At 43.0% G+C, this 56,018-nt stretch carries 59 protein-coding genes and 3 tRNA genes (2 of these 62 running past the window's edge); 44 read left to right on the top strand and 18 right to left on the bottom strand.

Features of this window, described 5'->3' with window-relative positions:
* The 6 genes from ybgF to AC0VYG_RS12080 all read left to right on the top strand — a co-directional run.
* Positions 1-854, top strand: partial view of a tol-pal system protein YbgF gene (gene ybgF, locus AC0VYG_RS12105; RefSeq protein ID WP_475428257.1) — the 3' portion only. It extends 7 nt beyond the left edge of the window; 854 of the gene's 861 nt are visible here — the last part of the coding sequence; its start codon lies beyond the left edge, outside the window; its stop codon occupies positions 852-854.
* Between the two features lie 41 nt (positions 855-895).
* Positions 896-971, top strand: a tRNA-Lys gene (locus tag AC0VYG_RS12100).
* Positions 972-1,005: 34 nt separating this feature from the next.
* A tRNA-Lys gene (locus tag AC0VYG_RS12095) sits at positions 1,006-1,081 on the top strand.
* Positions 1,082-1,121: 40 nt separating this feature from the next.
* The gene (nadA, locus tag AC0VYG_RS12090) at positions 1,122-2,168 is read left to right on the top strand and encodes a quinolinate synthase NadA (protein ID WP_475428256.1); all 1,047 of its coding nucleotides are present in this window, start codon (positions 1,122-1,124) and stop codon (positions 2,166-2,168) included.
* A gap of 198 nt (positions 2,169-2,366) precedes the next feature.
* Complete coding sequence (locus AC0VYG_RS12085; protein ID WP_475428255.1) at positions 2,367-2,933, top strand: nitroreductase family protein; 567 nt, start codon at positions 2,367-2,369, stop codon at positions 2,931-2,933.
* A 103-nt stretch (positions 2,934-3,036) separates the two neighbouring features.
* Positions 3,037-3,124, top strand: a tRNA-Ser gene (locus tag AC0VYG_RS12080).
* Between the two features lie 29 nt (positions 3,125-3,153).
* Here AC0VYG_RS12080 and AC0VYG_RS12075 read toward each other — a convergent pair.
* Positions 3,154-3,396: a PAAR domain-containing protein gene (locus tag AC0VYG_RS12075; protein ID WP_475428254.1), complete on the bottom strand. Its 243-nt coding sequence runs from the start codon at positions 3,394-3,396 to the stop codon at positions 3,154-3,156.
* A 380-nt stretch (positions 3,397-3,776) separates the two neighbouring features.
* On the opposite strand from AC0VYG_RS12075, the gene AC0VYG_RS12070 reads away from it, so the two are divergent.
* From AC0VYG_RS12070 to AC0VYG_RS12040, 7 genes are read left to right on the top strand one after another with little or no spacing between them, the layout of a single operon-like run.
* A complete protein-coding gene (locus AC0VYG_RS12070; protein WP_475432537.1) occupies positions 3,777-4,259 on the top strand; it encodes a sigma 54-interacting transcriptional regulator in 483 nt (160 codons plus the stop codon).
* A 49-nt stretch (positions 4,260-4,308) separates the two neighbouring features.
* Complete coding sequence (locus tag AC0VYG_RS12065) at positions 4,309-7,692, top strand: DEAD/DEAH box helicase family protein (protein ID WP_475428253.1); 3,384 nt, start codon at positions 4,309-4,311, stop codon at positions 7,690-7,692.
* On the top strand, positions 7,676-7,807 hold the full coding sequence (locus AC0VYG_RS12060) for a hypothetical protein (RefSeq protein ID WP_475428252.1): 132 nt from the start codon (positions 7,676-7,678) through the stop codon (positions 7,805-7,807). Before AC0VYG_RS12065 ends, AC0VYG_RS12060 begins: the two co-directional genes overlap by 17 nt.
* A complete protein-coding gene (locus tag AC0VYG_RS12055; protein WP_475428251.1) occupies positions 7,804-8,727 on the top strand; it encodes a PDDEXK nuclease domain-containing protein in 924 nt (307 codons plus the stop codon). Before AC0VYG_RS12060 ends, AC0VYG_RS12055 begins: the two co-directional genes overlap by 4 nt.
* Before the next feature lie 24 nt (positions 8,728-8,751).
* The gene (locus AC0VYG_RS12050; protein WP_475428250.1) at positions 8,752-10,389 is read left to right on the top strand and encodes a type I restriction-modification system subunit M; all 1,638 of its coding nucleotides are present in this window, start codon (positions 8,752-8,754) and stop codon (positions 10,387-10,389) included.
* The gene (locus tag AC0VYG_RS12045; protein WP_475428249.1) at positions 10,386-11,567 is read left to right on the top strand and encodes a restriction endonuclease subunit S; all 1,182 of its coding nucleotides are present in this window, start codon (positions 10,386-10,388) and stop codon (positions 11,565-11,567) included. The genes AC0VYG_RS12050 and AC0VYG_RS12045 overlap by 4 nt, the downstream gene beginning before the upstream one ends.
* Before the next feature lie 2 nt (positions 11,568-11,569).
* Positions 11,570-11,983: a hypothetical protein gene (locus AC0VYG_RS12040; protein ID WP_475428248.1), complete on the top strand. Its 414-nt coding sequence runs from the start codon at positions 11,570-11,572 to the stop codon at positions 11,981-11,983.
* Positions 11,984-12,268: 285 nt separating this feature from the next.
* Here AC0VYG_RS12040 and AC0VYG_RS12035 read toward each other — a convergent pair whose 3' ends face one another.
* Positions 12,269-12,637, bottom strand: a complete 369-nt coding sequence (locus AC0VYG_RS12035; RefSeq protein WP_475428247.1) for a methionine-R-sulfoxide reductase — start codon at positions 12,635-12,637, stop codon at positions 12,269-12,271.
* Positions 12,638-13,195: 558 nt separating this feature from the next.
* On the opposite strand from AC0VYG_RS12035, the gene AC0VYG_RS12030 reads away from it, so the two are divergent.
* The 3 genes from AC0VYG_RS12030 to AC0VYG_RS12020 all read left to right on the top strand — a co-directional run bounded on the left by AC0VYG_RS12030 (position 13,196) and on the right by AC0VYG_RS12020 (position 15,325).
* Positions 13,196-13,927 (top strand): glycosyltransferase family 2 protein, encoded by a 732-nt coding sequence (locus AC0VYG_RS12030; RefSeq protein ID WP_475428246.1) that lies wholly within the window; start codon positions 13,196-13,198, stop codon positions 13,925-13,927.
* Positions 13,928-13,930: 3 nt separating this feature from the next.
* Positions 13,931-14,431, top strand: coding sequence for a DedA family protein (locus AC0VYG_RS12025; protein WP_475428245.1), 501 nt, complete (start codon positions 13,931-13,933; stop codon positions 14,429-14,431).
* Between the two features lie 153 nt (positions 14,432-14,584).
* Positions 14,585-15,325 (top strand): CLCA_X family protein, encoded by a 741-nt coding sequence (locus tag AC0VYG_RS12020; protein ID WP_475428244.1) that lies wholly within the window; start codon positions 14,585-14,587, stop codon positions 15,323-15,325.
* A 22-nt stretch (positions 15,326-15,347) separates the two neighbouring features.
* On the opposite strand, the gene AC0VYG_RS12015 is transcribed toward AC0VYG_RS12020, so the two are convergent.
* The 3 genes from AC0VYG_RS12015 to yciH all read right to left on the bottom strand — a co-directional run bounded on the left by AC0VYG_RS12015 (position 15,348) and on the right by yciH (position 17,427).
* Positions 15,348-15,749, bottom strand: coding sequence for an acyl-CoA thioesterase (locus AC0VYG_RS12015; protein WP_475428243.1), 402 nt, complete (start codon positions 15,747-15,749; stop codon positions 15,348-15,350).
* Positions 15,750-15,836: 87 nt separating this feature from the next.
* A complete protein-coding gene (locus AC0VYG_RS12010; RefSeq protein WP_475428242.1) occupies positions 15,837-16,844 on the bottom strand; it encodes a GGDEF domain-containing protein in 1,008 nt (335 codons plus the stop codon).
* Positions 16,845-17,079: 235 nt separating this feature from the next.
* Positions 17,080-17,427 carry a stress response translation initiation inhibitor YciH gene (yciH, locus tag AC0VYG_RS12005; RefSeq protein WP_475428241.1) on the bottom strand — a complete coding sequence of 116 codons (348 nt, stop codon included), beginning with the start codon at positions 17,425-17,427 and terminating at the stop codon, positions 17,080-17,082.
* A 140-nt stretch (positions 17,428-17,567) separates the two neighbouring features.
* Here yciH and AC0VYG_RS12000 point away from each other — a divergent pair, with 140 nt between their 5' ends.
* Complete coding sequence (locus AC0VYG_RS12000; protein WP_475428240.1) at positions 17,568-18,086, top strand: GNAT family N-acetyltransferase; 519 nt, start codon at positions 17,568-17,570, stop codon at positions 18,084-18,086.
* Between the two features lie 85 nt (positions 18,087-18,171).
* Here the strand turns inward: AC0VYG_RS12000 and AC0VYG_RS11995 are convergent, their stop codons facing one another.
* Genes AC0VYG_RS11995 through AC0VYG_RS11985 form a run of 3 tightly spaced genes read right to left on the bottom strand, consistent with a single transcriptional unit; the run spans position 18,172 to position 20,472 of the window.
* Entirely contained in the window at positions 18,172-18,900 is a 729-nt protein-coding gene (locus AC0VYG_RS11995) for a pseudouridine synthase (RefSeq protein ID WP_475428239.1), read from the bottom strand.
* Positions 18,897-19,835, bottom strand: a complete 939-nt coding sequence (locus AC0VYG_RS11990; RefSeq protein ID WP_475428238.1) for a D-2-hydroxyacid dehydrogenase — start codon at positions 19,833-19,835, stop codon at positions 18,897-18,899. The genes AC0VYG_RS11995 and AC0VYG_RS11990 overlap by 4 nt, the downstream gene beginning before the upstream one ends.
* A 7-nt stretch (positions 19,836-19,842) precedes the next feature.
* Entirely contained in the window at positions 19,843-20,472 is a 630-nt protein-coding gene (locus AC0VYG_RS11985) for an arylesterase (RefSeq protein ID WP_475428237.1), read from the bottom strand.
* A 31-nt stretch (positions 20,473-20,503) separates the two neighbouring features.
* Here AC0VYG_RS11985 and AC0VYG_RS11980 point away from each other — a divergent pair, with 31 nt between their 5' ends.
* From AC0VYG_RS11980 to AC0VYG_RS11965, 4 genes are all read left to right on the top strand, one after another.
* On the top strand, positions 20,504-21,223 hold the full coding sequence (locus tag AC0VYG_RS11980) for an ABC transporter ATP-binding protein (protein WP_475428236.1): 720 nt from the start codon (positions 20,504-20,506) through the stop codon (positions 21,221-21,223).
* Complete coding sequence (locus tag AC0VYG_RS11975) at positions 21,220-23,679, top strand: ABC transporter permease (protein ID WP_475432509.1); 2,460 nt, start codon at positions 21,220-21,222, stop codon at positions 23,677-23,679. The genes AC0VYG_RS11980 and AC0VYG_RS11975 overlap by 4 nt, the downstream gene beginning before the upstream one ends.
* A 20-nt stretch (positions 23,680-23,699) precedes the next feature.
* Positions 23,700-26,042: a DNA polymerase II gene (locus AC0VYG_RS11970; RefSeq protein WP_475432508.1), complete on the top strand. Its 2,343-nt coding sequence runs from the start codon at positions 23,700-23,702 to the stop codon at positions 26,040-26,042.
* Between the two features lie 159 nt (positions 26,043-26,201).
* Entirely contained in the window at positions 26,202-26,888 is a 687-nt protein-coding gene (locus AC0VYG_RS11965) for a TetR/AcrR family transcriptional regulator (protein WP_475432506.1), read from the top strand.
* Between the two features lie 37 nt (positions 26,889-26,925).
* On the opposite strand, the gene AC0VYG_RS11960 is transcribed toward AC0VYG_RS11965, so the two are convergent.
* Both AC0VYG_RS11960 and AC0VYG_RS11955 read right to left on the bottom strand, forming a co-directional pair.
* Positions 26,926-27,693, bottom strand: a complete 768-nt coding sequence (locus AC0VYG_RS11960; RefSeq protein ID WP_475432504.1) for a TatD family hydrolase — start codon at positions 27,691-27,693, stop codon at positions 26,926-26,928.
* 9 nt (positions 27,694-27,702) lie between these two features.
* Complete coding sequence (locus AC0VYG_RS11955; RefSeq protein ID WP_475432503.1) at positions 27,703-28,905, bottom strand: EAL and HDOD domain-containing protein; 1,203 nt, start codon at positions 28,903-28,905, stop codon at positions 27,703-27,705.
* Between the two features lie 115 nt (positions 28,906-29,020).
* Here AC0VYG_RS11955 and AC0VYG_RS11950 point away from each other — a divergent pair, with 115 nt between their 5' ends.
* The 6 genes from AC0VYG_RS11950 to AC0VYG_RS11925 all read left to right on the top strand — a co-directional run bounded on the left by AC0VYG_RS11950 (position 29,021) and on the right by AC0VYG_RS11925 (position 33,738).
* Positions 29,021-29,956 (top strand): chemotaxis protein CheV, encoded by a 936-nt coding sequence (locus AC0VYG_RS11950; RefSeq protein ID WP_475432502.1) that lies wholly within the window; start codon positions 29,021-29,023, stop codon positions 29,954-29,956.
* A gap of 83 nt (positions 29,957-30,039) precedes the next feature.
* Positions 30,040-30,858 (top strand): TSUP family transporter, encoded by an 819-nt coding sequence (locus AC0VYG_RS11945; RefSeq protein ID WP_475432500.1) that lies wholly within the window; start codon positions 30,040-30,042, stop codon positions 30,856-30,858.
* A gap of 217 nt (positions 30,859-31,075) precedes the next feature.
* The gene (gene hemH, locus AC0VYG_RS11940) at positions 31,076-32,071 is read left to right on the top strand and encodes a ferrochelatase (protein ID WP_475432499.1); all 996 of its coding nucleotides are present in this window, start codon (positions 31,076-31,078) and stop codon (positions 32,069-32,071) included.
* Positions 32,072-32,818: an HAD family hydrolase gene (locus AC0VYG_RS11935; protein ID WP_475432498.1), complete on the top strand. Its 747-nt coding sequence runs from the start codon at positions 32,072-32,074 to the stop codon at positions 32,816-32,818.
* Between the two features lie 8 nt (positions 32,819-32,826).
* A complete protein-coding gene (locus AC0VYG_RS11930; RefSeq protein ID WP_475432497.1) occupies positions 32,827-33,198 on the top strand; it encodes a hypothetical protein in 372 nt (123 codons plus the stop codon).
* A gap of 30 nt (positions 33,199-33,228) precedes the next feature.
* A complete protein-coding gene (locus AC0VYG_RS11925) occupies positions 33,229-33,738 on the top strand; it encodes a DNA topoisomerase family protein (protein ID WP_475432496.1) in 510 nt (169 codons plus the stop codon).
* Positions 33,739-33,748: 10 nt separating this feature from the next.
* Here the strand turns inward: AC0VYG_RS11925 and AC0VYG_RS11920 are convergent, their stop codons facing one another.
* Positions 33,749-34,636 carry a TIGR01777 family oxidoreductase gene (locus AC0VYG_RS11920; protein ID WP_475432494.1) on the bottom strand — a complete coding sequence of 296 codons (888 nt, stop codon included), beginning with the start codon at positions 34,634-34,636 and terminating at the stop codon, positions 33,749-33,751.
* Positions 34,637-34,836: 200 nt separating this feature from the next.
* Here AC0VYG_RS11920 and AC0VYG_RS11915 point away from each other — a divergent pair, with 200 nt between their 5' ends.
* The 7 genes from AC0VYG_RS11915 (at position 34,837) to AC0VYG_RS11885 (ending at position 42,721) form a co-directional block, all read left to right on the top strand.
* A complete protein-coding gene (locus AC0VYG_RS11915; RefSeq protein WP_475432493.1) occupies positions 34,837-35,217 on the top strand; it encodes a sirohydrochlorin chelatase in 381 nt (126 codons plus the stop codon).
* Positions 35,218-35,252: 35 nt separating this feature from the next.
* Positions 35,253-36,644, top strand: a complete 1,392-nt coding sequence (locus AC0VYG_RS11910; RefSeq protein WP_475432492.1) for a Wadjet anti-phage system protein JetA family protein — start codon at positions 35,253-35,255, stop codon at positions 36,642-36,644.
* Positions 36,644-37,375, top strand: a complete 732-nt coding sequence (locus AC0VYG_RS11905) for a DUF4194 domain-containing protein (protein WP_475432491.1) — start codon at positions 36,644-36,646, stop codon at positions 37,373-37,375. Before AC0VYG_RS11910 ends, AC0VYG_RS11905 begins: the two co-directional genes overlap by 1 nt.
* 15 nt (positions 37,376-37,390) lie before the next feature.
* A complete protein-coding gene (locus tag AC0VYG_RS11900; protein ID WP_475432490.1) occupies positions 37,391-40,807 on the top strand; it encodes an SbcC/MukB-like Walker B domain-containing protein in 3,417 nt (1,138 codons plus the stop codon).
* Positions 40,808-40,912: 105 nt separating this feature from the next.
* Positions 40,913-41,224, top strand: a complete 312-nt coding sequence (locus AC0VYG_RS11895; protein WP_475432489.1) for a BolA family protein — start codon at positions 40,913-40,915, stop codon at positions 41,222-41,224.
* 23 nt (positions 41,225-41,247) lie between these two features.
* Positions 41,248-41,550, top strand: a complete 303-nt coding sequence (locus tag AC0VYG_RS11890; RefSeq protein ID WP_475432488.1) for an STAS domain-containing protein — start codon at positions 41,248-41,250, stop codon at positions 41,548-41,550.
* Positions 41,551-41,560: 10 nt separating this feature from the next.
* Positions 41,561-42,721: a SpoIIE family protein phosphatase gene (locus AC0VYG_RS11885; protein WP_475432486.1), complete on the top strand. Its 1,161-nt coding sequence runs from the start codon at positions 41,561-41,563 to the stop codon at positions 42,719-42,721.
* 54 nt (positions 42,722-42,775) lie between these two features.
* On the opposite strand, the gene AC0VYG_RS11880 is transcribed toward AC0VYG_RS11885, so the two are convergent.
* Positions 42,776-43,444, bottom strand: coding sequence for a YecA/YgfB family protein (locus AC0VYG_RS11880; protein WP_475432485.1), 669 nt, complete (start codon positions 43,442-43,444; stop codon positions 42,776-42,778).
* A 112-nt stretch (positions 43,445-43,556) separates the two neighbouring features.
* Here AC0VYG_RS11880 and AC0VYG_RS11875 point away from each other — a divergent pair, with 112 nt between their 5' ends.
* The 4 genes from AC0VYG_RS11875 to AC0VYG_RS11860 all read left to right on the top strand — a co-directional run bounded on the left by AC0VYG_RS11875 (position 43,557) and on the right by AC0VYG_RS11860 (position 47,359).
* A complete protein-coding gene (locus AC0VYG_RS11875; RefSeq protein ID WP_475432483.1) occupies positions 43,557-45,290 on the top strand; it encodes a RecQ family ATP-dependent DNA helicase in 1,734 nt (577 codons plus the stop codon).
* Positions 45,291-45,295: 5 nt separating this feature from the next.
* Positions 45,296-45,850: a SprT family zinc-dependent metalloprotease gene (locus AC0VYG_RS11870; protein WP_475432482.1), complete on the top strand. Its 555-nt coding sequence runs from the start codon at positions 45,296-45,298 to the stop codon at positions 45,848-45,850.
* A 95-nt stretch (positions 45,851-45,945) separates the two neighbouring features.
* A complete protein-coding gene (gene ttcA, locus AC0VYG_RS11865) occupies positions 45,946-46,782 on the top strand; it encodes a tRNA 2-thiocytidine(32) synthetase TtcA (protein ID WP_475432480.1) in 837 nt (278 codons plus the stop codon).
* A gap of 10 nt (positions 46,783-46,792) precedes the next feature.
* Positions 46,793-47,359, top strand: a complete 567-nt coding sequence (locus AC0VYG_RS11860; protein ID WP_475432479.1) for a YfaZ family outer membrane protein — start codon at positions 46,793-46,795, stop codon at positions 47,357-47,359.
* 99 nt (positions 47,360-47,458) lie between these two features.
* On the opposite strand, the gene AC0VYG_RS11855 is transcribed toward AC0VYG_RS11860, so the two are convergent.
* The 3 genes from AC0VYG_RS11855 to hemN are packed head-to-tail and all read right to left on the bottom strand — an operon-like array spanning position 47,459 to position 50,177.
* Positions 47,459-48,001: an adenine phosphoribosyltransferase gene (locus AC0VYG_RS11855; protein ID WP_475432477.1), complete on the bottom strand. Its 543-nt coding sequence runs from the start codon at positions 47,999-48,001 to the stop codon at positions 47,459-47,461.
* Positions 48,002-48,026: 25 nt separating this feature from the next.
* Positions 48,027-48,791 carry a fumarate/nitrate reduction transcriptional regulator Fnr gene (gene fnr / locus AC0VYG_RS11850; RefSeq protein WP_475432476.1) on the bottom strand — a complete coding sequence of 255 codons (765 nt, stop codon included), beginning with the start codon at positions 48,789-48,791 and terminating at the stop codon, positions 48,027-48,029.
* A 15-nt stretch (positions 48,792-48,806) separates the two neighbouring features.
* Complete coding sequence (gene hemN / locus AC0VYG_RS11845) at positions 48,807-50,177, bottom strand: oxygen-independent coproporphyrinogen III oxidase (RefSeq protein WP_475432474.1); 1,371 nt, start codon at positions 50,175-50,177, stop codon at positions 48,807-48,809.
* Positions 50,178-50,339: 162 nt separating this feature from the next.
* On the opposite strand from hemN, the gene AC0VYG_RS11840 reads away from it, so the two are divergent.
* Positions 50,340-50,927, top strand: coding sequence for an alpha/beta family hydrolase (locus tag AC0VYG_RS11840; RefSeq protein ID WP_475432473.1), 588 nt, complete (start codon positions 50,340-50,342; stop codon positions 50,925-50,927).
* Positions 50,928-50,974: 47 nt separating this feature from the next.
* Complete coding sequence (gene tusA, locus AC0VYG_RS11835) at positions 50,975-51,208, top strand: sulfurtransferase TusA (protein ID WP_475432472.1); 234 nt, start codon at positions 50,975-50,977, stop codon at positions 51,206-51,208.
* 66 nt (positions 51,209-51,274) lie between these two features.
* Here the strand turns inward: tusA and AC0VYG_RS11830 are convergent, their stop codons facing one another.
* The 3 genes from AC0VYG_RS11830 to AC0VYG_RS11820 form a co-directional block, all read right to left on the bottom strand.
* A complete protein-coding gene (locus tag AC0VYG_RS11830) occupies positions 51,275-51,868 on the bottom strand; it encodes a CBS domain-containing protein (protein WP_475432471.1) in 594 nt (197 codons plus the stop codon).
* Positions 51,869-51,907: 39 nt separating this feature from the next.
* Positions 51,908-52,198 (bottom strand): hypothetical protein, encoded by a 291-nt coding sequence (locus AC0VYG_RS11825; protein WP_475432470.1) that lies wholly within the window; start codon positions 52,196-52,198, stop codon positions 51,908-51,910.
* Positions 52,199-52,605: 407 nt separating this feature from the next.
* Complete coding sequence (locus AC0VYG_RS11820; RefSeq protein WP_475432469.1) at positions 52,606-53,028, bottom strand: MaoC family dehydratase; 423 nt, start codon at positions 53,026-53,028, stop codon at positions 52,606-52,608.
* Between the two features lie 67 nt (positions 53,029-53,095).
* Between AC0VYG_RS11820 and AC0VYG_RS11815 the strand changes: the two genes are divergently transcribed.
* The 4 genes from AC0VYG_RS11815 to prmB form a co-directional block, all read left to right on the top strand.
* A complete protein-coding gene (locus tag AC0VYG_RS11815) occupies positions 53,096-53,740 on the top strand; it encodes an HAD-IA family hydrolase (RefSeq protein WP_475432468.1) in 645 nt (214 codons plus the stop codon).
* A gap of 3 nt (positions 53,741-53,743) precedes the next feature.
* Entirely contained in the window at positions 53,744-54,811 is a 1,068-nt protein-coding gene (sppA, locus tag AC0VYG_RS11810) for a signal peptide peptidase SppA (RefSeq protein WP_475432466.1), read from the top strand.
* A 195-nt stretch (positions 54,812-55,006) separates the two neighbouring features.
* Complete coding sequence (locus AC0VYG_RS11805; protein WP_475432465.1) at positions 55,007-55,768, top strand: hypothetical protein; 762 nt, start codon at positions 55,007-55,009, stop codon at positions 55,766-55,768.
* A gap of 69 nt (positions 55,769-55,837) precedes the next feature.
* Positions 55,838-56,018: the 5' end (the start) of a 50S ribosomal protein L3 N(5)-glutamine methyltransferase gene (gene prmB, locus AC0VYG_RS11800; protein WP_475432463.1), read on the top strand. Its footprint extends 734 nt past the window's final position; 181 of the gene's 915 nt are visible here — the first part of the coding sequence; it begins with the start codon at positions 55,838-55,840; the stop codon falls past the right edge of the window.

Genomic DNA, 56,018 nt, shown 5'->3' with positions numbered 1-56,018 from the left:
TGAATAGTTTAACTTTTCGCTCCTTTGCGGTGGTGCTGCTATTAGCAGCACCACTTGCAATGGCTGATGGCCAGAATCAAACGAATTTGTCGGTGAATGCTGCTACGCAGCTATTAACTCAGCTCGATCAACTTCAGAGTCAAGTAAGAGATCTGACTGGTCAACTGGAAGATCAACAGCATCAAATTGATCAAATGAAGTCTCAGCAGCGTGATCGCTATGTGGATCTTGATCAGCGTGTTTCTATGCTTATGGCAAAATTAGCACAGCAACAGACTGTGCCGGCTGCTACGGCTACAACTCCTGGCTCTGTGCCAGCAGCGACGCCTTCTGCAACGCCAGCAGCGACTCCTAGCAACGCACAATCAACGTCAGACACTGATAACGAACCGACAAATGTCAATGATATGAGTACGCAGACTAATGGTGCGTCCGCATCAGCTGTTAAGCTTGCTCCGATTGCCCTGAAGCCTGTTACACCTGAAGCTAAACAAGCCTATAACAATGCGTATCAACTGATTAGAGAACGGCAGTTTGAAACGGCAGAAGTGTCTTTCACTGAGTTTGTAAAAGACTTTCCTGATAACCGTCTCACAGGGAATGGATATTATTGGCTTGGTGAATTAAAACTTGTTTTGGGTAAACCAAAAGAAGCAATTGACCAATTCAATATCGTCATTAAAAAATTTCCTGGTCATAATAAAGTGCCAGACGCTCTCTATAAGTTAGGTATTGTTAATGATCAATTAGGAAATACCGACAAATCAAAATCCTATTTACAGGAAGTGATTCGACGTTTTCCTGATAGTAAAGCGGCAAAGCTAGCAACAAGCTATTTGACCAAACTAAAATAGCTTGCAATCCTCAACGGGCTCTGTATTATACGCAACCCGTTGGGTCGTTAGCTCAGTTGGTAGAGCAGTTGACTTTTAATCAATTGGTCACTGGTTCGAATCCAGTACGACCCACCAACTTTCTTTTTATAATATATCTTATGTGATTTATGGGTCGTTAGCTCAGTTGGTAGAGCAGTTGACTTTTAATCAATTGGTCACTGGTTCGAATCCAGTACGACCCACCAGAATCACACGCTCTTACGTACCTACCTGAAGAGGTGTTGTATGACTGAACTTCTTGATAAAGTTGCTTTGCGTGCCACCGTCCAACAGCACCTCTCTGCTGCTGAAAATACGCTTAAAATGTCATCTGTAGACAATGAGCAAATCCGCGCAGAAATCAAATCTTTGTTAAAAGCAAAAAATGCTGTCTTGGTTGCTCACTATTATACAGACGATGCGATACAGGAATTGGCAGAAGAAACGGGTGGTGTCATCGCCGATTCTCTTGAGATGGCGCGTTTTGGAGCAAATCACCCAGCGGACACCTTGGTGGTTGCGGGTGTCAAATTTATGGGCGAAACGTCAAAAATCCTCAGCCCAGAAAAAACCGTCTTAATGCCAACATTGGAAGCCACTTGTTCTTTGGATATTGGTTGTCCTATTGAAGAGTTTTCCGCTTTTTGTGATCAACACCCGGATCGTACCGTTGTGGTGTATGCCAACACATCAGCGGCGGTCAAAGCGCGTGCTGATTGGGTCGTAACATCAAGCATTGCATTAGATGTAGTTGAGCACCTAACAGAGCAGGGCGAAAAAATCATTTGGGCACCAGATCAGCATCTCGGTGGCTACATCCAGCGTGAAACCGGCGCCGACATGATCTTGTGGGATGGTGCTTGTATTGTCCATGAAGAATTTAAAGCCAAAGGTATTAGTGACCTTAAGGCGGTTTATCCTGATGCCGCTGTGCTTGTTCATCCGGAATCACCTGAACCCGTCGTTGAAATTGCCGATGTGGTTGGCTCGACGTCACAACTACTCAACGCTTCTAAATCCATGACCAATGACACCTTCATTGTGGCAACGGATCGTGGCATCTTTTATAAAATGAAACAGGCATCTCCCGAGAAACGTTTTGTTGAAGCGCCTACTGGCGGTTCTGGGGCGACTTGTCGCAGCTGCGCGCATTGCCCTTGGATGGCTTTAAACTCTCTTGAGATGTTGCGAAATGCCCTGAGAGACGGAACTGGGGAAATACATGTGGATGAAAAGACGCGAGTTAAGGCCTTGATTCCATTGCAAAGAATGCTCGATTTTCAAGTGAAATAGTAGCAACCGTTATTGAATGACTCTACTATCCAGAAAGCCAAGTCTTGTACTTGGCTTTTTCGTTTGTATGGCTTTTCATTGATGGTTTCTTTAAATAGCGCTAGACCTCAAAAGCACTTATATGATATTCATTATCATTAAGATATTTGTGATTAAGAACATTGATTGAACGTACTTTTGGTTGGAATACCACAGCTTATGACTAACAACATTATTACTTTTATGCGAAATCGTGTGTCTCAGCCTAGTTTGGAAGCACCAGCGCCAAGCAAAACCGAGTGGGAGACAATATTAGATGCTGCCTGTCGCGCTCCTGACCACGGCGCAATTAAACCATGGCGCTTTCGTATTTACGAAGGAGCAGGGCTGGACAAACTAGGGCAAGTCTACTGGCAACATGCCAAAAGTGAAGTGCATGATTTAACCGAAGACAAAGAAGCGGCTTTTGTAAAAAAAGCTCATCGTGCCCCCGCGATTCTGCTGGTTTATGCCCATATCGAACAGCATCCAAAAGTGCCAGCAATAGAGCAAATTATGGCGACGTCAGCGGCGGCTCAACAAGCCATACTTGGCCTAAATGCCTTAGGCTATGGCGCCATGTGGCGAAGCGGTCCTGCCTGCTTCACGCAAAAAACCAAAGACCTGCTCAACTTACAAGAGACTGATCAAATTGTGGGCCTAATCTACGTTGGAACACCCACTTCAACACCGAAGATTCCTGAAGAGACAGACTTTGCCTCACGTCTAGAATGGGTGACGGAATAAATTATCCTTGCAACGGGACTTTTTATAAAAAAGAGTTGCAATTCAATAACTTCACCATTAAGATACGCGCACAAATTACGCAGAGCGTGATTTAACAAGTTTTGGTGAGCTGTCCGAGTGGCCGAAGGAGCACGCCTGGAAAGCGTGTATGTCGAAAGGCATCAAGAGTTCGAATCTCTTGCTCACCGCCATTATAAAGAAACCCCGATTAGATTAGCGTCTAGTCGGGGTTTTTTATTATCAGCTTGCTGCTTAAAGCCAAAATAAGCAGATTAGTTTTCATCGCCTGCCTCATTGGCTTTTTCTTGATCAATAAGAAGAAGGGGATAGCTTTCTTTAGGGTCGTAATCATGCCAACTGCTGTAGCTGGCATACCGTCAATGAAAACATTTGGAGAACCTCCAGCAATGGGACCGCCTACGTGAGGCAAAGGGCCTGGTTCGACTTTAGGGCGTACGTGCATGTCCCTAACCGCGCAGCAGGCTTACCCATAAAACGTTCCTTGTCTACTAATATTAATCGAACGTACTATATACGATGTGTTGTGAATTTATGCATTTATAGACCAGTAATCTAGTGAAAATACACATACTATAAGGCTGTGGTACAAAACTTTGTACGTTTAGCTCGCTAACTTAAGTGAGAAATGATCGAAAAAGAAGGGCAAAACTGATGCTGCTAGATTTAAAGCTATGGATTGCCCAAATTAGCTATATCTATTAATGCGCTGCTAGAAAAGCTGTAGTAGTCTTTACAGTCAGTAACCAGTTGTTTTTATTAGGGATGTATTTGTGGCGAAAAAAATACTTTTTTCATGGATTGGCGAAACAGATTTAAGGTCTACTGCTTCAACTGTCACAAAAAGGCGCTTTTACGGGCGCATCAGCTGGTCGACAAGGGTATTTCCAACAAGCTAATGGCGGAATGCTTTTTTTAGATGGGTTTGGTGAGCAAGATGTCGTCCTAACAAATAAAAAATTTCTACAAACGCAAAAAAATATTATCCTTTCACAACAGTGGCCGGATAATATTCGAGAATTACGCTCAACTTTATTACGGGCTTCTCTATGGAGTAGCGAAGACGCAATATCGGCTGAAGACATCAAACAAGCCTTGTTTGATAGACCTCATAATAATACCAGTTTGTTAGATAGGGATGTTTCACAAGGTATTGATATTCAAAATATTATTTCTGATTTGGTAAGGCATTATATTCCGAAAGCATTAGCTCATGCCAATGGTAGCAAATTCAAAGCGGCTGAGTTATTAGGACTTAAAAACTATCAAACACTAACCAACTGGATGGATAAATACGACGTGAAATAGACGTTGGCACAGCTTTCGCTATAACACGAGTATAAAAACAATATTATTTATGAAATCACAAAACTTTGAGTTTCTTCGTCCTGAAAACGAGGCATTAGCAAACCTTGCGGGTTTGGCTGAAGCCGTGTTGTTTATTGATCCGGGCAGCGCACTGACACGTCTTCGCGCTTTTGCGGAGGAGCTGACCAAGGCCATTTATAAAGAAGAGCGCCTGCCTCGTTTACCCGAATCAACCTTGAACACCATGGTACGTGACACTGTGTTCCAAAACTGTGTGACAAAACCTCTTATTCATCAGTTGAATTATCTACGTACCCAAGGCAATGAAACGGCACATGGCGGGGAAGGGGATTTACGAACCGCTCTAATGGCATTGGGGATAGCCCATCAGCTCGCCTGCTACCTTGCCATCAAATACTACATGAAGAAAAAGGCAACCATCCCAGCGTTTGTTGATATAAAAGACAATCGTGCTGATGCCATTGCCTTGTCTGGATCCATCAATAAATACAAAGAAGAATTAGATAAGCAGAAAAAGCTCAATGACGAGCTGCTTGAACAGATTGAAAAAGAGCGTACTAAGAATCTTAAGTACCTAGATGCGCCTGCTTATCCAGATCAACTTAAACGCAAGCAAGAAAGCCAAGCCCTTGCGGACAGCCTGCAATGGAACGAAGCGAAAACTCGCGAGCTTTTAATTGATTCCATGCTGGTGCAAGCTGGCTGGAATGTGTCAGATTCAGAACAAGTCGGCATTGAAGTCGAGGTAGCTTTTCCGAACAACCCTTCTGGTAAAGGCTATGTAGATTATGTGTTGTGGGGTAGCGATGGCAAACCTCTCGCCGTCGTCGAAGCGAAACGTTCTAGCAATAGCTCGGATCAAGCAGGGAGAGAACAAGCTCGACTGTATTCTGACTCGCTTGAAAAGCAATTTGGCCAGCGCCCAGTGATGTTCTACACCAATGGTTATGAAACCTTTATTTGGGACGACGCACAATACAATGCTCCGCGCCTAGTTTACGGCTTTTACAGTAAAGACAGTCTGGATTATCTCATTTACCAACGCCAGTACCGTGATAACCAACTTGAACAAAACAATCCAAACTTAAACATTGCTGATCGTCTTTATCAAATCAATGCCATCAAATCGGTTGCCCATACTTTCCAAGAACAGCGTCGTAAAGCCTTGATTATCCAGGCAACGGGCACAGGCAAAACACGTGTTTCCATTGCGCTTGCAGATCTCATGCTAAACGCTGGCTGGGCAAAGCGCGTGTTGTTTCTTTGTGACCGCAAAGAGCTGCGTACCCAAGCGAGTGAAGCCTTTAAAACCAATTTACCCAGTGAGCCTCGCTGTGAAATTGGTGAAACCAATAAGATTGACGAAAATGCACGTATTTACGTGTCCACTTATCCTGGCATGATGAACCGCTTTGCTCAGCTGGATGTAGGCTTCTTTGATCTGATCATTGCCGATGAAAGTCATCGTAGTATTTATAATCGTTACCGCGATATATTTGATTACTTTGATGCATTACAGGTGGGGTTGACTGCTACACCAGTCAAATTTATCAGCCGTAATACCTTTGATATGTTTGGCTGTGAAACCACGGACCCGACGTATCAATTTGGCTTAAAAGAAGCCATCGAGCATGAGCCACCTTATTTAGTGGATTTTAAAGTCAAAGACGTCACCACAGAATTCCTCCGTGATGGTATTCATTACAACGACCTAACCGATGATCAAAAACGCCAGTTAGAAGACGATCTTGGCTTTGAAGAAGCGCAAAATGCTAGCTATCAAGGCAAAGACATCGGGCGTAAAATTTTTAGTGAAAAAACCGACCAAGAGATTCTTGAAAACTTGATGAATTATGGCATTAAGGATGAAACCAACTCGCTAGTAGGTAAAACGATTGTCTTTGCGAATAACCAAAAACATGCAGAGCATTTAGAAAAACTCTTCTGCAAGCTCTACCCACAATATGGCAACAAAGTTTGTAAAGTCATTCATAACAAAGTGTCCCATGTAGAGAGCTTGATCAAAGAATTTAAAAAAGGCGACAACGAATTCCGTATCGCGATCTCGGTAGATATGTTGGACACAGGCATTGACGTGCCAGAAGTGGTGAACCTCGTCTTTGCGAAAACGGTTAAATCGTCGGTCAAATTCTGGCAGATGATTGGCCGTGGAACGCGCTTATGTAAAAACTTGTTTGGTAAAGGCAAAGATAAAACAGAGTTTTTAATTTTCGATCACTACGGTAATTTTGAATTTTTCGAACAAGAGTACAAAGAACCTCAAGATGTGGGTGGCAAGCCGTTACTGCAAACCTGCTTTGAGGCTCGTGTAAATCTAGCGATTCAGGCCCTTAAACATAACCACCGAGAAGGCTTTGATACCGCCATTGAATTAATCAAAGCGGATATTGCTGATTTACCAAAAGACAGTGTGGCCGTTCGTAAAGTGTTGCGACAAGTCGATACACTTCTGCAAACCGATAGCTTACAAACGTTGAATGCAACAACACAGCATTTGTTATCTGAAACGGTGGCGCCACTGATGGCGGTTCGTCCACTGAAAGATAAGCATGCAACACAATTGGATCGTTTAATGGCTGTCGTGGAAACCAGCTTTATTGAACAGTCAGCCAGCTTTGAAGATGGACGAGACACCTTAATCGAGCAAATCTCTACCTTAGCGGTTAATATTCAAGCGGTTCGCCAAAAGCAAGCTATCATCGACGAAGTAAACAGTGCTGAGTTCTGGCAAGCCCCTAGTATAACTAAGCTAGAAAACGCTCGAACTCAGCTACGCAGTATTATGAAGTTCCGTCAGAGTGATACCAGTGGCAGTTATGACCCACTGAAAACTCGTACACAAGATGGCAAAGTTGTCACAGAAGTACGTGAGCATAAACTTTATAACAGAGACGAAGTGAGCGTTTATCGCCGACGAGCCAAAGAGCTACTAGACAACTTAGTTGCGACGAACCCGATACTGCAAAAAATCAAAGCCCATGAGGCGGTCTCGGAAGACGACCTAAAAAATCTAACATCAACCATCTTAACCACGCACCCCACAGTGAGTTTGGATGCCCTGAACGAATTTTATGGCCGGACTGCCGATCAACTGCATATCACCTTGCAAGAATTGGTAGGGCTAGAGCCAGAGAAAGTCAGTGAGCACTTCACCGACTTTGTGCATCGTCACCCGAATCTGACTTCCCAACAAGTGAGATTCATGGACCTACTCAAAACCTATATCACCAACTATGGTTTTATCGACATTGCCAAACTATATGAAGCGCCTTTTACAAGTGTCAGCCCAAATGGTGTCGATGGTGTATTTAAAGAAGCAGATGTTGAAGACCTAGTTTCTGTACTTAAACCCTTTATCAAACAGGATGTTCAATATGGGGCCAATAACTAACCAAAACGACGCACTGTTTGCGCAAATTAAAAGTGTGCTCGATCAAGCAAGCCAGCAAGTTAAAAAAACCATTAACCATCAAATGGTGATGGCGTATTGGGAAATAGGGCTTTGATCGTTGAGCAAGAGCAACAAGGACAAGTGCGTGCTGAATACGGTAAGCAACAGTTGCAACAGCTTTCCAAGCGACTAACGGATGAGTTTGGCAAAGGCTTTGACACGACCAATTTGCGCAATATGCGCCGCATGTATCTCGCCTTTCCAATTCGAGAGACACTGTCTCTCGAATTGAGTTGGTCACATTACAATGTACTGGCACGTGTTGAAAATAGCGCTGCTCGCACATGGTATGCCCAAGAGGCCGTCTCACAAAGTTGGAGCGTTCGAGCACTAGAACGCCAAATTGGTGTGTTATATTACGAGCGCTTGTTAGCGAGTAAAGATAAACAAGTACTCACGCAAGAAGCGGCTAATAAAATAGCGCCGCTAGGAGACTCGCCGCAAGATTATCTGCGTGATCCGTATATTCTCGATTTTTTGAATCTTCAGGACAAAACGTATCAGGAAAGCGACTTAGAAGAGGGCATCATTAACAACTTGCAAAAATTCCTATTGGAGTTAGGCAAAGGCTTTGCGTTTGTCGAGCGTCAGCAGCGCATTCGTACCGAAGATGGCGATTACTACATCGACTTAGTATTTTATAACTTTCATTTAAAATGCTTTCTGTTGATCGACTTAAAAATGAACAAACTGACTCACCAAGACGTGGGGCAAATGGATATGTACGTTCGCATGTACGAAGAGCAAAAGCGTGCCCACGATGATAACCCAACCATTGGTTTGATTTTGTGTAGCGAGCGCAATAACACTGTTGCCAAATATTCTGTACTCAACGAGAGCAAACAACTGTTTGCCTCAAAATACACCACCACTTTACCGACTGAAGAAGAACTCCAACGAGAGTTAGAGCGCGAGCGTGAACACATACTCCGCATTCAAGAGCAGCGCGCGGCGTATCAAGCGACTTCAGTTTAAAACACGATATAAAAGAGAGACCTTATGCTAACCGGACCAATCCGTAACGACATCGACAAACTATGGGAAAAATTCTGGACAGGGGGGATTACTAACCCTTTGACCGTGATTGAACAGATCAGTTACCTGATGTTTGCCCGTATGCTCGACATGCAGGAAGAAGCGGAAGAACGCAAAGCCAACCGTACAGGCAAAGCCTTTGTGCGTCTTTTTCCGGACACCAAAGAAGGTCAATTACTGCGTTGGAAAAACTTCAAAAACTTATCTGGGAAGGATCTGCATAAACACCTGAAAAACGAAGTCTATCCTTATTTTTCCAAACTGGGTCAAGTGGCCGACATAGACCAAGTAGGCGAAGATACCCCAGTCAAAGCCATGGGCCACATTAGTGACTACATGGAAGACGCCGATCTCGAAATTAAAAACGAATCTGTGCTGGTCGCTGCGCTAGAAATGGTGGACTCCTTACCGCTGAACCAAAGCGACGTGAAAGGCGACATCTACGAATACTTACTTAGTAAGCTGACTACCGCCGGCATCAACGGCCAGTTTCGCACACCGCGTCATATTATTGACGCCATGATTGAAATTATCGATCCGCAACCATGGGACACCATTTGCGATCCGTCTTGTGGTACAGCGGGCTTTTTAGCGCGCACCATGGAATACCTGAATCGTAAACACTCCAGCCCAAAAAATATTTGGACAGACGAAGAAGGTAACCAACATTACCCTGGCGACCTACTGGAAAACTACCGCGAACACATCAGTGATGACATGTTCTGGGGCTTCGACTTTGACACCACCATGTTGCGTGTGTCCAGCATGAATATGATGCTACATGGGGTAAATGGCTCTAACGTGCTATACCAAGACACTTTGAACAAATCCATCCGTGAGAACTTCCCGCAGCAGGAAGAAAACTTCTTTGACGTGATCCTAGCGAACCCGCCTTTTAAAGGTAGCTTAGATGAAACCAACACCAACCCAGAATTACTCAGCATGGTGAAAACCAAAAAAACCGAGCTGTTGTTTGTGGCGCATATTTTACGCTCTCTCAAATTGGGTGGACGTGCTGCCGTGATCGTGCCAGATGGCGTGTTATTTGGCTCTTCAAAAGCACACCAACAACTTCGTCAAGAGTTAATTGAGAACAACCAACTGGAAGGCATTATCAGCCTGCCCAGCGGCGTATTTAAACCCTACGCTGGTGTTAGCACCGCGATTCTACTTTTTACCAAAGGCGGCAGCACCGAGCGGGTTTGGTTCTACGATCTTCAAGCCGACGGCCTTTCCCTTGACGATAAACGCACGCCACTAAAAGGCGAAGGCACTAACGACTTACCAGACGCCATCGCCAAATGGAAAGCCTATCGTCAGCTCGTTGAAAGCAACTTTGATTTTTCGCAATTTGGTGATGACGCGCAGGGATGCGCTAATCCAGAAGATGCAGCAACATATTTTCAGGACAAGACTCAAAAAGCTTTTGTGGTCGATGTCGCCGACATCGCCAGCAATAAATACGACCTCTCCATCAACCGCTATAAAGAAGTGGTGTACGAAGAAGAACAATACGAAGACCCAAAAGTCATCCTTGGCAAACTCATGGCCCTAGAAAACGAAATTATGGCAGACCTTAAAGAACTGGAGGGGATGCTATGAAATGGCCGATGGTGAAAATCGCTGAAATTTGTAAAACAGGGAGCGGCGGAACTCCATCAAGAAGTAACCCTGAATTCTATCAAGGTGACATTCCTTGGATTAAGTCGGGTGATTTACGAGAGAAGTTAGTCACGGAAGCATCCGAGTTTCTTTCAGAGCTTGCGATTCAGAAAAGCAGCGCAAAGATAGTTCCAAAAGGAGCTATTTTATTAGCAATGTATGGAGCTACTGTTGGAAGAATGGCCTTGTTAGGTATCGACGCTGCAACTAATCAAGCCGTTTGCAACATAATTCCTGATGAGTCCAAAGCATTTCCAAAGTATGTTTACTATGCGCTTCTATCAAAAGTCCCATACTTCTTAAATAATGCTATTGGTGGTGCTCAGCCAAATATTAGTCAAGGAATGATTAAGGATACTGAAATTCCACTACCCCCACTGGGAGAACAAAAGCGCATCGCCGCCATTCTCGACAAAGCCGACGCCATCCGCCGCAAACGCCAACAAGCCATCCAAATCGCCGACGAATTTCTTCGTTCTATGTTTTTAGACATGTTTGGTGACCCGGTTACCAATCCCAAGGGGTGGGAGGTTAAGTCGTTGGGAAGTCTGATTGAGTCGGGTCCTACAAATGGTTTGTATAAGCCTTCTACTGAATATGGATCGGGAATAAGGATACTTCGGATTGATGGTTTTTATAACGGCGTTTTGTCACCACAGGAAAAACTAAAACGCGTAAATCTAGGGCAAAACGAAATCGAAAAGTACCAATTAAAAGATAGAAGTATTTTAATCAACCGTGTTAATAGTCGTGACTACTTGGGGAAAAGTGCTTTTGTTGAAAGGTTGGAAGAAGTTACTGTCTTTGAGTCAAATATGATGAACTTTTCGGCCAATGAAAAAATCATCAATCCATGCTTTTTGGTCCATCAGTTGCAAACTCCATATATTAAAAATCAAGTTCTTAAACTTGCAAAAGATGCTGTGAATCAATCAAGTATCAATCAGCAGGACGTGAAATCATTAGAAGTTATTGTTCCAAATTTAGAACTTCAAACGGAATTTGAGCTTGTATGTACGAGATATAAAGACTCATTAACAACGCGAAAAGAAAGTATATTTAATTGTGAGGCTATCTTTTCATCTTTAGGTCAACGAGCATTCTCTGGTCAGCTGTAGCTTTGCCTGAAGTCGATCAGATTAGACTGCATTTACAGCAGGCTCGAAATTACTTCGAAATGCTGTCAAAGCAACCAGCAGGAAACTATCTGTTTGAGCGTTTCCCTACAGGTTGCTGCGGCAATGTCAGTCATATCCTTGGTTGTTTTCTTGTCAGCCAAGGATATACAAACATCCGCTATGTAGCAGGCGAAAGAACAGTAAGTAATCAGTATCAAACACATGCTTGGCTTGAATGGGACGGTTGGATTATCGACATCACCGCCGATCAGTTTAGCGATGGGCCAAGGGCTGTGTTTTTAGAGCGAGACAGCGACTTTCATCGCTCGTTTGTAAGAGACTACGAGTGCGAGCCAGCAATATCGAGATGTATCGCAGCACAGAACCAGAAGTTTTTAAATACTATAAAAGTTTGATATTTCGATGCCCTCAACATCAAGTTCTGTATCACTAGAGGATGTACAAGGAGAGGTACATCAATAGAGGTGGGATTTAAGTGTATCTGCTGGACTCTATTGGAAACGTGTTTTTTTAAGCTGCTGATATATAATGATTTAATGTATTTTTATGCACTTTATTGGAGCCTATAGCGGAATTGCTTACCGCCATTATCAAGAAACCCGATTAGATTGGTGTCTAGTCGGGGTTTTTTATGTCTGATATTTTGCTTTGCGGAATAGGGTGTTTAAAAACCAAGACAGTTAGTCTTGGCTTTTAAATTTCATGGAAATAGAGTTGACGCAGTGGCGGATGTTTTTTTCAGTAAGATGCTCTCCTTCAAACACATGGCCAAGGTGACCGCCACAGTTGGCGCAGACGATTTCGGTGCGGCGTCCGTCTCTATCGGGAATGCGCTCTACAGCACCTTCTATCTCATCATCAAAGCTAGGCCAGCCACAGTGGGAAATAAATTTATGCTCTGAGGTGTAAAGTGGGGCTTCGCACTGGCGACAAACGTATAAGCCTGCTGCCATGGTGTCCGTGTATTCGCCGGTAAAAGGGCGTTCTGTGCCTTTATCTAAAATGACGCTGGCTTCTTCTGGCGTTAGTTTGTTGTAAGGGTTGCTCATGTAACTCTCTCTTCTTGTTTTCGTTTCTTTAACTCTCTAAAACTCTTTAATGACGTACGGGTCGAGTCGATGTGCCCGAATTATGGCACGTCTTCACTTATACAATTATGACAATAGTATGGACGAATGGTTCATTCTAAAGGTTGTTAAGCTCTACCAATTCGATGAAGTCAGCTTGTCAGTAGCGATTGCATGGCGAAGTAATGCATGATGAGAGGCTGTCATTGGTTTGTTATATAGACATGTTTTAATGACCGTTTTGTTATTCACCGAGCATCGCCTGTTCTTTTGCTGAGTGTTACTGAATAGTCTTATTGCTTCCTAAAAATCACGACTCTCTTTCATCAATAGATGACATTATGTTGATCGGGGCTTGTAAGACCGTTTATGTCTTGGGAATCAAAAGTTATAACCGTTAAGGTTCCTGTAAGCTTTGACCTTTATCATGAAGGGTAAATGTGAACTGGCGTTGTTTAGCGAGCCCTGTTTTGAGCCCAAAAAGAAGGGTAAGCCATGGTGAATATGACGCCTTTTATAGGCAATAAGAGAGGAAAGCAGATGAACAAATTAAGTGTCATTATCATTACTTACAACGAACAAAAACGAATTGGACGGCTTTTAGAGGACCTGAGTAATCAGGTGTTCAAAGACTTTGAAGTGATTATTGTCGATTCGAACAGTGAGGATGACACGTTATTGGTCGCTGCCCAGTATGAAACTTGCTTTAATGAATTCAGAGTCCACAAAATGGAGAAAAGAGGGGTAAGCCTTGGCCGTAATGTGGGGGCGAATTTGGCGAAATATGAGCGTATTTTATTTTTAGATGCCGATGTCCGCTTGCATGAGCGTTTTTTATCTAAAGCGGTTAATAAATTAAATAAATCAAAACTGGAAATTGCTGGGGTATATATGGGGGCAAGCAGATTAGGGCTGCCCACAAAGCTGAGTTATGGCATGTTTAATGTTGGTATTTATCTCACTCAGTTCTTTTTCCCTACTGCCGTTGGGGCTTGCATCTTTTCTACGAAACGCCTTCATCGTGAGTTAGGTGGCTTTAATGAGAGAATTCATTTGTGTGAAGACTGTGATTATGTGAATCGAGCCAGTAAGACTTGGCGCTTTCGAATGTTATCGATGACCTTTCAGTTTGACCCACGCCGCTTAAAGCAAGACGGTACTTTCAAAACAGGGTATTTGTATATTAAGGCAAATGTCAGACGTTTTTTTATTGGCGAAATGTACAATAACGAAATTGAGTACGAGTTTGGTCACTACCATGAGAACAACTAAGTCGTGATTAAGGCGTTAAGTCTCGCTCTTGGCACCTTTGCTGACTCATTTATTGGTATCAATATTTTTGTACCTGGGGAGCCTTTTTACCTTGCGGCTGGTTACCAGCTTTACCATCAGAATGTATTTGCTGTGTTTATGGCATTACTCGGCGGCTGGCTGGGTGATCAGTTAAGTTATTGGGTTGGTTTTCGATACGGACAAAGAGCACAACGGTTTTTGTGTCGTTTACGGCCGAAACTTAGGCGTAAGATTGCTTTTTGCCGAGTGATGATGGATAAGAAAGGGAATTGGGCCATTCTTTTCGCCCGTGTACTAGGCCCCGTCGCTTGGTTTATGCCCTTTCTGGCGGGGAATATGAGGGTCAGTTGGTGGCGCTTCACTGTGCTGTCTACGGCAGGGCTAATGCTTGGCGGAGGGCAGTTTATCGTTTTAGGTTATATAATCTCGTCTCAACTGATTCATTCTTCTTGGTTTTCTGCTTTGAATGTGTTCCATCATTAATCTATTTCTTCGTATCCGTGTCGATCTTTGAGCGACTGTCTCTGTTTGCATCTCTTACGCGCCCAAGTCTTAACTTGCTGGCTTTATCGGATGACAATACTACTGTTTTTATATACAGTACTATTGTTTGCTTGTTAAAAAGTGTGGGATGTAATGAATGGTAGTGTGAATTTTGTCGCCATTCGTCGGCAATTCAATTTTCGCGGAATAGAAATGGGGCGTTGGGTCACGCCAGCGGAGCGTGATAGAGCGGCGGTGAATTTTTATCAAGCCTTGTGTGATTTGATGTCAGCTTTGCAAGGCCCAGAATCGCTTATTTCATTGCGCGGTACATTGGGTTTGCAATACGGAAAAGGCGGCCGACCTGGTGTCGCTGCGCATTATGTGCCTGCTACGCGGCAGTTGTCTTTAGCGAAAAATGCGGGGGCCGGAAGCTTGGCCCACGAGTGGTTTCATGCGTTTGATCATTATATCAGTGAGAAGATGTTTTCTACGGCTGGCAATATGGCGTTTGCCTCCAGTCATTGGCTGGAAAATCATGTTATGTATCCGCACCGCTTAAACTCATTATTGGTCGACTGTTTCAGGGCGATCATGCTAAGTGAAAATGGCAGGGAACCCAGTGAGTTGTTTCGTTGTTCGCAATTGATGGATGAAAAGCTGAAGGTGCTCTATTACGCTAAGCCTGAAGAAATGTGTGCGAGAGCCTTTGAAGCTTTTATTGAGGATGCGCAGCCGAAAAGTGCTTTTTTGGTGAAAGGTAGCCGCTATTCTGATGAGGCCAAATCGGGATTGTATCCCAGAGCAGAACAGCGACAACGCATTAATAATGCTTTCCAAACCTACTTTTTTACATTAGGTAGGGCGTTACACCATGAGCTAGAGACTACTTAATGTTGGCTCATGGAGCGGCAATCTAAAGAAGTTTGTCTAAATCGGCGAAGACTATGGGGCGTCCTTCTGGTGTGATAGAGGCTGTGGTCATTTGCGCTTGCAGCATGAGAGTGTCGTCTTTGCGGTAAATGTTTTGTCGAAACAAAATCTTAAAACGAGAGAGTCTTTCCGTTTTCGTCGTAACATAAAAGTGATCGCCACTTTTTAACGAGCGTTTGTAGTGTGTTTCGGCTTTTATGAGTACAAGGTGGATACCTTGTGCTGTGATTTCGGCAAAGTCCAACCCTCGACTTTTGATAAATTGATGACGGGCGTGTTCTAGGTAGTTTTGATAAACCGCATTGTTAACAATGCCTTGCATATCACATTCATAGTCTCTGACGTCAAAAAAGAGTGTATGACCCTGTGAATGAGTTGTTTCCATTAGAGCTATCCTATTTCAGGGGTGTAAGGGTAATTATGATCCGCATGATAACAGAGTCTGTGTAAACGATATTGTAATAAATATGGCTTAAAGGAAGCAGAAGCAATTTTTACCTTGTTGTTTAGCCCGTTTTAGTTGTGTGGTTGCTCGCTTAAAGAGGCTTTCTATACTTTCTTTTCCGACTAACGTGGCAACGCCGATGGAAACGGTTACTTGTGGTATTGTCTCCTTGCTTTGTTTGTGCCGAATTTTTTGTTGTGATATTTCATGACGTAGATGTTCGGCATGGTCGTGCGCATCCCCTGATGTTGATTCGTACAGCATAATGCCAAAGGTTCCACCTTCTAATCGAGCAATGTGCGAGCGCTCTAGCTGCAAGGCTTCCAACAGAGCGGCAATATAGCGAATAAGTGAAGTGCCAGCGCGTTTGCCGAAGTCTTTATTAATGCGGCCTAGGTAATCAATATCCAAGATAAGCAGACTTATGTCATCTTCTGCTTCTGGCAGGTGTTCATATAGGTGCCGTTCAAATGCGGTTTTATTTTCCAGTTTGGTTAGGGGGTCGATATCGAGACTTTGTTTTAATGTTTCTAATTCAAGTTTGAGTTGCTGAATATCTTTTTGTGCATTCAATAAATCTGATTGGAATTTGTGCGAGGCTTCTAGAGCTTTTCGAGAGCCACGATCCAGATAGTGAATGACTTTATGAAGTTCTTGTTGACTATCTGAGTGTTTAAGGATAGTTCGGCTTTTACTGATGACCGCGTTTAAGTCCGATAAGCCGTCCCCCATCTCTATAGACGACATTTCAAGCTGATTGGCGACTTGCTCTATGTTTTTTTGATTTCGATTGTTCAGATGAAATTCATTAGGCAATATAAATTCATGAAAAAGGTCACGAGAAATAAAACCGGGGATATTGCCAAGTTTTCGTAGAGTCTCATCAACTAACTGATTTAGGGCTTTGTTACGATTAGATACATACTCATACCAAATCCCATAGTTATAAGGAGTTGGTGAAATGTCCAATTGAAGCATCAGCGGCACGGCTTTTTGCATCCACTTTAATGCTTGTTTTGGTGCTTCATCCCACATTCATACCTCAAATACAGAAATGGCCGCCATGATGTCTTTCTTCAGGCGTTTGGCAAATAGTTAGCTCATAGGTAGGTTCATCTATGAGCTATATGTCATTGTTACATAAAATCAAACAGTTATATTACTTGTTTTGTTATCGAAAGCTATAAAAAAAACTTTAATGTAAAATTTTGTATCGATTATGTATTTGAATGCAATGAGTTAAGTCGACTCTATGGTGTTAGCTTGGTGGTTATCGACCACCAGCACGTTTGCTTTTAATGCCTTCCTTTTCAAGTAATTGTTGAACTTTTTCTCGATTGTCGCCTTGGATTTCTATGTTTCCCTCTTTTACCGACCCCCCAGTACCACATTGTGCTTTGAGTTTTTTGGCGAGGGTTTTTAATTCATCAGTGGTCATTGCCAAACCTGAAATAACGGTGACGCCTTTGCCTTTTCTGGCTTTTGTTTCTAGCATGATGCGAACATTGCCGTCCCCTAGAATACCATCTTTCTTACAGATGCAGCTATCAATAGACTGTTCACAAAGAGGGCAGAGTCGTCCTTGGTCTGTTGAGTAAACGAGGTTACGTGATTTCATTATAATTCAATCTCTTATCGTAAAATGGTGGTTAATTCAGCATTGTAACATTGTAAAAATAATGACGATTCACAAAAAATGAGGCAGGACTCAGTTTTTTCTTCTACTATAATTTTATAGGTTGAATAGCGTGGTCAAACATGAATAGATTATTGAAAATACAGCGAGCCTCAGAGACTGATCTAGAGGCCATTTTATTGTTCGAGTTCCATAACAAAGCTTGGTTCTCTGAGTCGTTGCCATCTCAAGTGTTAATGCGTCAAAACGAGCGTTATTTTAAGCGACAATTATCAGGGGGGCAAAATATTGTTCAGTTTCTTGTATATTTACGTAGTGGAGCCTTAGTCGGTCGATTTAGTTTTCAGTTCCTCGATGCTCAGCATACGGTGGCTGAAGTGTCTTATCGAGTGGCTAAACAATATGCAAACCGTGGCGTTGCTCAATTTGCCTTGCGCAACTTGCTACCGATTTTAGCTTGCTATGGTATTAACGAGTTATACGCTCAGGTGGGTTCTGAGAATGAGGCGTCTATTCGTGTTCTGAAGTCTTGCGGTTTTGAGTACTCCGTCACCAAAGAAGCCTCAATCAAGATGCCTTCCGGTATTCAGGATACCTTTGTTTACAAATGGCGTGTAGGCTCGCAAGAGCGCCTGCAATAGGCGCTGCCTACTAGCGAGCTGCCCGCCACTCCTTCTCTTTATGTTTCGCTTCCCTTTATTGTTATAAACGTCGTTTAGTCTTGTGTTAAAGGATTTGATGCGGTTTTAACCGAGCCAGGGTGGTTTGTATTTTATCGTCAAAGGGGGCGCTAACCGTCATTGTTTGATGAGTAACTGGGTGAGTAAAAGACAAGCTGGAAGCATGGAGCATTAATCGAAACGCCTCAGGCCACAATGTGTTCATTGCCTTATTGATATGACGGCACCCATAGCGACTGTCTCCCACTAATGGGTGTAATGTGTGCTTAAAATGTCGGCGAATTTGATGTTTACGGCCTTGTTTTGGTATCACTTTTATCCAGCTTAATCGCATATTGTCGTAACGGCTGACCGGGTAGGGCAGTTGATAGCGTTCTAGTAATTCAAATTCAGTTTGTGCCTCTTTTTCCGATCCTGGTACTTTAAAACGCGGCATACCTTTGGGCTCACTGATTTTAACTAACGGGTAGTCAATAATACCTTGATCTAGACAAAAACCACGTACCAAACAATGATAGATTTTTTGGTTTTTATGATGGGTAAACTGCTCGCCCAGCGCGCGGGCGATGTGTGGTGAAAAAGCCATAATAAGCACACCTGAGGTGGCGCGATCTAAACGGTGCACTGGAAACACCCATTTTCCTGTTTGATCACGCAGCCGCTGGACGACGGCATCTTCCTCGTCTTTTGCCAGCTCTGTGCGGTGAACCAATAGCCCTGCGGGTTTATTGACGATCACAAGATCATCGTCTTGAAATAAAATGTCTAGGGTCATGAGCTTGGGTTCATAAATTGAGCTATTTTTTCCATGGCGATGTTGGCCAATTTTTGCATTGCTTCATTGCTTCCCCAAGCAATGTGTGGTGTGAGGAGGAAATTCGGTAGCTTGGTCAAGGCTTGTAACGGGTGGTGGTGAGGCATGGGTTCTTGTGTGGCGACATCAAAGCCGGCCCCCATGATGCGCTTCTCTGTCAGCGCTTTGATTAATGCTTGTTCGTTAACGATGCCACCACGGCCCATATTTAATAAGATGGCGTCGGGCTTCATTTGTTCAAATTCAGCGGTACTAATCAGGTCTTTTGTGGTCTCGGTAAGTGGACAGTGCAGAGACAGTACATCGGCTTGCTGAATTGCCTCGTTAAAGGGGACATAACCCTCACGAACGACCTTAGCGTTTTTGTGCTCAGCAAACATGACCTGCATACCAAATGCTTTGGCTATCTCTGCGACTTTATTGCCGATGATGCCTTTACCTACAATGGCTAACTTAGTATTGGCCAAATCTTTAATGGGGTAGTCTAGAAAACAGAAAAAACTGGATTCTCCCCATTTGCCAGCTCGCACATCATCAATGTAGGCAACTAGGTTGCGACGTAAGGCAAGTAATAGAGCAAAAGTGTGTTCGGGCACGCTGATGCTCGAGTAGCCATCGACATTTTGTAGGGCGATGCCCTGTTCTTTGCAGGCTTGTGCATCCACATTATTGATCCCCGTTGCGGTGACTTGAATCAGTTTTAAATCATGAGCCTGTTCGATGACGTCTTTTGTCAGTACCACTTTGTTTGTTAGCACAATGTCAGCCCCTTGAATACGTTCAGCGACTTCGTCAAGGGCGGTATTGGGGTACTCAACGACCTCTGAAATACCTTCAGGGTAGTGAAACTTCATGTTACTTGGAAAAGAGTCTCGATCTAAAAAAACGGCTTTCATAGTGCCCTCAGTTTTTATTTAGTAAAGGAAGAAGGTAAGGAAGAATGGTTTGTAATACGATCGGTTGGCCTTTCGCATTCGGGTGTAATCCATCACTTTGCATAAGGTTTTTATTTAATGCGACGCCTTTTAACATGAAAGGCACATAGGACACATTATATTTCGCGGCGAGAGTTTTGTAGAGTCCAAAAAACATCTCGGTATAGCGTTTTCCGTAGTTTTGTGGGATGCGATTGCCAATTAACAGGACTTTTGCTTTGTTTTGTTGAGCTTGCTCAATCATAGAGCTGAGATTTTTTGTGGTCTGATCCAGTGGGTAGCCACGTAAAGCATCATTAGCACCGAGCTCTAAAATGACCCACTGAGGCTGATACTGTTTAAGTAGCGCGGGAAAGCGGGCTAGGCCACCTTGTGTTGTCTCGCCCCCCACACTGGCGTTAATGATGCTAATCTGTGGGTGTGATTGAGAAAGTTTTGTTTTTAGTAAACTAACCCAGCCATCTTGTTGTCTTAAATTATGGGCGGCACTTAAGCTGTCTCCCATTACCAGTAGGTTATGGGTTTGGGCGGCCTGAGCATATGAGCAAAATAGTATGAGGGCGACACAAGCGACCCTTATTTGTTGAGTGAGACGCATATAAAACCTTATTAAGTGAGACGCATTATTTATGGAAAGCCAAACCGCTATTGAAGTTGCCATTGACGTTAAAAACCTGACACATACTGTTTCTTCAAAAACAGGTGATTTGACCATACTGAAAGGAATTGATTTAGAAATCAAGGAGGGGGAATCCGTTGCGATTGTCGGCGCTTCTGGCTCAGGCAAATCCACTCTATTAGGTTTGCTGGCGGGGTTGGATGTCAACACACAAGGGGACATTGCCTTGTACGGGCATTCTCTGACGACATTGAATGAAGAAAAGCGCGCCCTGCTTCGTGGTCAGTATGTTGGCTTTATTTTCCAATCCTTTCATTTATTACCCAGCCTAGATGCGCTGGAAAACGTCATGTTACCGGCTGAACTTAAGGGCGATAAAATGGCGCGTCAAAAAGCGCTGCAATTGTTGGAAAAAGTGGGGTTGTCTCATCGTTTAACTCATTATCCACGACAACTCTCTGGTGGTGAGCAACAGCGGGTGGCCATCGCTCGTGCTTTTGCTTCTGAGCCGAAGATTTTGTTTGCTGATGAGCCAACAGGCAATCTGGATGAGGAGAATGGACAGATCATAATTAAGTTGCTGTTTGAGTTAAATCAATCAGAAGGCACGACATTAGTAATGGTGACCCATGATAATCACCTAGCGACGCAGTGCGATCGTCAGTTAGTGATGTCCTCAGGTCGACTGCACGATTCCTCTCAAGATAACCGGAAGGATCCCGTATTATGAATTTTGCTTGGCGCTTTATGCGTAAGGAAATGCGCAGTACTGATGTGGTGACTTTGTTGGTTGCGCTGGTGATTTCCATTGGTACGGTGACGGCCATTAGCTTGTTTATCGATCGTTTACGTCTGTCATTTGAGCAGGAGTCCGCTTCTTTGCTCGCCGCGGACCGGGTGGTACGTTCTGATCAGGTGATTCCCCCATCTTGGCGGCAAAAGGCCGAGTCTTTAAAACTGTCGGTAGCGGAACGGGCATCGTTCAGCACCATGGTCTTTGCTAATGATAAGCTGCAGCTTTCTCAAGTGAGTGCTGTGACGAACAGTTATCCGTTGAAGGGTAGTTTTTTGATCGACTCAAAGTTGTTTGGACAAGGCTCCAAATCGAGTGAGTCGCCGAAACCGGGCTTCATTTGGATATCGTCTCGCTTAGCCAGTTTATTAGGGGTGACGATTGGGCAAAAAGTGGAAGTAGGTGACAAAACATTAACGGTGTCGAAGTACTTGGTTCTTGATCCGGGGGCTAGCTCGTCCGCATTTTCTATTTCCCCCAGGGCGATTATGAATAAAGCCGATTTAGCGGCGACTAATGTGATTATTCCTGGTAGTCGTGTGCGCTATTCTTTGCTGGTGGCTGGGGAGGCAAGCTCACTCAATGCGTTGCAAGCATGGCTTGCCCCTAAACTGACGGATGGCCAACGTTGGATTAGCCCAAAACAACGGGGTGAGCGAATTGGTGAGACAATTAATCGAGCGGAGTCGTTTTTATTGTTGGCTGGGACATTGGCGGTGGTGTTATCGGGTGTCGCCATGGCGCTTGCCTCATCTCGCTATGTGAAGCGTCATTTGATGCAGGTTGCGGTTTTAAAAACGTTAGGGGCCACGCCTAAAACCTTATCGCGTTTATTTCTGCTACAGCTGTTGTTTTTGTTTGTTATTGGGGCGGTACTGGGGTTAGCGTTTGGCTGGATTGTCCAGAATATGATTGCCGCATTGCTATCAAGCCTAGTGACGACGGCATTGCCAGAACCTGAGCTTTGGAAAATGTGGTTGGGTGTGGCTACTGGGCTGATCTCCTTGGTTACTTTTTGCTTGCCATTGATGCGTCGTTTAATTCGCATTTCGCCTTTATCTGTTTTACAGCCTTCCGCCCGCGTTGAGCAGGGGTCCGTTATGTTGTATTTAATCGGCTTTGCTGGCATGTACGGTTTGATGTGTTTATACACTCAGGGCGTTATGCTACCCACTATCATGGTGGTTGCGATGGTCGGCATTGGCTTGGTTGTGTCTGTATTAGGCTGGGTCATGTTTAAGTTCGGGCGGTCGGTGACGGCTGGGGCGACCAGTGGTTGGCAAATTGGCTTGGCGGCGTTATACCGACGCTTGGTGCCCAATCTGTTTCAGCTTTTGGTGTTTACGCTGATTATCATGCTTGGTTTGGTGCTCGTCGGTATTAAAACCAGCCTGATTGCCGATTGGCAGAAGCAATTGCCAGCCGATGCGCCTAATCATTATTTGTTTAATGTTCAAGCCAATCAAATTGCGCCCATTAACGAGATGGCTCACACTTTAAAGATTGCCTCGTCCTCTTGGTATCCTATGGTGCGAGGCCGAATCACGCAAGTTAACGGCGAGCAGGTGAGTAAGTTGTATCCTGATGACAAGCCAGAGCCAGAGCTATTTGAACGGGCCATGAACTTAACCTGGGCAGATCATGTGGGCGAGGGTAATAAGGTCGTTGCTGGGGATTTTGCAGCCAACGGCTTGTCGGTGGAGGAAAAGGTTGCCAAAGAAGCCGGCCTCAAACTGGGTGATAAATTAACGATCAATATTGGCGGGGTGTTCCATACTTTGCCTATTACCTCATTGCGCTCTGTTGATTGGAGTTCTATGCGGCCTAACTTTTATGTGATTGTACCGAAATCCGTATTAAATGATTCGCCAGCCAATTATGTGAGCAGCTATTTTGTTAAACCCAGCCAGGCACAAGCCTTCTATCATGCTATGTCGGCATTCCCAACAGTGTCCATATTGAATGTAGGTGACATACTCAAACAGATTCAATCCATCATTGCCCAGTTGTCACAAGCCATTCAATTGGTGCTGGTATGTATCTTGGCGGCTGGTGGATTGGTGTTGCTGGCCAGCGTTCGTTCAACGTTAGAAGAGCGCATGGAAGAAGGGGCTCTGTTACGAGTACTCGGGGCGCGTGGTGCTTTGGTTCGGCAAGCGTTGATTGTTGAATTTGCTTGTTTAGGGGTGTTTGCTGGTTGTATCGCTGCGATGGGGGCTGAGGCGTCTTTATACGGTGTTCAAGTGTACATTTTTAACTCAGAGCCAAGCTGGCATCCTATGTTATGGTTATTGGGCCCAGGTGCTGGCGCTCTATTGATTACAGCCGTCGGTGTATTTGCCAGTCGAACTGTGTTAAAAGTGCCGCCGATGCATTTGTTGCGCGGTATTTAACACTTAATTTGGTTATGTAGATGTTTGTAGAAAAAAATGGCTATGTTGTCAGTCGCCATACGAAAGAGGTGAATGGCCAGCTCGAAATGAGTTTATTTGTCAAAACCTCAGAAGGGACGGTTCAGGTCTTACCGGACCGTCAATTCACCACGTTTTTTAGTGACGCGCCTGCGCATGTGTTTCCAGAGCACCTGTCTGGCGTTAAGGTAACGGAGGCGGGTTTTCGGTCCTTTCAAGATCAGCCTGTCAGGTTGATCCGAAGTAAAAGTCTGACCTTGCATCAGCAAATGGTGGCATTGGCCAAAAAAGATGGTTATCAAGTCTACGAAGAAGATATTAAAGCCCATAATCGCTATCTTATGGAGCGTAATGTCCGTGGTAGTGTGAGATTCATCGGTATTCCTGATGCCAGCGGACGGTGCTTTAGCAAAGCAAAAGTGATTCCGGGAACTTGGCAACCAGACTGGGTGGTTTGGTCGTTAGATATCGAAACCTCGGTAACCCATAATTGCCTTTTATCGATTGGCATAACGGCTAAGGATCAGCGAATTGCCTTTGTGGTAACGGATCAAATGATCAACGCGCCTCATGTCCGTACTTATGATAATGAGAAAGCGCTGTTGCTCGATTTTATCCACTATGTTCGTCAGCATGCTCCAGATATTTTCATCGGGTGGAACTTAATTGGTTTCGATCTGAACTTTATTGATAAGCGCTGTCAAACGCTAGGCATTCGTCCTGCTTTTGGAGTAAATGGCGAGAAATGGCGGATTCATTCTTCGGATAATCAAGGTAAGTATTTTGCAACCATCCCTGGACGAGTTGCTTTGGATGGCATCACGCTACTGAAAGTGGGTGGCTATCATTTTGAATCCTATAGCCTGAATAATGTCAGTAAAGAAATTCTACAGGATGAGAAGTTGCTCCATGGTGGCGATCGCTGGCAAGAGATAGAGCGTTTGCACCGTGAGGAGTTGCTCGCGTTTGTCGATTACAACTTACAAGATTGTGATTTGGTATTGCGTATTTTCGATCAGTTAAAACTGATAGAGCTACAGCAAACCCGTGTGGATTTAACAGGGATTCCACTTGAGCAAACGGGGGGCTCAGTTGCTGCGTTTGAAAATCTCTATCTGCCTCGCTTACATAAGGCAGGCTGGGTCGCGCCAGCATGGCGAGAAGATGTGTTTGTTCCTAGCCCAGGCGGCTTTGTGATGTCGTCGATTCCTGGGTTGTATAAAAATGTTTTGGTATTTGATTTCAAAAGCCTGTATCCCAGTATTATTCGTACATTTTATATCGACCCCTTGGCGCGGATCATTGCTGGTAATATGGCCCCCGCTGCTAAGCAAGCGAGTTCGGAGTTGGTGCCTGGTTACCTCGGTGCAAGTTTTTACAAAAAAGAAGCGATTTTGCCTGAATTGGTTTCTGAGCTTGCTCAGGCAAGGGAGCGAGCAAAGCGCGAAGGGAACACGATCTTAAGCTATGCGATTAAGATCATTATGAATTCGTTTTATGGTGTACTGGGATCAAATGTTTGTCGCTTTTATCATGCAGAATTGGCCAGTTCGATCACCATGCGTGGGCATGAGTTATTGGGAAGAACACAGCAATGGATGGAAGAAAAAGGGGCGAAGGTGATTTATGGTGATACCGACTCTTTGTTTATCACTCTCAATAATGACAAAGAAGATCCGCGTTTATTAGGGCAACAACTCTGTGACGACATTAATGGTCTGTTGTCCGAATGGTGCCAAGACTACGCTCATATAGATTCTTATCTTGAGCTTGAGTTTGAGCGTGTCTACGAGCGTTTCTTTATGCCGACGATCCGAGGGCAAGAGGAAGGCAGTAAAAAGCGCTATGCGGGGCTAACTGGCGGTGAGTTGGTTTTTAAAGGGCTAGAAGCCGCCCGAACGGATTGGACTAAATTGGCGAGAGAGTTTCAAAAAACACTATTTGAGAAAATCTTCAATGATGAAAACCCCATTACCTTTATTCAAGAGACGGTTGCTAGATTAAGAGCTGGGGAGCTTGATCATTTGCTGGTGTACAGTAAACAACTTAGTCGTCCTTTGGCCTCATACACGAAAAACAAGCCGCCCCATGTTCGAGCGGCCGCTATAATTGATCAGCGCCGAGTTGAGCTAGGTCAACCTCTGGAGTTTGATAAGGGGCGTAAACGGGTAAATTATCTCTACCAAGTGACGGGTGTGGTACCCTATGAAAGTGAAGCTGACCTTGTAAACTTAGATTATGAGCACTATATCAGTAAACAAATAGAGCCAATTGCGGACAGTATTTTGCCTTTTTACAAAACTAGTATGGAAAGCCTTTTAAGTAAACAGATATCATTACTATAAGGTTTTTTTGAATGGTTGGGTTGATTATTATTCTAAAAAAAGGTTGATAGTCTTTTACGTAATGGATATTTGGATCATATTTTTTTTACGGAAATTTCACCTTTTTCAGTATATATTCATCCTTCATATGAATTTGTTTATCTATGGATGGAAGAAGAAATGACATTGAGATTTAATATGAAGTCGCCAAGTAAACGCAGTCAAACTCTGGATAAACTTCGTTCAGCTATCCAAGAGATGATTCTCGATAGAGAATGGAATCAGGTGTCTGTTCAGGACATTGCTCAACACGCTAATGTCAGTATAGGAACCTTTTACAACTACTTTGATAGTAAAGATACGGCTCTTATGGACGTGAGAAAAGTGCTCAGTGATGTGCTTTTCCGCGATTTGGATTTGCTGTTAACGACGCATCAAGACATTGATAAGCGTCTCACTTTACTTGTGAAGTACTTTATTAGTCTGACCATGAACAAGCCTAAGTGGGCTTCTTACCTCTATGGTGGTAATAGCTTTAGTGAGAGGCTGGAAGGGGGGATTAGTAAAGCCCTCAAGGCTATTTTGATCGAAGGCGTGTCTAAGCGTGTCTTTAGAGTAAACGATATTGACATCACTACTGAGTTCATCGAAAGTGGCTTATTTTTTATTATTCGTAATCGCTATATCAATAAACAGGCGTTGGACGAAGATTTTATGAATGAGGTTGCGAATATTTGCCTTAATAGTGTCGGGATACAGGTTGAGAATATTAGCGAGTTGAGTTTAATGAGTTGCCCTGTGACACCGCTAACCCCATTACCCATTTCAACATTGGCAATAGCCTATGACGATATGGAATTTGCCTAAGTAAATGTAAGCGATTCACTGGAAACACCAGCAAGGTTTAGAAGAACAGCCGGCTGGTGTTTTTTTGTGTCTGTTGAACGAGTTCATCAACATGAATGTTTTTTAGTCGTGCGACTTCCGCGGCAACCCAAGGTAGGTATTTGGGGTGATTTCTCTTTGGCCGAGGGCGAATGTTTCTGGGTAACAGGTAGGGGGCGTCGGTTTCCAAGAGTAATTTGTCATTCGGTATATGCGGAATGGACTCTTGCAAATCTTGTCCGCGGCGTTCGTCGCATACCCAGCCTGTGATGCCAATGTATAACCCTAAATCTAAATAAGCCTGCAAAGCGTCTTTAGAACCAGTAAAGCAGTGCACGACACCCTTTACCTCATCATGATAGTGACGCTTTAATATGTTTAACATATCTTGGTGGGCATCGCGTTCATGCAGATACAAAGGTAGGTTGTGTTCCTTTGCTACGTTTATTTGTTGCTCAAAGGCATAGATTTGTTCTTCTCGTGTTGAATAATTACGATTGAAATCCAACCCCGTTTCGCCGACCGCCACAGGGCGTTTTTGATCAATTAATTTATTGAGCTTTGTGGCGCTCGAAGTGTTCCAGCTTTTTGCTTGGTGGGGATGACAGCCTAAGGTAAACCACATTTGTGGTTGGTTTTCACAGAGAATTTGTATTTTTTTACTTTCTGCCAAGTCAGAGGCAATACAAATAATGCCTTTTACTCCCGCTTGGTGGCTTTGCTGGAGTGTTTCTTCCAAATCCTTTAAATAATCGTTGTGATTTATATTTACACCGATATCAATCATGTCTCACTCTCATTTCGAATAAATTTCTTTAGCGTCACGCAAGCTTTCAATGTAGAGCTCTCGAAGCGTTTGTTTTGACACACCACTTTTAGCAAGGGAGTCAAATAAAATATTATCCCAGCGTCCTGATTCGTAGTGTATGACTAGGTTAAGGATGCAGCCAAGGCTGCCTTTTTGGTTAAGTAGGGCGTCCGTTATCTCTGGCGCTAACGGCAAATCTTTCAGCAAGTGTTCCAGCGGTTCATCAAAAAAACTAGATAGATAAGAGAACAGTCCAGTTAGAAATGCGCCATTTTCTTTAGGGAACAGCTTTCTTGCCAAGGACTCACAGAAGCAGGCACGATGAACGGCCATGGAGAATAAGCAGTCAGGTTTGCCGTCAATGCTGCTGAACATGGCTAAACTTACCCATTTAATCAAGTCTCGAAAGCCGATAATTTCAATTGCCCGTTGTACATTTTGCACATTAAATTGGCGATAGTAGGTGACGGTTTTGGTGAGTTTGATCACACGGAATGTCAATGTCGGATCCGTTTCGATGCATTCTGCCATTTGTTTCAACGAGCCATCCTGGCTTAAGAGAGTCAGTAATTTTGATAATATTAAACGGTAGGTGGGGATTTTTCGTCCTTCGACTGGGACGCTTTCCGAGATAAAGTCGCCACTAAACCACTGGGCGGTGGTTTTTTCTTTGACTAGCGTAAAGTCTTGTTGGGAGTTGATGCGACTAAACCAAAGGTTTTTCTGGCTTAAGGCTGGGTGATTACAAAGATTGATGCTTTCGGTTGTGGTGCTCTCTGACAAATTAAACTCAACATAAATGAATGGATCAGTGGACATTCGATTTAAGATCGCGAGGGATGGGTTACAAATGCCAAGCTGATAACCTTGCAGGCGTAGTTCGGTCAACCTGTCGTCCCATTGTGTGTCGTTCGCTTGTTGTTGAACTATTTTTTTGGCGTCAAAAAAGAGAACAAAATTGAATGATGCTGGTGGTGAAGGAATATTTTCTACTTCATTACAGAGTGCCTTAATAAAAATGGGATAAGGTTTTATCGTGTCTACTAGGTCGACATCTGAAAAAAGTGTTGCCAGAAAAGAATGACATGCTTCTTCCGTCATACCATCAAGATGAAGTAAATTGTTTGCTTTGATGGAAGTGTTATGCCCGACAATTGTTTGGCGAGTGAAAAGAAAATCCTTACTGATCATTAAATACTCTCTGAATACCTATTTGATGCAAAAAATTACTGTAAGCCTAAGCGTAATACAATATCATGGTTATAATGAAGTTATATTGAAAATGGAAAACAGTCCGGAGTAATGTATGGCAAGCATGTTAGACGCCGTAGACCAGCGTACACAGTTAGTTGGCGAAAATAGATTAGAGCTGCTTATGTTCCGCCTTGGTGGAATGCAAATGTTCGCGATTAACGTTTTCAAAGTTCAAGAAGTGGTGCAATTGCCCAAATTGAATTTGATGCCGCATCGTCATCCTTCTGTTGCTGGTGTGACGCACTTTCGAGGCCGTACTGTTCCGGTGATTGATCTTTCAGAGTCCATTGGAATGAGACCTATTGATCGCAGTCAGCCCTGTAACCTGATTGTTACAGAATACAATAATACAGTACAGGGGTTTATGGTTGGCGAGGTTGACCGGATCATTAATATGAATTGGAACGAAATACTTCCACCACCAGATGGTACCGGGCGTCAACATTATTTAACGGCTATCACGCGTATTAATGATCGTCTTGTTGAAATTATTGATGTTGAGAAAGTGTTGGCGGTGATTTCACCTTATGATACTAGCATTAGTCCAGATATCATCGATGATGATTTGATGGAAGTGGCCAAAGGACTAGAGGTGCTGGTGGTGGATGATTCTTCCGTTGGTTTGGCGCAATGTCGTTCAACGCTGGATTATATGGGGATTACGGTTCATGAAGCGACTGACGGTAAGCGTGCTCTCGAAAAACTGAAAAACTGGGCGGAGACGGAAAAGAGTGTGCCTGGAAAACTGTTAATGGTAATTACTGATGCCGAAATGCCGGAAATGGATGGTTATCGTTTGACCCGTGAAATTCGTGAAGACCCTCGTTTAAAAGATTTATACATTGTTTTGCATACGTCACTCAGTGGTAGCTTTAATAAAGCCATGGTGCAAAAAGTCGGTTGTGATGACTTTTTATCGAAATTCCAACCAGATAAATTAGCGACGTTAATTCAAGATAGAATTCGCAATGTGATGATGAGTGACTGATAGTGTCATGGTAAAAAGAAGTTAAAAAAACAGGCTTATTAGCCTGTTTTTTATTATGTGTTGTCCTGTAAGGTGTTTAATTTGTGGATATTCAGTTTGTCATTTTTTTGGTCATATGTGGTGCTTTTTCTGGGGCCTTGTTTGCCACGGTAAAAACAGGAAGCGCATTATTTATCGTGCCCACTGCCTTGCTTTTTATGCCCGTTTTTCAACTCCCACCATCAGCACTTATTGTTCCGGTGATTGCAACGGCGATAACATCCATGGTGCCGATGCTATTAGTTGACTGGCTTCATGATATGAAAACACAACAAGTCGACTCTCATTCTCTGATTGCCTTTGCGCCAGGGGCTGCCATGGGTGGGGTCATTGGTGCCCAAATCGTCTCTTTGATGTCCTTTGCTACGTTGGGTCTATTATTTGGCTTATTGGTCGTGATGGCGATGATTAACGTGTTTCTACTCTATCGTCCTTTTGCTGAAGTATCTAAGTGGCGTTGCTTTTCCCAACTGTCACAAAGTGCTTTCCGGTTGCCGATTACTTTATTGATTGGGTGCGTCAGTGTGATGTCGGCCAGTTCAGGGAAGCTTTTTTATTCTGTAATGTTGCAGATGCATACTATAAAAAAAGAACAGGTGAGTGGTGTCTCGACTGGTCTGGCCTTATTTGTTGTGGTTGCGGCAATGGTTGGCTTTTCCTTTCCTGCCAAAGCCTTTGCTCTGAGTGGCACGCACTATTTTGTCGGTGCGGTGCATTTACCCACTTGCTTGGCGCTCGCGATCAGCCAATTGGCTACCTACCTTTTATGTCGTAATAAAGGCAATGCGTTAGATAAAGGCGTCGTTCACGTTTCGGCGGTGATTTTCTTGGTCATTGCGGCGCTAAGAATATGGATTAATTGAGTCATACCTTGCTACACATGTTGTCGTTTAGGTTGAGTAGCTGACAAAACGACGTTGAAATGCCTTGTTTTTTCTCGCTCTAGCCTTATCTAAGGCAATATACTACTAGGAGTAAATGGTTTGGGGTTTTATTCAATCAGACGCGTTTCTTCTGACAATTTGCCTAATGCGGTAAGGGATTGTTCTGCCGAAGTTCTACCTATAAATAAGGAATGACATGACAAATACGCCAAAATACGGTGTTCTGATGATTAACTTGGGGACACCTGATGCACCGAGAGCCGCAGAAGTTCGTCGTTTTCTTAAAGAGTTTCTTTCTGATTCACGCGTGGTGGACTTAAATCCATTACTTTGGAAGCCCATTTTGAATCTGATTATTTTAAATATACGTCCTGCAAAAGTGGCTAGGGTGTATCAACAGGTGTGGATGGACGAAGGGTCCCCATTGATGGTGTTGGGAAGCCGCTTAAAAGAGCAAGTGAAGGTTGCTCTTCAGCGTGAGACAGGTCAAGCGATACCGGTTGAAATGGCGATGACCTATGGAAATCCAAGTATGGAAGTTGCCGCGGATCAGCTGCGTAAAGCGGGGGTAGATAAAATTGTTGTTGTTCCCATGTACCCGCAGTTCTCCGGTACCACGACGGCGGCAGGCTATGATAGGCTCATGAGCTCGCTAAAAAAGTGCCCCCATTGGCCTGCGTTACAGTTGTTGCAGGATTATGCAGATCATCCTTTATACATTAAAGCCTTGGCTAACTCAGTGCGCAACCAGTGGGACAAGCAAGGCGAGCGTCGTCATTTAATCTTGTCTTATCATGGCATTCCCAAGCGTTATGTCACAAACGGTGATCCTTATGCGCGTCGTTGTCATGATACCACTCGTTTGGTGGCGCAAGAGCTCGATTTAAAAGAGGGGGATTGGACGCATGTTTATCAGTCTCGCTTTGGCCGTGAAGAATGGTTAAAACCTTATGCGAGTGAGACCCTTAAAGTGTTACCGAGCAAAGGCATTAAAAAGGTCAATGTTATTAGCCCTGCTTTTGCCGTTGATTGTATTGAGACATTGGAAGAAATTACGTTGGAGTTAGGTGACGAGTTTAAGCAGCATGGTGGTGAAGCGTTTGACTATATACCTGCTTTGAATGATAGCGATGATCATGTCGCTCTTTACTTGGATTTAATCCAGAAAAATACATCTCAGTGGTTAGATTAAATGGTCGATAGTAGTACAAACTTTCGTGCAGCAGACTCTTCTATCAAAGTCATTGCCTTTGATGCAGACGATACGCTATGGCGTAATGAAGATATTTTTAATCATGCACAAGATGCCTTTATTGAGATATTGTCCAGTTATCATGATGAGCCGTATATTTGTTCCCATCTTGGTGCTGTTCAGGTGCGCAACTTAAAGTATTTTGGTTATGGTATTAAAGGCTTTACGTTATCGATGATCGAGTCGGCTATTGAACTGACGGAAGGACGCATAACAGGCTCAAAAATACATCAAATTATTGAGCTTGCGCGTACTATGCTTTCTGCTCCCATTGAGCTTATTGATCATGTCGAGAGCGTTTTGAGCAAATTGTATGGGAATTATCAGTTAATGGTGATTACTAAAGGCGATTTATTGGATCAAGAAGGAAAGGTCTCTCGTTCTGGATTAGTAAAGTATTTTGATCACATTGAAGTGGTGAGTGATAAAACACCAATGGCTTACCAGCGGATTCTGGAGAAGCATAAGATTGATAAGCAAAACTTTCTTATGGTGGGTAATTCACTGAAGTCCGATGTGCTTCCTGTATTGGATATTGGAGCACGAGCTATTCATGTTCCCTATCATTGTACGTGGGCTCATGAGCAAGTCTTAGAAAAAGACTTAGTTAAATATCCTGATTTAGTCACACTTGAGGCTATTGATTCTCTTCTTTCTTGGTTAGGTCATTCTGACAATCTATTATGAGGTGTTCTATGCGAGTTTTGGCGATTATTGTTTCTTTATTACTGTTTATTGTTCCTTTTGCTCAAGCGGCCGATCAAGACGCGCCGATGACCTTAAAAGAAAAGGCCGACAAAGCTTGGCATATCACCTCAGAAAAAGCTTCTAAATATGGAAAAATAGCCGCAGAAAAGGGGGAAGAAGCTTGGCAGGTGGCAAAAGAAAAAGGTGGTGTTATTGCGGATAAAGCGTCTAAGAATGCCTCTAAATATGGAGAGGTAGCGGCGGAAAAAAGCAAGGATGTTGGTTCCTCTGTCTGGAAAAAAATGAAAGAGCTGGGTGGTAAAGCCGCTGATGCAGCCCGTGATGGTGCTAAGAAAATTCGCACCGAAGCGGGCGAATAGCCCTGTCTTGGATGGTTGAAGCGGGACATCATGGCAGAATACAATGATAAAAGTGGCTTACCAGCAGGTCATTGGGAGCAAGAGTTTCTCTCCCAAGATGATGTGCGCATAGTGGCGCCGAAGGTCCATTATCGTTGTCCTAAGTGTGGTCACTTCCTGATCCGTAAGGAAGGGAAAAACGGGGTGTTTTGGGGGTGTGAGTCTTATCCTGCTTGTGACTATACGGCCAATGATGAAGCGGGTAAGCCAGTTAGAGCAAAACGTTACTTATGTCCCGCTTGCCACTCACCATTGAGACGTAAAACCTTTAAAGATAATGTATTTTGGGGATGCAGTAACTATCCTGATTGTAAAGTTACGGTTGAAGATGACGATGGCGTGCCAGCCAGTACCAAAAAATATCCTTGTCGAGTGTGTGGCCATTATTTGATCAGGAAAAAAAGCAAAAACGGCTATTTTTGGGGCTGTATTCAATACCCCAAATGCACCCACACCTTGAATGATGATAATGGCATGCCAGTGCTTAGGAAAAAGAGATAAAGAAAAAGCGCTAACGCTGATTTTGAACCGCTATTAGTGCGCTATCAATCGTTGGATAAGCAAATTCAAACCCCTTGTTTGTCAGTCTAGTCGGAAGAACTTTAGGACCCTTTGTTAGTAGGCTTGCCATGTCACCTAGGGCCAGTTCCAAAATAAAGGCTGGTAGAGGAAAGATGGCAGGGCGGTTGAGTGATGAAGCAAAGGATTTTGCAAAGGTTTTTTGTTGAATGAGTTCTGGCGCCACAAGGTTATATGCCCCTTGCATTTGCTCATCTGATAGCGCTTGATTGATCGCCTTGATAACATCGTCAATGTGTATCCAAGCAAACCATTGATTGCCATTGCCAATTTTTCCTCCTAAGCCGAATAAATAAGCGGGGCGCATCTTGTCTAAGGCGCCACCGTTAGGGCCCAATACAACACCGAGCCGAAAAATAACCAGGCGTGCACCTTGTGTTGTAAAGTCGTGCGCTGCAGCTTCCCAAGCTTGGCAAATCTCATGGGCAAAGCCATCTGTCGGTAGAGGGCTTTCTTCATGGTAGGTTTGGTTTGAGTCGCTTCCATACACCCCGACCGCTGACATGGAAATAATAAGTTTGGGGCAATATGTAAGCGCTTGTTGAATCTGTTTGGTGAGTTTGACTCGGCTATCAAATAGGATCTTTTTACGCTTTTCACTCCAAGGTTTATCGGCGATCCCTTCTCCTGCTAAATTAATAAAGGCATCTATTGGTTCATTAAGCTCTTTTAGTGTATTGACTGTAAACTGATGAATCCTTTTATCCAGTCGACTGTCTGTTTTTCGCACCAATGCATATACTTGATGTCCGGCTTTTTGCAGAGTGGGAATAAGTGAGCGTCCAATAAAACCTGTTGCTCCAGATACCAATATCTTCATTTTTATGGCCTTAGTTATTTTCAAACACAATAATAATTACGTACAAAAAAGGAAATGGGATCAATGTTTTCCATAGAAAAGCCAAAATCCTCTAAAGTGGTTTAACTATTGTACAGTTAAGTAAGCTTTTTCTAGAAACGCCTTCTTTTTCTACCTTATGATGGCTAAAATGGGGGGATTAAGAAACATTAGGTATCATAATGCTACGCAAAGAATACGATCACATCATACTTCTTGCACATGGAAGCCCAGACCCTATGTGGAAGAAGCCCTTCGAATCTTTATATGATCGAGCGATTTCTCGTTTCGGTGCAGAGCGCTCAAGTTTGGCTTATATGGAGTTGACAGAGCCCAGTTTGGAATACGTTGTGCAACATTTAGATAAGCGTGTTAAGAAAGTGGCTGTTTTGCCATTATTTTTCGCGGTAGGGCGCCATTTACGTTATGATGTGCCAGCTCAAATAGAAAGTCTAAAACGTGATGATTTAGAGATAGAGTTGCTGTCTCCTATTGGTGAAGATGACATCGTCAAACAGGCCATGGATCAGGTTATTGCTCATCATTTGGGACAAAACAATTAATGCTGACTTTACTCTCTAGCTTTGGAGCATAATGGATGCTTTTTAGACACCTTCCTGATGAAATTTTCCAAGCACTATCTGGTTCAAACCGTGGCTTAATTGAAGCGGTATTGTATGATTTAGCAGAGGTTTTTTATGACCACGCTGAAGATCCTATTAAAGAAAAGTCGACTATTATTGAATCGATTGAAGACACCTTGCATAACTTAGACAGTTACGCTTGGCACGATGAGCAGAAAGAGTCGTTCGAATCCCCTAAAACCATTCATGATTACGCGTTGAGGATTTATCATCGGCTAGTCAATACTGGGTGGCTTGTTGAAGAGCAAGAGTTGTATCGCGTCAGTGTATTGATGACGCCACAAATCTCTATGTTGTTGCGTGCTTTGGTGGAAATTAGTCGCCATGGTAAACGCAACTATGGGGCCACGGTGCTGAGCATTCTAAGTAACTTGGAATCCGTTGCGAAACATCCCAAAGAGCGTGGGGTGACTTTGAGTCAATCCGCTGAAGCATCGCGGGATTTCTCGGCCCACCTTAATCAGATTCTGCTGGGAATTCGTAGCTTACAAAGAGAGTTGTTTTCAAGTCGTGATCCAAAAGCCATTGTGGCTGGTTTTTTTGATTTATTTGTAGAAGGCATTTTAATCGCAGACTATAAAACCATTAAAACCAGCAATAACCCTTTTCGCTTTAGACGGCAAATTCTAGAGTACGCTCAGGAATTTTTGTCTAACCCCGCCTTAATGGGCGATGTGGCCCAATGTTATGTGGATCAACAGTTAATCACCATGGCAGAAGCGCAAGCTCTGGTAGAAAAAGACTGTCGAGACATCATCCAAACTTTCAGTACCATTGAGCAACGTTTGGATCGCATTGATGAATACCGTTATCGATTAGAAAAAAGGGCCGCTGATACGGCTCGTTATATGGACAGTTCTCGCCCTGGTATGGCGAATAAAATATCGGGGATTATTTCGGATGTAGCCAAATTCGAGCGCTTGCCGACCCTAAAAAATGTCATTGGTTCTCGCATTGTGGGGATGGAATCTGCGGCTCAGCCGATGAAACGCCGAGAGCCGCCACCACCAAGAGTGATGACCCCAGCGGAAGTTTCTATTGATGCCATTAAACTGAGAGATCAGCAGCGCCGCTTCCACGAAGCCCGCCAAGTAACGGTGACCAAGCTGCAAAGTTATCTGGAACGGCAGATGAACACCCAAGAGAACAAGCACATCTTGGATTTTACCATTGAGTCGGTTGAAGACTTAGTGTGTTTTGACCATTTGCGCTATGTCGGCTCTTTAGGGGTAACCGCAAAGAAAATAGAAAAAGCGTTTGAAGTACAATTTACAGAGCGTTATTTAGATGTGCATGACTTTGTAGAATGTCGTGAATTTAATGTAGTGCGTAGGAGCCAAGCGTAATGCTTAGAGAATTAAAGAAAGTGGTTGAGGAGTCTGGAAAAGACGCTCAAGAGTTTCAACAAACCGCCAACTTCGTACTCGCGAATCAGTTCGTGAGCGCCTTTAAGCATGGGCAAAGAAAGCACTATTTATTGGTTGAGTCATATCACGATTACTTTTCCAATCTATTTGATGCGCTGGGTATGAAGTTATATGTGAATGAGAATGAGCGTTTGGCAGGCGTTTTACCCGTTCAGCGCGAAGCGTTTGTTCGTTTAAAAACCGATGAAACCCTTTTTCTATTGGTACTGCGCCAAATATACGAAGAAAAAGTGGAGAACTTCGAAATCGATAACGGGTTTGTTGCTACGAATACGCACACGATTCTGGATCGCTATGTGCAATTGGTGAAACGTGAAATTCCGACAGAAACGCGCTTTAAAGACATTCTTAGTTTATTCAGCCGTCATGGTGTCATTATTCGTGGTAAAACTTACGAAGAAGACAGTAAAAACATGATCATTAACATTACGCCCGTCGTGCGATTAATTGTGACGGAGGCTTACTTGCGTCAACTGGAGTCGTTCAATGGTGTGGATCCTGAGGATGATGACATTGAGTTAGAGCCTGAAGAGGCTCAACAAGCCAGTGCTCCTAAAGTGAATGATGATGGGGACAGTGAAGTCGGTGACTCGGAAGAAGCGTCTCACGGCAGTACAGATACGACAGAATCGATGACAAAAGAAGATTAAGACAGGAACCAAGACATGAAAAAGTTAAATCGAATTGTATTGGTAAACTGGTACCTGTTGGGTGCAGAAGAAATCAATATCCGAGGTAATACCGCGATTATCGGGCCAACGGGGTCTGGGAAATCGTCGATTCTAGACGCTATCCAAACCGTCTTAACCGGTGCAAGTAAGCGGCATCTTAACTATAACGCCAGTGCAAACGATGGTAAGGCGAGTGGTCGTAGTATTCGCTCTTATATTTTGGGGATGATTGACTCAGGCCAAGCCAACACGAAAAGCTTAGGTGCGCAACCAAGACAAGATGCTATTAGTTATCTGGCGTTAGTGTTCGAAGATTCAATCACGGGTAAAGAATCGACAGTTGGTCTTGCATTAAGTGCATCGTTGGCGTCCCCTGAGGAAGATACCTTGGGTCGTTATGTGTTGCCAAATTTTGGGGTTCATAAAGAAGACTTTATCGACTTGATGGAAGGCAAAAGTTATAAGGCGAAACCCTGGATTGAAGTGCGGGAAAACATGAAAAAAGCCTGCCTGGATCCTTATATTAAATCGGGCAGCGCTTCTGCCACACAATACATCAATCGTTATTTGGAAGAGCTTAGCCCAAGTTCAGATCAGCTGATTACCCTTGATAGTTTCTTGAAGAACTTTAAAAACGCCTTAAAGTTTGTGCCCATTGCTTCGCCTACGCGTTTTGTTCAAGATTTCGTTTTAGCAGAAGCACCACTTCAGGTGGGGGCGTATCAAAAATCGCTCCATGAATATCGTCAACTTGAAAGCAAAACACAAGAAGTCTCCAAACGCATTGACGATCTCAAATTGATCCAACAAGAGTGTGAGAAAAAACACCAACAAGAACAAACGGCGATTAATTATCATTGGATTGCCACAGAAGCGCGTTTTGATGAATTAAGTACCAAGCAAGATGATATACAAGATCAGTATGAGCTTCACAAAGAGCGTGAAGAAGAAATTGATGAAGAGTTGACGACTCAAGGCCATTTGCTTAAGCAATTACAGGGGCAGCTGTTACGTTTAGAGCAACAGTATGAGCATTCTGATGTCGGGCTTAAGCTTCAGCAGTTAGAGCAAAATAAAAAGTTCTTGGTATTGCAAGCTCAACAAGATCAAAAGGCCATCGTTCAGGCTCGTCAGATTATTGTGCTGATGTCATCTTTGTCGGCGTTTGAGGACCTATTATCCGAACAGACAAATGCACAGGTAAAAGAAATTGGCAACTATATTGGTCTGATTGGCGAGGATGGCCGTATTGAGTCGAGTTTAAAACCGTTAACTCAATTGCTGAGTGCGCTCAATGAAAGTTTAGACGCGGAAAAGGCCTTGGTCTTCAGACAGCGTTCAGAGTTAAATCGTACTATTTTGAATTTGAAGGATGAGTGCAAACAGCTCGAGTCAGATGTATCTTCCTTGAAAGGTGGAGTGAGTCCATTATCGCAAAATACCAAGCGCTTGATTGCGCTATTAAAAGACGCTCACATCACGGCGACCCCTCTTAGTCATTTGGCTGAGGTAACGGATCGTAAATGGCAAGATTCGATTGAAGGGTATTTAGGGGCTCAGCGCGAAGCTTTGATTGTTGAACCTGAGGATGCGGAAGAAGCGATTCGAATTTTCCGTGCCCATCGTCGTCAGTTAATGGGGTGTCGTGTTGTTGATACAACCCAGACTCGTTTATGGTTAAGTCGTGGCGACCGTAACTCAGCACTCAAATTTATCCGTTGTAACAATGATCATGCCCAAGCGTATTTGAATCGTCGGTTAGGTGGTATTAAGCCGGTGGAAACAGAGCGCGAGTTATTGCGTGAAGAAAGCGCGATGACTGCCGATGGCATGTTGAAGTTGTCTGGCAGTATTTCCACTATCCGCTCTGTGCCACATATGATGGTGGGGATTAATACAGAAGGCATGAGGCAGTCTCGTGAAGAGCAATTGGCCAAATTAAGTGGCGAGTTGATGGATCACCTTAAGGCGGATCAGCGCTTAGAGCAGGCAGACAATCTATTAGGGCGTATTATGGCCAGCAATCAGTTCGATGCTGAAACATTAAATAATGCGACCCATGCGGTTACGCGACTGACACAAGAACTTGAAAGTGTCGAAGTGGAGATCGCCCAACTTCAGCAGCATGATGATAAAGATCTTCAAGAGAAGATTGAAGCGCTGAAAGTGCGCATTGAAACCGTAGAGCTAGATCAGAAAAAATTAGACCGTGAGCGTCAACAAATTTCCGAGCAATACGGCGCATTGAATACACAAAAAAACCAGTTGAGTTCAGCCTTATCGGCTCTTGATGAAGAGCGTAACCGCCTCACTGCCAGCCCACTTTATAATGCAGAATTTGCCAGTGAACGTTATGCGCTGTTAGAAAACAGTATGGTCAATGGGGCTGCCATTTATAAGGAAGCCATCAGTCGTGCTGAAAAAGCAGAAGATAAGTCTCGAAGCTTTGATCAAAAAGTGCGTAAGGATGTGGCTGACCATTATGCTAAATATCATAATGCAAATATGGATAACGATATTCAACTGGATTATTTGGAATCCAAATTTGAAGAATTCCAGCATTATGTGAATTACCAAATTGACGTATTAAGTGAAACGGAGCTGGCAAAATACGCCAAACGTGCTGAGCTTGCTAGACGAGAAGCCGAGGAAACCTTCCGTTCTGATTACGTGTCAAAACTTAAAGATTCCTTGGATCAGGTCGCTCATATTATTAGGGAGCTTAATCACAGTTTGAAACGTCGCCCCTTTAATAATGAAACTTACCAGTTCCGTTATTACCCAAATGGTGATATGAAAGATATTCTTGATTTGGTTGATCGTTTTAGTGCGCAAGATCAAGCGAATGTCGGTGGTTTGTTTGACCCTGAAATGACGGGGGATCCAGAGCATTTGCGTGCCATTACGGCGATTCAAGAGTTGATTACAGACGAAGAGAAGCAGCAGGATCTGGCGGATTATCGTAAGTTTTATAACTTCGAAGTCGATATTCTTGATGCGGATGGTAACAAGAAGACAACGTTGAGCCAGCGCATTCAGACGGGGTCGGGTGGTGAGCACCAAATTCCATTTTATTTGGCGATCGCGGCGGCATTATCGACGACTTATCGATTACACGAGACCATGGATGGTGACATTGTCGGAGGCTTTTCTTTGGCGATGTTCGATGAAGCGTTTAACAAAATTGATATGATTAAAACGTCTACTTGTATGGGCTTTATGAAAGATATTGGTTTGCAGGTTATTGCGGCGGCACCTGATGATAAACGGGCTGTTATGGCGGCTAATATGGATACGGTCATTAGTGTATGGCGTGAAGGAGGGGCTGTTTCTATTGATGTGGCTTACCCAAAAGAAAAAGGGCAAACGTTGCTGAATGGCGATATGGAAGCCATTTTAAATCCAGCGTAAAGGCCAATGTTATTAATGGATTAATGACATGTATGCTATATGACTGCGAAATATGGGGTTAATATAGTATTAAAACGACTAGATTAAATGATAGGCCGGAATAAAATGAAAATAGAAAACGATATTAAGCAGCACTTGATGGAAGCGCTTTCTCCTCAGTATCTCGTTTTAGAAAACGAGAGCTATATGCATAACGTGCCGGAAGGTAGTGAGTCGCATTTTAAGTTGACTTTGGTCAGCGACCAGTTTTCTGGCAAGCGTTTAGTGCAGCGTCACCAGTTAGTGTACCGTGTATTATCTAAACAAATGGATCTTGTTCACGCATTAGCAATGCATCTGTTTACCCCTGAAGAATGGTCGGAACGACAAGGTGATGTGTCTGCTTCACCTAATTGCCACGGAGGAGGACGCGGGTAATAACTCGCGTTATTAAGGTTCATATGAGCATTACAGTAAATTATCATCAAGCTGATAATTGTGTTGATATTATCGTTGTTGGAAGTTTTGATTTTTCTCTATTCAATGAATTTAAAGACGCGTATGCTGATTTTATCGGCCAGACAATGTCTTTTCGTGTGGATATGAGTCAGGTTGAATATTTGGATAGTGCGGCTTTGGGTATGCTGCTTAGCATGAAAAATAGTTTAGGGGATGAGTGTAATATAGAATTAAAAGGTGCCAATGACTTCATCAAAAATATTTTGATGATTTCTCGTTTTGATAAACGTTTTACTATTCGATAAAGGCATTTCAATGAAACTTTTGTGCGTCGACAGCGAGCCGATTTACCGTGAAATTGTTAGTATGTGCGCTAAGAGTCATGGGCTAGATGTAAAAACGGCCACGACGTTTCAAGAAGCGATTGATCTTTTCGAGGAGTGGGAACCCGATCTGGTTACCCTAGATGTTCTTGTTAAGGGTGGAAGCGGCTTAGCCCTTATTAGAGAGCTTAAGTTAAGTGCAAATGGTCGTTTTGTGCCAATGATTTTTTTATCGTCACAATCCTCTGATTCAACGATGGAAAAATGTTTCAATGCTGGTGCCGATGATTTTTTAGCAAAGCCTTTCCAGGAAGCTTTATTCAATACCCGTATAGAAAGCCACAAGCGTCAGGTGATGCTTGTGCAAGAGATGTCGCAAAAAAATCGAGAGTTGGTGTATTACAAAACCATGATAGAGCGAGAGCACAAAATGGCTCATCAAGTGCTTGATCATGTTCTAATACGTTGTGAAAACACGGATCATAATGTGGCAGTTACCCGATTATCTGCCGCCAGCTTCAATGGTGATTTAGCGTTAGTGAATTCCCGTTCCGATGGGGCACGTCTCATATTTGTAGGAGATTTTACCGGGCACGGCCTTTCTGCTTCTATAGGAGCTTTACCTGTTGCGCAAGCGTTTTTTGATGCTGTAGACGATCACATAGAAATATCTAAGCTTGCAAGCCATATTAATCGTATGTTGATCAGTATTCTGCCTGATTATATGTTTTGCGCGGCCTACATCGTATTAATTAAGCCTGGTGGTCGTTTGTTCTTTTGGGGGGGCGGTATGCCCAAGGCGTATATCCGTCGCCAAGATGGTAAGCTCGACTATTTGCAGTCTATGCACATGCCATTAGGAATTTTAGGGCCATCTGAGTTTGATAGCACGTTAGGTGAGTTCAATATTGCTGCAGAAGATACCTTAGTTATCGCGACCGATGGGGTCTCTGAGTTAAAAAATGAGGCTGGAGAGATGCTAGGAGCAGAGTCCTTGGAGGCGCTAGTCTCGGTCTGTTATGCCAATGCCGATTTAGCTCAAGCACAAGATGATCTAAAGAATAGGCTATCTCAATACCAAGGCCATTCAGAGCAGATAGATGATATAACATTTGTCGCGATAAGAAAAAAAGAGTCCGAAAATAAGCGATAATACTTGAGGAGGATCATCGCTTTTATCTTTATAGGTTAGAGCGTTGTTCCGCTATTAATGCTTCTTGGGTTTTGTTTTCTTTTTGTTATTTTTGGATTTTTGGCCTGCTTGTTTGTTGTTAGCATGTTTGGATGCTGCAGGTGTTGGGCGCTTTTCCGGTTCGGTTCTCAGCACGAGAAAGAGATCTGTTACGACTTCAGGAATTTGTTCAATACAGGATTGAGTGAGTTTTTCGCTCTGTCTGATCTGCATTACTTCTTCATCGTCAAATAAGTCAGAGGCCACCATAATAGGCAGCAAAAGTTCAGCCACTACTTCTTCTTTTTCAGTTTCAAACCAGAATGTTTCTGTCATGAAGACGCCTTCCATAAAACCGGTGGCCCATTCTTGAAGTTCGCTTAGCTCTTCTGGTGTTGGTCCCATTTCTAATTCGCATGGAATAAGAAAGCCCTCTTCTGACTCAAGCTCTTTTTGGATATCAACAAATAAACGAGACGTTAGCTGAGTAATTTGCTTCTCTTCTTTTGGGCTTTCAAAGTTTGGGGTTTCCTCAAAAATGACAGGAAGCCACTGTTCCTCATTAAACTGGGAGGGGCAAATGGCCAGAGCGGTTAAAAAACCATGAGCCATTACGAAATTTTGACATTCTTCATGAACTCGATCGGATTCTAAAAAGGTTTCTATTGTATCTAACTCAAGATCATCAAGAGGTTGGTGTGCCATATGAGACTTCCTAAAACTTTAAAAGTGATATAAGCGAATTAAGTGGCGAATTCTAGCGAAAAAGCGTCTGAAAATCGATGCACAATAGCGTTACTTGAGAGATAATTCTCTTATGATAAGCAAACACACAATACTTTCCCGTTTCGGCTACCAAGCCTACCGTCCCCTGCAAGAGGAAGCCATTGATGCCCTCTGTTCGGGTAATGATGTTTTATTGATGGCCGCTACTGGCGGTGGTAAGTCTTTAGTCTACCAGTCAGCAGGATTAATACGAGAGGGTATTGGCATTATCATTAGCCCACTCTTGTCGTTAATGGCGCAACAGGTAGAAACGCTCCGAAAAGCAGGTGTTAACGCCTATTTTTTTAATTCTGCTTTAAATATTGAAGAGCAAGACGATTTGGTATGGGCGCTGCGGCATGATCAAGTGGATTTGCTTTTTATGTCGCCTGAGAAAATTGTGCAGCCAACCGTGATGGGTTTTTTAAAAGATATTCAAATTTCTATTTTTGCCATCGATGAAGCCCATTGCATCGCTCAATGGGGAGAGGCCTTTCGGCCAGAATACAGTCAACTTGGTGGGCTTCGCGCCACTTTTCCTAAGGTTCCGATTATCGCGTTAACCGGCACGGTCGATCAAAGAACGATTCAGACTATTAAAAATTCTCTACAAATCAGTGAGTGTTTATTATTAAAAAACAGCTTTGATCGGGTGAATATTGAGATTCAAATAGCTCAAAAGCGTAAAGCTAAACAACAAATACTGTATTTTTTGCATCATGAAATGGCGGGTGAAAAGGGCATTATTTATTGTCGCTCACGGAAAAAAACCCAAGAATTGTCAAGTTGGCTTGAGAGTCTTGGATTAACCAGCTTGCCTTACCATGCGGCAATGCAAGAACAGGATAAACAAACGCATCATCAGCGTTTTCTTAATGAGTCTGGTGTCATTATGGTGGCAACCACTGCCTATGGTATGGGCATTGATGTGGCCAACATTCGTTTTGTTATTCATTACGATTTGCCGAGCAGCCCAGAGGCCTACTTTCAAGAGGTTGGTCGTGCTGGCAGGGATGGTAAGCCTGCAAAGTCTTTATTATTATACGGGCTTCAGGATATGCTACAGGCGCAACAATTTGGTGATGATGAAAGCCATGATCGATTGAGTGCACTTTTTAAAGTGCTTGAAAGTCGAGGATGTCGACGCAAAAACCTTCTCGCACATTTCGGGGAAGAGATTGGGCCTTGTGGGCACTGTGATCGATGTTTGTCGCCGTCTTCTGAGCAAAACGCAACCATTGCGGCACAAAAAATGCTTTCTCTTATTTACTATACAAAAGGGATCCAGCCTTTCTCGGTGCTTATTGATGTTCTGCTTGGAAAACGCAGCAAAGCGGTTATGAAAATTCATGGTGAAACGCTGCCTTTATTTGGGAAAGGTAGAGAGTTTACCGACACACAATGGAAATCGGTGATTCGACATTTAATTGGATTTGGTTATATCAAAATAGACCATTCAACCACTTTTTGTGTGCACATGAATCAAAAGGCCAAGCGAGTATTGAAGGGGGAAGAACAAATACTTTTGCCCCATGAGCGTTATTATCCAATATTAGATGAGAATAGGCTTCATAAGGAACTGACGGATTGGCACAAATTAAAAGCGTGGAAAAGTCGGGATCAAAATAATCCCTTGTCTGATCGTCAATTGCGACTAGTACAACAGCATAAACCGAGCAATGTCGCCTCATTGAGTCGTTTAACAGGGCTATCCGTTGAAGCAATTTCTTCTTGCGCAGACCAATTGTTAACCATCATGCATGACGTAAGAACAAACGAGGAATAGGGCCAATGTATGCAAAAAGCCAACTTTCTTTCGATATGAGTAATGAAGCCTATGAGTCTGATGCGCCAAAACAGCCTCTCGCCACGATACAACGAAAAGTTGCCGATTGCATAAGCAGAGCAAATCAATTCTTCGGTACTGAGTTTAAGTTACCCAATGTGAATCTACGGCAAAAGGGTCGAGCAGCAGGCACTGCGCATTTGCATAAAAATGAAGTGCGCTTTAATTCGTATATGTACCAGCAAAACCCTCAGGATTTTTTGGACACGGTTGTGCCCCATGAGGTTGCTCATATTATTGTATTTCAGATATACGGAAATGATGTGCGACCGCATGGTAAAGAATGGCAGGCTGTGATGCACAAGGTGTATGGACTTTCGCCACAACGTACCCACAGCTTCGATGTTCCTCCTCCAAAACACAGTTATTACTACCAATGTCATTGTCAAACGCATACTTTCACCAAACAGCGTCATACTAGAGCACAAAAAGGCACTGAGTATATTTGCAAGCTGTGCGGGACTAAGTTGCATTTTGTTGATAGCTTGTCAAAGCGTTAATGATGTGCAAGCTTTTTATCAAGTTGCTGCTTTTTTAATGCGACAAAATAATGATTATAGTAAGATAGCGGCATTTAGTTTATAGCGTGTACATAATGGATTTATCTAACAAACCGAAAGAAAAACTTGAGTTTAATAAGCTGCAAAAGCGTCTAAGACGCTTGACAGGTCAGGCCATTGTTGACTTTAACATGATTGAAGAAGGTGACAAGGTGATGGTGTGCCTGTCTGGCGGTAAAGACTCTTATACTATGCTTGATATCTTACGAAATTTACAAGCCAGCGCCCCCATACATTTCAGCATCATCGCTGTGAATTTAGATCAAAAACAGCCCGGTTTCCCTGAGCATGTGTTACCAGCCTACCTTGACGAAATGGGTGTCGATTATCATATTTTAGAGAGAGACACTTACAGCATCGTCAAAGAAATCGTTCCAGAAGGTAAGACCACTTGTGGCTTATGTTCTCGCTTACGTCGTGGTTCACTTTACGGGTTTGCGGAAGAGATTGGCGCGACTAAAATTGCCTTAGGTCATCACCGAGATGACATACTTGAGACGCTCTTTTTAAATATGTTTTTCGGTGGTAAGTTAAAGTCTATGCCGCCTAAACTGTTAAGCGATGATGGAAAGCATATGGTTATTCGGCCATTAGCTTATTGTAAGGAGAAAGACATTCAAGCGTTTGCTGATCTGAAGGCTTATCCCATTATTCCTTGTAACTTATGTGGTTCACAAGAGAACCTGCAAAGGCAAGTGGTTAAAGATATGCTTCAGCAATGGGAAAAAGATTATCCGGGAAGAGCCGATTCTATGTTTACCGCTATGCAGAATGTGGTGCCTTCCCATCTTGCTGATAATGATCTGTTTGACTTTAAAGGCTTAAAACAATCAGAAGATGCATTTAATAAATTGAATATTATTTCACTATAGGAAAGTTCTAATGAAACTAAGCAATAAAGCACTATTGTTGACCGCAGGGTTGCTAAGCTCTTCCATGGTATTGGCTTCTAATGCTAGCGTGGACTTAAGAAACGATTTGTTGAAGGCGGATGCTAGTATTGATGCAGGCCCTTTTTCAATCGATGCGGGGGGAACGCACGATACGGATAAAGATACCTCTTCACTTTATGCTGGACTGGGTATTCGGGACACAAATGCGACTGGTCCATTGCAGGTTGGACTGGGAGCGCGTCTTTATGCTCTAGATTCTGACTTAAAAGGCGAAAATAATGATCTTGCATTGGCGGTTGCGTTAGGTGGTTGGTATCGTTATACCTTCCCTATGGCAAATCGTTTAAGCATATACGCTTCGGGTTATTATTCTCCTGAGGTGCTAACGATTTCTCGATTGGATCATATGTATACTTATAACGCTCGCCTCGAGTATATGGCAACGCACAACACCCGTGTTTTTGTTAATTATGGTGCGACAGAGGCCATATACAAAAGTGGTCAGCGTCAAAAAAGTAATGATGGCGTTTCTGTCGGTGCCGATGTGGCTTTTTAAAGGTGCATAAATAAAAAAGGTGGCTAATGCCACCTTTTTTATTGATTGATTTTCTCGTGCATCAAGCTTCAGTCTTTAGAAAGAGAGACAGATGCGCAGTCAATCGCCTTCGTATGCACACAGGTTAAAAACGGGTATGTTTCTATCTTGGAGTTTTTGGCTTCCGCCTAAGTCAGGCAAGTCAATAATAGCGGCCACTTCTTTAACCTCTGCACCTTGGCTCGTTATAAGCTCAATAGCAGCTAATAGAGTGCCGCCTGTGGCAATCAGGTCATCAAATAACAAAACACTATCGCCTGCTTTTACTGAGTGTTCCTGAATTTCCAGCTCAGCGGAACCGTATTCTAAGTCATATGCTTGTGAAATGGTTTTGCCAGGCAATTTCCCTTTTTTACGGATCAAAATCAGCGGCTTTTGTAGTTCATACGCAAGTACTGCTGCGATGAGAAAGCCCCGAGCATCAATACAAGCGATATGAGTAATATCGCTGGTAATGTAGCGATGCACGTAGGCATCGACCACCATGCGCATACCTTTTGGGTCGCTAAAAATAGGAGTGATATCTCGAAAGTTGATGCCTGGCTTTGGCCAGTCTTCAACAGAACGAATTAATGACTTAACGTAGAAATCATCATAAAGCATAATCAAAGTGCGCCTAGTTTGTAGTTCAAAACTGAGCTATTTTACCACAATCAGGCGCAACTCCCACGAGTTTTTGCATTTCTGGAAGGTCAATAATGGATATTTCTTTGCCATCTACTTGGATTAATTCATTTTTTTGGAAGCGTGTGATTACACGACTAACGGTTTCGACTGCCAAGCCCAAATAATTGCCAACCTCACCACGAGACATGGAAAGCCGGAAGGATGTTGCAGAATAGCCGCGTTTTTTAAAGCGATTTGATAGGTTAAGCAGAAAAGAGGCCACTTTTTCATCGGCATTTTTCTTGCCTAGAAGAACCATCATTTGCTGGTCATCGCCGATTTTACGGCTCATTACCTTGAACACCTGGTGTTTGAGGGACGGAATTTGTGAGGAAAGGTTCTCCAAATGACTAAATGGGATTTCGCACACAGTGGTCGTTTCCAATGCTTTAGCAGAAATAGGGTAAGTATTATCATCAATACCACTTAGGCCAACCAACTCGCTAGGGCAGTAGAAACCAGTGATTTGTTCTTCCCCAGAGGAAGTAATGTTAAAAGTCTTTAAGGTGCCAGTTCTTACCGCAAAGACAGAACTAAAAGGCTGGCCTTGATGGAATAGCACTTCCCCTTTTTTTAGGGGACGTTTGCGTTCAATGATTTGATCTAGCCGATTGATATCTTCGTCTGCCAGAGCAATGGGTAAACATAGTGCGCTTAAGCTGCAATTTTGACATTGAGAAGATAGCTTGCTGCTGAAACGTGATTGTGTGTGTGTTGTTGCGGGCATTTCACTCTCCCTAGATTATATTACTTTCGAATACTTGACTACGCTGTTCAAATGCTTATCGAACGCCATGCATACGCAGCGAATAAGTAATCGTCCTCTGTCTGTTACTTTTATAATAGTATCTTCTGGATGGCTAATAATTTCAATAATGCCATCCGCTTCAAGCTGCCTTAATTTGGCAAGTTCTACTGCAAAGTACTCTCTAAAGTGGATGTTAAACTCTTGTTCTATTGTTTGAAAGCTTAATTTAAATTGACTAATAAGTGTCATAATGACTCTGTGTCTAATTCTATCATCATTATCACTGATGTAACCTTTCATTATAGGAAGCTGACCATTTTCTATGCTATTTTGATAAAGAGACAGGTCGGTATGGTTTTGGATATAAACGCCGCTTAAGTTACTGATTGCGGATACCCCAAAGGCAATTAAATCCGTATCTGCATGGGTAGTGTACCCCTGAAAATTACGCTGTAATTTGCCTTCTTTTTGAGCAACCGTCAAGGTATCATCTGGCTTAGCAAAATGATCCATGCCAATGTACACGTAGCCATATTCTATTAATGTATCAATGGTCATTTTTAGAATATGCAGTTTCATTTCTGCAGAAGGCAAACTGTTGTCTAGAATCCGTTTTTGAGCTGGGAACCGTTCTGGTAAGTGGGCGTAGTTAAAGACGGAAATACGTTCCGGCTGCAATCTCAAAACGGTGTTCAATGTCTCTTTAAAGCCGTTTAAAGTTTGGAACGGTAAACCATAAATTAAATCAAAGTTAATAGAGCGTATGCCAAGTTCGCGGCAGTCATTGACGAGCGCTTCTACCATTTCAACTGGCTGTATTCGGTGAATGGCTTTTTGGACAGATAAGTCAAAGTCCTGAACCCCTATGCTGACGCGATTTATTCCCATATTTGTTAAGAGGGTTAGTTTTGATTTGCTGATCTCGCGGGGATCAATCTCAACGCTATAATCCTGGCTACCGTCTGTGATCAAAGAAAAATGTCGATTAATGACATCAAATAATTGTTGCCACTGTGGTTCAGACAAAAAGGTTGGTGTGCCGCCCCCAAAGTGCAGTTGTGTCACGGGGCGATTAGCATCAATCATTAAGCTACGTAGGCGTATCTCTTCTCCAAGTAGTTCCACATATTCCTCGCCTTTGTCGTATTGTTTTGTCACAATTTTGTTGCAGGCGCAGTAGTAACAGAGGTGGGCGCAAAATGGGATATGGAAGTATAGGCTGATTGGGGCGTCTGAAGGTCGTAACATTCTGTCGATGAGAGCAATTTTGCTAATGGAGGCATCGAACAACGGCGCTGTCGGATAGGAGGTATACCGAGGGCCTGATAAGTTGTATTTTTGAATGAGTAATGGATCCCAGATCATGATATTTTCCTATTAAATTTTCTAATGGCAGTTTACTCTTATGAGGATTCTGTTCGTATGACTTGGATCAAAGTTTTAAGGTCAAAATAAAAATCTTACGGTTCAATAGGGAAATTTTTATTCAGATTAAAAAACATACGCTTTTAGTATTGGGATACATCCATGCAAACACTTCCTATTTATCTTGCTCATGGAGCAGGAGCTGGTCATACAAAAAATGGCTTTTTGCAATATATTAAACGCCAGCTAGAAGAAAAAGGCTGTCCTGTCATACCCGTGACTTTTGCCTATATGCGCGAACAAGAAGCCACTGGCAAAAAGCGTCCACCACCGCGTTTCAATAAGTTGATCCCAGAGTTTACGGAGAGCCTTAGTACCTCGGAACCACTCATTGTTGCGGGTAAATCGATGGGAGGGCGAGTGGCGACGCAACTGACAACGGATAGCAGAGTGAAGGGTGTTATTTGCTTTGGCTTTCCTTTTCACCCTCCTGGTAAACCGGAGAAGCATCGTTTGGCGTTTTTGGATTCTGTTGATGTTCCATGCTTGATTATTCAAGGGACAAGAGATGTGTTTGGTAAGCCAGACTGGGTTTTGGAGCAAACACTCAACAAGAATATCGATATTATGTGGGTTGAAGGGGCGGATCACGATTTTAAGACACTCAAAAAGCAGGCGATAACGCAAGAGCAGGTGGCTTCAATGGTTGCTAGCATGGTTGAGCGTTGGTTGTCAGAAAAGTTTGTCTAGCTGACATGGAGGTTTATAATAGGGGTAACCAGTCGGAGGATCAGATTATGAAACACCATTCATTATTAGACGCTAGCGGATTAATGTGCCCAGAACCCGTCATGATGCTGCACGTGGAAATGAAAAAAATAGAGCCGCTTGAGGTGTTAAAAGTGGTGGCAACTGACCCATCTACAACCAGAGACATCCCCAACTTTTGTCGATTTTTAGGTCATACTTTGGTGAAACAAGAGCAAGAAGGTGAGTCTTATTATTATTGGATCCAAAAAAGAGAGGGGTAAAAAATAAGGGGCTCAAAGCATAACTTTGAACCCCTTATTTTTGAAAGTAAGGTGCTTTATCTTCTATTAGGCAACCCTAAGTTTTTTGCTGTTGTATTTTTCGCCTAATAAAGCAATTTTATAGATGTTTTTAAAGCTAGAGAAAGCAACGTCAATATCTAAACGCAGTTGGCGAGTGATATCGCTTGCAGAAACCAAGCCGCGGATGGTTTTTGTGTCTTCATCAATAACGAGTAAATGCTGACCTTCCGTTTCACGTTGGCTATAAAGTAAAGATTCGATATCTGAATTTTTTAGTGAAGCGTAAGATAGGGCGAGAACTTTGTCTTTTGGTTTCATTAAGTCTGCAACAAGTAGCTCTGAGCGAGCATAGCCATTCGCCACGTGCTTGATAAAAGCATCTTCTGACAAGTCTTCTAGACTGATGACACCAACAAAATTATTTTTTGCATCGACCACCACTTTCATGCGGACGTGTTCTTTTCTCATTAGTCTGACTAATTCGTCGGCGCGCGTGTTAGATTCGATCACACGAGGGGCAGATGTTTTAAAGTCTGTAAACACGCATAAAGCAGGTGAGTATAGTGTTGTATTTTCGATAGTTACTGGCCAGGTTAAGGTGTTGATTTCTCTTGTTGAAACGTAAGTTAATGTTTTCATGATGTATTCTCCAAAGTTTAAAAGTCAGAAAGAGCGAAGCTATATCAAGAAAACTGGCGGTGCTCTAGGGTGAGTTTTGGTCGCTAGAAAGTAGCCAACTTGTTCAATATAATCGCTTGAATTAGTATAATTTTTAGTCAAAGTAAAGAGGTGAACAGAAGCGCTAACTTGCTCTCCTTTTATTGCTTTTTCTTGATCGAGAGCAACCTCTTCACAGTAAATTTTTGCTACATTAGGCTGAAGCCAGCGTTGCTTATTAATCTCTTTTGCTGTAGCGCGACCAGATAACGCCAGTAAAGACGAAATGATCAGAAAAGAAATGACAAACAATCGGGAGTTCATACACGCCTTAACCTATGATTTATATTAATAAATATATGCCTCTCTTAGAAAAAAACCCAGTTTTTTTTCAATATACCTCATATTTTTCAATATTAAGTTCTTTGTAAATAGACTGTGATGAAAGCGTCTGATTGTAGGTTAAATACATTATCATTATGTAAAAAACGATAAGCGATCATAGAAAGGGCGTCAAGCAACCTAATTTATCTAAATAGAGCAGATCGCTTATACAACGCATTGTTTACATCGCTGATTACTTTCATTATTCAAACCTCTTATCCGTTATAAGAAAAATGCGACCAAAATGATTTTGTCGCATTTTGACTTGTGCGTCGTTTAAGGTTTTTAGATGCGATGATCGACACCGTGAAATCGATAACTTTCTTGCTTTGAGGTTAAAAAGCGGCAGGGAGCATTACGACGGCTTCTCCTGTGACGACAACTTTACCATCACACTCGCAGACTGTTTTTAGCGTCACACGGCGTCGGCGTTCATTAATCTCCGCTACTGTAATTGTTGTAATGACATCTTGTCCAATATAAACAGGTGCTCTGAATTTAAGGCTTTGTTCTAGATAGATACAGCCAGGCCCTGGTAACTTAGTACCAATCGCCGCTGAAATAAAACCAGCAGAGAGCATGCCATGGGCGATGGGCTTGCCAAAACTTGTGGTAGCAGCGAAGTCCGCATCTAAGTGAACAGGGTTGGTGTCGCCTGTCACATGGGCAAAGCTTTGAACATCTTCTTGGCTGACGGTTTTGATATAGGTGGCCGTTTGATTAATTGATAGTGCTTCTAAAGAATAGCCTGCTGTCATTGTGAATCCTTATATTTGATTTTCCCGCTATGGTACACTTTCGTCGCTTCATTCTTAAGGGGTATCTATGGTTAAGTTAGTGATTTTTGATTGGGATGGAACCTTATTTGATTCCATTGATAAGATCTGTGTTTGTATGTTGCAAGCTGCAGAAAATGCCATGGCGCCTAAAAGAGAATACTGTGATATACAAAATATCATCGGTTTATCTTTAGATGTGGGGATTAAGACTGTTTGGCCTGAGCTCCCAATTGACACATTAGATAAGATAAAAATGCATTATAAACGTTTATATGTGCAGGCAGACCAAACGCCACCTTTGGCTTATGATGGAATGTCTGAGCTTCTTGAGCAGTTGAAAAAACAAGGCATGTTGTTAGCGGTTGCAACCGGAAAAACTCGTCGTGGGTTAGATCGTATTATGTCGCTTACGCAAACAGGCCATTACTTTGCAGCGACACGTTGTGCGGATGAGACGCTATCGAAACCCCATCCTATGATGCTCGAACAAATCTTAGCGGAGCTTAATATATTGCCAGAAGAAGCGGTGATGGTCGGCGACACCGAATATGATCTTAATATGGCTAGAGCTGCCGGGGTAGCGGGTATTGGTGTGTCTTATGGTGCCCATGACAAAAAACGTTTAGCATCCTGTCAGCCACAAACAATTGTCGACAATTTATATCAATTAGCTTCCATTTTAGGGAAATAGAGCATGAGCTGGACCGAAGAAGAAGACAAAAAGAACCAACAAAACCCAACGAATCAGCAAGGCGAATTGTTTGAACATGACGATGCTGGACAAAACCGCAATAGCGAGAAAGAAAGAGATGGCAGCAAGGCATCTGAGGCGAAGTTGGATGACAACCAACAGCTCTGGCGCTTATTAGAGAAAACACTAAGTGATAATGTGATTGAAAAAAGACGCGCTCGTCGTTGGAAGATTTTTTTCCGTTTTACCAGTTTGATTATTTTATTATGCATAGTGGGATTATGGCTTGGTCGATCCGCCTTAGATGCCAATGTGTCTGGGCAAAATACGGTGGCCATCATTCCCATGGATGGGGTTATTGGTAGTGGTGCAGACATCGATGGAAATGAATACGTGGATATTTTAGATGATGCCTATAAGAATCCCAATCTAAAGGGTGTAGTCATCGACATGAACAGTCCTGGCGGCAGCCCTGTCCAAGCTGGTATCATTTACGATGCCATTCGTAAAAAAGAAAAATTGTATCCGTCTATTCCCATTATTGTGGTGGTAGAAGATATGGCGGCATCGGGCGGCTACTATATAGCCTCAGCAGCCAATAAGATTTATGCCAATAGGGCAAGTTTAGTCGGTTCCATAGGCGTTATTTCTTCTGGCTTTGATTTAAGTGGCTTAATTAAAAAAATTGGGGTTGAACGCAGAACCTTTACATCCGGTCGTAATAAGGACTTCCTAGATCCTTTTGTCCCTATGACCAAAGAGGCTAAGGAAAAATGGCAAGCTATCTTAGATGAAACACATCAGCAATTTATTGATGCGGTGAAAGTGGGGCGGGGCGATCGTTTAAAAATCACAAAAGATGTCTTTTCGGGAATGGTGTTTACCGGCCAGCAAGCGCAAAAAATAGGCTTGATTGACGGTCTAGCGAGCCTTAATGATGTACTAAATTCGCAATTCCCCAACGACAAACAAGTGATCTATGGGCCTAAACAAGATCCATTGGATGAGTTTGCCAAAAAATTTGGCGTTGAGTTTGCTACAAAGTTACTTAGTAACGCTAAGCTAAATTAAAGGCCACTTTTATCGGCATAACACCTTCTAAAAGCCCCTTCTTGGGGTTTTTTATTGTCCTTTTCTTGTAATGTGTAATATAGATATTGGAGAGAGAGGGTAAATACTATTCTTTATTCGTAAAAAAGATAATATAATGACGAAATTGATCAAACGTCCATATTGTTATCTTGAATAGATAAGAGGGGGAGGAAAATGGCTCGTAAGGCAAACATCGCACGAGAAGAGATTCATCAGGCTTGCTGGGATCTGCTCGAAAAGAACCAGTTTCCAAATATACCCCGAATTGCGGATTACTTCCTTGAAAAAGATGGGCGTAAGTGCTCGAACACAACCTTAATGAATGCCATTGCTGAATGGGAAGAGCTTTATAAAGAGTACCAGCAACATCAGCTTAAAGAGCTGGGCGATAGTCTAGGTCCCTCATTTAACCGATTTTCCCGGGATGTTACGCAGATATTGGGCCGGCTGCTTGATGAGAAAATACTGGATGCCGAAGCTCAATACGCGTTAAGACTTGCCGCAACGGAAGGACAGTATTCATCGTTAAGTTCGGCCTTGTGTGAATTGCAAGACGCTTACGATGCGCTTATGGAGGAGCGAGAATCATTGAAAATTATGAATGCGCAGTTAGATGAACAACTTAAGCTCACTCAACAGCGCTATGATGATGTTTATTCTCATCACCAAGTTATTAACAATCAGCTAACACGGGAGCACTCGGAAAAAGAGGCGTTACGCTTAAACCTTGATCAGCATGAGGTTGATTTGGCGAAGCAAGACCATTTGATTGCAAGCCTTAAAGAAGAGAATTTAAAGCTTAAACAGCAAGTCAAATCGTTACAAGAAGAGCAGCGAACGGTCGATAAGCAACACCGGCAGGCATTAGATCAAACCCTTCAAGAGATTGCTCGAACCATGAAGCAGATCCAAGGCAAAGATAGAGACAATCAATAATAAAGGCTATAATACGGCTTTTTATTTACCTATTAAAAATGGTCATCAAATGATAGTGAAGAAGATAGCATGAGCAATAGACAGTCCGCTATTCGCGATTTAAGTAGTATTAAAGATTTTATTCGCTGGACTTATAGCCGATTTGAACATAGTGATCTTTTTTATGGTCATGGTACGGATAATGCTTGGGACGAAGCTCTTCATTTGGTTATGGGGTCGTTAAAGCTACCTCTCGACTTTCATCGCGATA

This window comes from Marinomonas sp. 63XJN7_7_ISO-PGPR-S23-202, assembly GCF_056173505.1.
Note: the sequence above shows the minus strand (reverse complement) of the source record. Positions and strands in the feature narration are given on the sequence as shown.

What these genes read in the sequence shown, in the direction of transcription:
- nadA (WP_475428256.1), top strand. Translation starts at nt 1,122, where the DNA reads ATGACTGAACTTCTTGATAAAGTTGCTTTGCGTGCCACCGTCCAACAG.
- AC0VYG_RS12085 (WP_475428255.1), top strand. Translation starts at nt 2,367, where the DNA reads ATGACTAACAACATTATTACTTTTATGCGAAATCGTGTGTCTCAGCCT.
- AC0VYG_RS12075 (WP_475428254.1), bottom strand. Translation starts at nt 3,396, where the DNA reads ATGCACGTACGCCCTAAAGTCGAACCAGGCCCTTTGCCTCACGTAGGC.
- AC0VYG_RS12065 (WP_475428253.1), top strand. Translation starts at nt 4,309, where the DNA reads ATGAAATCACAAAACTTTGAGTTTCTTCGTCCTGAAAACGAGGCATTA.
- AC0VYG_RS12060 (WP_475428252.1), top strand. Translation starts at nt 7,676, where the DNA reads ATGGGGCCAATAACTAACCAAAACGACGCACTGTTTGCGCAAATTAAA.
- AC0VYG_RS12050 (WP_475428250.1), top strand. Translation starts at nt 8,752, where the DNA reads ATGCTAACCGGACCAATCCGTAACGACATCGACAAACTATGGGAAAAA.
- AC0VYG_RS12045 (WP_475428249.1), top strand. Translation starts at nt 10,386, where the DNA reads ATGAAATGGCCGATGGTGAAAATCGCTGAAATTTGTAAAACAGGGAGC.
- AC0VYG_RS12035 (WP_475428247.1), bottom strand. Translation starts at nt 12,637, where the DNA reads ATGAGCAACCCTTACAACAAACTAACGCCAGAAGAAGCCAGCGTCATT.
- AC0VYG_RS12030 (WP_475428246.1), top strand. Translation starts at nt 13,196, where the DNA reads ATGAACAAATTAAGTGTCATTATCATTACTTACAACGAACAAAAACGA.
- AC0VYG_RS12020 (WP_475428244.1), top strand. Translation starts at nt 14,585, where the DNA reads ATGAATGGTAGTGTGAATTTTGTCGCCATTCGTCGGCAATTCAATTTT.
- AC0VYG_RS12015 (WP_475428243.1), bottom strand. Translation starts at nt 15,749, where the DNA reads ATGGAAACAACTCATTCACAGGGTCATACACTCTTTTTTGACGTCAGA.
- AC0VYG_RS12010 (WP_475428242.1), bottom strand. Translation starts at nt 16,844, where the DNA reads ATGTGGGATGAAGCACCAAAACAAGCATTAAAGTGGATGCAAAAAGCC.
- yciH (WP_475428241.1), bottom strand. Translation starts at nt 17,427, where the DNA reads ATGAAATCACGTAACCTCGTTTACTCAACAGACCAAGGACGACTCTGC.
- AC0VYG_RS12000 (WP_475428240.1), top strand. Translation starts at nt 17,568, where the DNA reads ATGAATAGATTATTGAAAATACAGCGAGCCTCAGAGACTGATCTAGAG.
- AC0VYG_RS11995 (WP_475428239.1), bottom strand. Translation starts at nt 18,900, where the DNA reads ATGACCCTAGACATTTTATTTCAAGACGATGATCTTGTGATCGTCAAT.
- AC0VYG_RS11990 (WP_475428238.1), bottom strand. Translation starts at nt 19,835, where the DNA reads ATGAAAGCCGTTTTTTTAGATCGAGACTCTTTTCCAAGTAACATGAAG.
- AC0VYG_RS11985 (WP_475428237.1), bottom strand. Translation starts at nt 20,472, where the DNA reads ATGCGTCTCACTCAACAAATAAGGGTCGCTTGTGTCGCCCTCATACTA.
- AC0VYG_RS11980 (WP_475428236.1), top strand. Translation starts at nt 20,504, where the DNA reads ATGGAAAGCCAAACCGCTATTGAAGTTGCCATTGACGTTAAAAACCTG.
- AC0VYG_RS11975 (WP_475432509.1), top strand. Translation starts at nt 21,220, where the DNA reads ATGAATTTTGCTTGGCGCTTTATGCGTAAGGAAATGCGCAGTACTGAT.
- AC0VYG_RS11970 (WP_475432508.1), top strand. Translation starts at nt 23,700, where the DNA reads ATGTTTGTAGAAAAAAATGGCTATGTTGTCAGTCGCCATACGAAAGAG.
- AC0VYG_RS11965 (WP_475432506.1), top strand. Translation starts at nt 26,202, where the DNA reads ATGACATTGAGATTTAATATGAAGTCGCCAAGTAAACGCAGTCAAACT.
- AC0VYG_RS11960 (WP_475432504.1), bottom strand. Translation starts at nt 27,693, where the DNA reads ATGATTGATATCGGTGTAAATATAAATCACAACGATTATTTAAAGGAT.
- AC0VYG_RS11955 (WP_475432503.1), bottom strand. Translation starts at nt 28,905, where the DNA reads ATGATCAGTAAGGATTTTCTTTTCACTCGCCAAACAATTGTCGGGCAT.
- AC0VYG_RS11950 (WP_475432502.1), top strand. Translation starts at nt 29,021, where the DNA reads ATGGCAAGCATGTTAGACGCCGTAGACCAGCGTACACAGTTAGTTGGC.
- hemH (WP_475432499.1), top strand. Translation starts at nt 31,076, where the DNA reads ATGACAAATACGCCAAAATACGGTGTTCTGATGATTAACTTGGGGACA.
- AC0VYG_RS11935 (WP_475432498.1), top strand. Translation starts at nt 32,072, where the DNA reads ATGGTCGATAGTAGTACAAACTTTCGTGCAGCAGACTCTTCTATCAAA.
- AC0VYG_RS11930 (WP_475432497.1), top strand. Translation starts at nt 32,827, where the DNA reads ATGCGAGTTTTGGCGATTATTGTTTCTTTATTACTGTTTATTGTTCCT.
- AC0VYG_RS11925 (WP_475432496.1), top strand. Translation starts at nt 33,229, where the DNA reads ATGGCAGAATACAATGATAAAAGTGGCTTACCAGCAGGTCATTGGGAG.
- AC0VYG_RS11920 (WP_475432494.1), bottom strand. Translation starts at nt 34,636, where the DNA reads ATGAAGATATTGGTATCTGGAGCAACAGGTTTTATTGGACGCTCACTT.
- AC0VYG_RS11915 (WP_475432493.1), top strand. Translation starts at nt 34,837, where the DNA reads ATGCTACGCAAAGAATACGATCACATCATACTTCTTGCACATGGAAGC.
- AC0VYG_RS11910 (WP_475432492.1), top strand. Translation starts at nt 35,253, where the DNA reads ATGCTTTTTAGACACCTTCCTGATGAAATTTTCCAAGCACTATCTGGT.
- AC0VYG_RS11905 (WP_475432491.1), top strand. Translation starts at nt 36,644, where the DNA reads ATGCTTAGAGAATTAAAGAAAGTGGTTGAGGAGTCTGGAAAAGACGCT.
- AC0VYG_RS11900 (WP_475432490.1), top strand. Translation starts at nt 37,391, where the DNA reads ATGAAAAAGTTAAATCGAATTGTATTGGTAAACTGGTACCTGTTGGGT.
- AC0VYG_RS11895 (WP_475432489.1), top strand. Translation starts at nt 40,913, where the DNA reads ATGAAAATAGAAAACGATATTAAGCAGCACTTGATGGAAGCGCTTTCT.
- AC0VYG_RS11890 (WP_475432488.1), top strand. Translation starts at nt 41,248, where the DNA reads ATGAGCATTACAGTAAATTATCATCAAGCTGATAATTGTGTTGATATT.
- AC0VYG_RS11885 (WP_475432486.1), top strand. Translation starts at nt 41,561, where the DNA reads ATGAAACTTTTGTGCGTCGACAGCGAGCCGATTTACCGTGAAATTGTT.
- AC0VYG_RS11880 (WP_475432485.1), bottom strand. Translation starts at nt 43,444, where the DNA reads ATGGCACACCAACCTCTTGATGATCTTGAGTTAGATACAATAGAAACC.
- AC0VYG_RS11875 (WP_475432483.1), top strand. Translation starts at nt 43,557, where the DNA reads ATGATAAGCAAACACACAATACTTTCCCGTTTCGGCTACCAAGCCTAC.
- AC0VYG_RS11870 (WP_475432482.1), top strand. Translation starts at nt 45,296, where the DNA reads ATGTATGCAAAAAGCCAACTTTCTTTCGATATGAGTAATGAAGCCTAT.
- ttcA (WP_475432480.1), top strand. Translation starts at nt 45,946, where the DNA reads ATGGATTTATCTAACAAACCGAAAGAAAAACTTGAGTTTAATAAGCTG.
- AC0VYG_RS11860 (WP_475432479.1), top strand. Translation starts at nt 46,793, where the DNA reads ATGAAACTAAGCAATAAAGCACTATTGTTGACCGCAGGGTTGCTAAGC.
- AC0VYG_RS11855 (WP_475432477.1), bottom strand. Translation starts at nt 48,001, where the DNA reads ATGCTTTATGATGATTTCTACGTTAAGTCATTAATTCGTTCTGTTGAA.
- fnr (WP_475432476.1), bottom strand. Translation starts at nt 48,791, where the DNA reads ATGCCCGCAACAACACACACACAATCACGTTTCAGCAGCAAGCTATCT.
- hemN (WP_475432474.1), bottom strand. Translation starts at nt 50,177, where the DNA reads ATGATCTGGGATCCATTACTCATTCAAAAATACAACTTATCAGGCCCT.
- AC0VYG_RS11840 (WP_475432473.1), top strand. Translation starts at nt 50,340, where the DNA reads ATGCAAACACTTCCTATTTATCTTGCTCATGGAGCAGGAGCTGGTCAT.
- tusA (WP_475432472.1), top strand. Translation starts at nt 50,975, where the DNA reads ATGAAACACCATTCATTATTAGACGCTAGCGGATTAATGTGCCCAGAA.
- AC0VYG_RS11830 (WP_475432471.1), bottom strand. Translation starts at nt 51,868, where the DNA reads ATGAAAACATTAACTTACGTTTCAACAAGAGAAATCAACACCTTAACC.
- AC0VYG_RS11820 (WP_475432469.1), bottom strand. Translation starts at nt 53,028, where the DNA reads ATGACAGCAGGCTATTCTTTAGAAGCACTATCAATTAATCAAACGGCC.
- AC0VYG_RS11815 (WP_475432468.1), top strand. Translation starts at nt 53,096, where the DNA reads ATGGTTAAGTTAGTGATTTTTGATTGGGATGGAACCTTATTTGATTCC.
- sppA (WP_475432466.1), top strand. Translation starts at nt 53,744, where the DNA reads ATGAGCTGGACCGAAGAAGAAGACAAAAAGAACCAACAAAACCCAACG.
- AC0VYG_RS11805 (WP_475432465.1), top strand. Translation starts at nt 55,007, where the DNA reads ATGGCTCGTAAGGCAAACATCGCACGAGAAGAGATTCATCAGGCTTGC.